General features: G+C 66.1%; 55 protein-coding genes, 3 tRNA genes and 1 riboswitch. Of the genes, 31 read left to right on the forward strand and 27 right to left on the reverse strand.

What is annotated here, in order from left to right; translation table 11 throughout:
• The first annotated feature begins 89 nt into the window (after positions 1-89).
• The gene (locus ACYVB7_RS16070; RefSeq protein ID WP_460509456.1) at positions 90-2,003 is read left to right on the forward strand and encodes a peptidyl-prolyl isomerase family protein; all 1,914 of its coding nucleotides are present in this window, start codon (positions 90-92) and stop codon (positions 2,001-2,003) included.
• Between the two features lie 48 nt (positions 2,004-2,051).
• Positions 2,052-2,127 (forward strand) — tRNA-His (locus ACYVB7_RS16075).
• A gap of 95 nt (positions 2,128-2,222) precedes the next feature.
• On the opposite strand, the gene ACYVB7_RS16080 is transcribed toward ACYVB7_RS16075, so the two are convergent.
• Entirely contained in the window at positions 2,223-3,215 is a 993-nt protein-coding gene (locus tag ACYVB7_RS16080; RefSeq protein ID WP_460509458.1) for an NADPH:quinone oxidoreductase family protein, read from the reverse strand.
• Positions 3,216-3,324: 109 nt separating this feature from the next.
• Here ACYVB7_RS16080 and surE point away from each other — a divergent pair, with 109 nt between their 5' ends.
• The 6 genes from surE to rlmD all read left to right on the forward strand — a co-directional run bounded on the left by surE (position 3,325) and on the right by rlmD (position 9,786).
• Positions 3,325-4,125, forward strand: coding sequence for a 5'/3'-nucleotidase SurE (gene surE / locus ACYVB7_RS16085; protein ID WP_460509459.1), 801 nt, complete (start codon positions 3,325-3,327; stop codon positions 4,123-4,125).
• Positions 4,122-4,916: a protein-L-isoaspartate(D-aspartate) O-methyltransferase gene (locus ACYVB7_RS16090; protein WP_460509461.1), complete on the forward strand. Its 795-nt coding sequence runs from the start codon at positions 4,122-4,124 to the stop codon at positions 4,914-4,916. Before surE ends, ACYVB7_RS16090 begins: the two co-directional genes overlap by 4 nt.
• 137 nt (positions 4,917-5,053) lie before the next feature.
• Positions 5,054-5,998, forward strand: a complete 945-nt coding sequence (locus ACYVB7_RS16095; RefSeq protein ID WP_460509568.1) for a M23 peptidase family protein — start codon at positions 5,054-5,056, stop codon at positions 5,996-5,998.
• An 11-nt stretch (positions 5,999-6,009) separates the two neighbouring features.
• Complete coding sequence (locus tag ACYVB7_RS16100) at positions 6,010-6,840, forward strand: 3'-5' exonuclease (RefSeq protein WP_460509462.1); 831 nt, start codon at positions 6,010-6,012, stop codon at positions 6,838-6,840.
• Positions 6,841-6,870: 30 nt separating this feature from the next.
• The gene (locus ACYVB7_RS16105; protein ID WP_460509463.1) at positions 6,871-8,145 is read left to right on the forward strand and encodes an MFS transporter; all 1,275 of its coding nucleotides are present in this window, start codon (positions 6,871-6,873) and stop codon (positions 8,143-8,145) included.
• A gap of 168 nt (positions 8,146-8,313) precedes the next feature.
• A complete protein-coding gene (gene rlmD, locus ACYVB7_RS16110; protein WP_460509570.1) occupies positions 8,314-9,786 on the forward strand; it encodes a 23S rRNA (uracil(1939)-C(5))-methyltransferase RlmD in 1,473 nt (490 codons plus the stop codon).
• A 59-nt stretch (positions 9,787-9,845) separates the two neighbouring features.
• On the opposite strand, the gene ACYVB7_RS16115 is transcribed toward rlmD, so the two are convergent.
• On the reverse strand, positions 9,846-10,271 hold the full coding sequence (locus tag ACYVB7_RS16115) for a hypothetical protein (protein WP_460509465.1): 426 nt from the start codon (positions 10,269-10,271) through the stop codon (positions 9,846-9,848).
• A gap of 155 nt (positions 10,272-10,426) precedes the next feature.
• Positions 10,427-11,113: a Bax inhibitor 1 family protein gene (locus ACYVB7_RS16120; RefSeq protein ID WP_460509467.1), complete on the reverse strand. Its 687-nt coding sequence runs from the start codon at positions 11,111-11,113 to the stop codon at positions 10,427-10,429.
• Positions 11,114-11,236: 123 nt separating this feature from the next.
• On the opposite strand from ACYVB7_RS16120, the gene ACYVB7_RS16125 reads away from it, so the two are divergent.
• Positions 11,237-11,644, forward strand: coding sequence for a GlcG/HbpS family heme-binding protein (locus ACYVB7_RS16125; protein WP_460509468.1), 408 nt, complete (start codon positions 11,237-11,239; stop codon positions 11,642-11,644).
• A gap of 230 nt (positions 11,645-11,874) precedes the next feature.
• Here the strand turns inward: ACYVB7_RS16125 and ACYVB7_RS16130 are convergent, their stop codons facing one another.
• The 7 genes from ACYVB7_RS16130 to ACYVB7_RS16160 all read right to left on the reverse strand — a co-directional run bounded on the left by ACYVB7_RS16130 (position 11,875) and on the right by ACYVB7_RS16160 (position 18,401).
• Positions 11,875-12,111 carry a hemin uptake protein HemP gene (locus ACYVB7_RS16130; RefSeq protein ID WP_460509469.1) on the reverse strand — a complete coding sequence of 79 codons (237 nt, stop codon included), beginning with the start codon at positions 12,109-12,111 and terminating at the stop codon, positions 11,875-11,877.
• Positions 12,108-12,527: an ExbD/TolR family protein gene (locus ACYVB7_RS16135; protein WP_460509470.1), complete on the reverse strand. Its 420-nt coding sequence runs from the start codon at positions 12,525-12,527 to the stop codon at positions 12,108-12,110. Before ACYVB7_RS16135 ends, ACYVB7_RS16130 begins: the two co-directional genes overlap by 4 nt.
• A 32-nt stretch (positions 12,528-12,559) precedes the next feature.
• The gene (locus ACYVB7_RS16140; protein ID WP_460509472.1) at positions 12,560-13,345 is read right to left on the reverse strand and encodes a MotA/TolQ/ExbB proton channel family protein; all 786 of its coding nucleotides are present in this window, start codon (positions 13,343-13,345) and stop codon (positions 12,560-12,562) included.
• 80 nt (positions 13,346-13,425) lie between these two features.
• Positions 13,426-14,145, reverse strand: a complete 720-nt coding sequence (locus tag ACYVB7_RS16145; protein WP_460509473.1) for an energy transducer TonB — start codon at positions 14,143-14,145, stop codon at positions 13,426-13,428.
• Between the two features lie 151 nt (positions 14,146-14,296).
• On the reverse strand, positions 14,297-15,391 hold the full coding sequence (locus tag ACYVB7_RS16150; protein WP_460509474.1) for an alpha-hydroxy acid oxidase: 1,095 nt from the start codon (positions 15,389-15,391) through the stop codon (positions 14,297-14,299).
• Between the two features lie 21 nt (positions 15,392-15,412).
• A complete protein-coding gene (locus tag ACYVB7_RS16155) occupies positions 15,413-16,105 on the reverse strand; it encodes a PKHD-type hydroxylase (RefSeq protein WP_460509475.1) in 693 nt (230 codons plus the stop codon).
• A gap of 7 nt (positions 16,106-16,112) precedes the next feature.
• Complete coding sequence (locus tag ACYVB7_RS16160) at positions 16,113-18,401, reverse strand: TonB-dependent receptor (protein WP_460509477.1); 2,289 nt, start codon at positions 18,399-18,401, stop codon at positions 16,113-16,115.
• 237 nt (positions 18,402-18,638) lie between these two features.
• Between ACYVB7_RS16160 and ACYVB7_RS16165 the strand changes: the two genes are divergently transcribed.
• Positions 18,639-19,055, forward strand: a complete 417-nt coding sequence (locus tag ACYVB7_RS16165; RefSeq protein WP_460509478.1) for a hypothetical protein — start codon at positions 18,639-18,641, stop codon at positions 19,053-19,055.
• Here ACYVB7_RS16165 and ACYVB7_RS16170 read toward each other — a convergent pair.
• Positions 19,047-19,424, reverse strand: a complete 378-nt coding sequence (locus tag ACYVB7_RS16170; RefSeq protein ID WP_460509480.1) for a DUF423 domain-containing protein — start codon at positions 19,422-19,424, stop codon at positions 19,047-19,049. The two genes, ACYVB7_RS16165 and ACYVB7_RS16170, sit on opposite strands and share 9 nt — an antisense overlap.
• A 339-nt stretch (positions 19,425-19,763) precedes the next feature.
• Between ACYVB7_RS16170 and ACYVB7_RS16175 the strand changes: the two genes are divergently transcribed.
• Complete coding sequence (locus ACYVB7_RS16175) at positions 19,764-20,174, forward strand: hypothetical protein (RefSeq protein ID WP_460509481.1); 411 nt, start codon at positions 19,764-19,766, stop codon at positions 20,172-20,174.
• Between the two features lie 104 nt (positions 20,175-20,278).
• On the opposite strand, the gene ACYVB7_RS16180 is transcribed toward ACYVB7_RS16175, so the two are convergent.
• Together ACYVB7_RS16180 and ACYVB7_RS16185 are read right to left on the reverse strand one after the other, a co-directional pair.
• Positions 20,279-20,764 carry a GNAT family N-acetyltransferase gene (locus ACYVB7_RS16180; RefSeq protein ID WP_460509482.1) on the reverse strand — a complete coding sequence of 162 codons (486 nt, stop codon included), beginning with the start codon at positions 20,762-20,764 and terminating at the stop codon, positions 20,279-20,281.
• A 7-nt stretch (positions 20,765-20,771) separates the two neighbouring features.
• Positions 20,772-21,593, reverse strand: a complete 822-nt coding sequence (locus ACYVB7_RS16185; protein ID WP_460509483.1) for an acyl-CoA thioesterase — start codon at positions 21,591-21,593, stop codon at positions 20,772-20,774.
• A 144-nt stretch (positions 21,594-21,737) separates the two neighbouring features.
• Positions 21,738-21,948: riboswitch (cobalamin riboswitch) on the reverse strand.
• Between the two features lie 75 nt (positions 21,949-22,023).
• Here ACYVB7_RS16185 and ACYVB7_RS16190 point away from each other — a divergent pair.
• Positions 22,024-23,079, forward strand: a complete 1,056-nt coding sequence (locus ACYVB7_RS16190; protein WP_460509484.1) for a S49 family peptidase — start codon at positions 22,024-22,026, stop codon at positions 23,077-23,079.
• Positions 23,080-23,138: 59 nt separating this feature from the next.
• Positions 23,139-23,870: a rhodoquinone biosynthesis methyltransferase RquA gene (rquA, locus tag ACYVB7_RS16195; protein ID WP_460509485.1), complete on the forward strand. Its 732-nt coding sequence runs from the start codon at positions 23,139-23,141 to the stop codon at positions 23,868-23,870.
• A 27-nt stretch (positions 23,871-23,897) separates the two neighbouring features.
• Here rquA and ahpF read toward each other — a convergent pair whose 3' ends face one another.
• From ahpF to ppsR, 8 genes are all read right to left on the reverse strand, one after another.
• On the reverse strand, positions 23,898-25,487 hold the full coding sequence (ahpF, locus tag ACYVB7_RS16200; RefSeq protein ID WP_460509486.1) for an alkyl hydroperoxide reductase subunit F: 1,590 nt from the start codon (positions 25,485-25,487) through the stop codon (positions 23,898-23,900).
• Positions 25,488-25,943: 456 nt separating this feature from the next.
• Complete coding sequence (ahpC, locus tag ACYVB7_RS16205) at positions 25,944-26,507, reverse strand: alkyl hydroperoxide reductase subunit C (RefSeq protein ID WP_460509487.1); 564 nt, start codon at positions 26,505-26,507, stop codon at positions 25,944-25,946.
• A 142-nt stretch (positions 26,508-26,649) separates the two neighbouring features.
• Entirely contained in the window at positions 26,650-28,086 is a 1,437-nt protein-coding gene (locus tag ACYVB7_RS16210; protein ID WP_460509488.1) for a serine/threonine protein kinase, read from the reverse strand.
• The gene (locus ACYVB7_RS16215; protein WP_460509489.1) at positions 28,083-28,835 is read right to left on the reverse strand and encodes a metallophosphoesterase family protein; all 753 of its coding nucleotides are present in this window, start codon (positions 28,833-28,835) and stop codon (positions 28,083-28,085) included. The genes ACYVB7_RS16210 and ACYVB7_RS16215 overlap by 4 nt, the downstream gene beginning before the upstream one ends.
• A 58-nt stretch (positions 28,836-28,893) precedes the next feature.
• On the reverse strand, positions 28,894-29,382 hold the full coding sequence (locus tag ACYVB7_RS16220) for a hypothetical protein (protein WP_460509490.1): 489 nt from the start codon (positions 29,380-29,382) through the stop codon (positions 28,894-28,896).
• Between the two features lie 21 nt (positions 29,383-29,403).
• Complete coding sequence (locus ACYVB7_RS16225; RefSeq protein ID WP_460509491.1) at positions 29,404-29,613, reverse strand: hypothetical protein; 210 nt, start codon at positions 29,611-29,613, stop codon at positions 29,404-29,406.
• An 86-nt stretch (positions 29,614-29,699) separates the two neighbouring features.
• Positions 29,700-31,367: an MFS transporter gene (locus ACYVB7_RS16230; protein WP_460509492.1), complete on the reverse strand. Its 1,668-nt coding sequence runs from the start codon at positions 31,365-31,367 to the stop codon at positions 29,700-29,702.
• Positions 31,368-31,567: 200 nt separating this feature from the next.
• The gene (gene ppsR, locus ACYVB7_RS16235) at positions 31,568-32,389 is read right to left on the reverse strand and encodes a pyruvate, water dikinase regulatory protein (protein ID WP_460509493.1); all 822 of its coding nucleotides are present in this window, start codon (positions 32,387-32,389) and stop codon (positions 31,568-31,570) included.
• A gap of 231 nt (positions 32,390-32,620) precedes the next feature.
• Between ppsR and ppsA the strand changes: the two genes are divergently transcribed.
• Positions 32,621-35,023, forward strand: a complete 2,403-nt coding sequence (gene ppsA / locus ACYVB7_RS16240) for a phosphoenolpyruvate synthase (RefSeq protein ID WP_460509494.1) — start codon at positions 32,621-32,623, stop codon at positions 35,021-35,023.
• Positions 35,024-35,128: 105 nt separating this feature from the next.
• Positions 35,129-35,359 (forward strand): hypothetical protein, encoded by a 231-nt coding sequence (locus ACYVB7_RS16245; RefSeq protein WP_460509495.1) that lies wholly within the window; start codon positions 35,129-35,131, stop codon positions 35,357-35,359.
• Here ACYVB7_RS16245 and ACYVB7_RS16250 read toward each other — a convergent pair.
• Positions 35,316-36,611 carry an MFS transporter gene (locus tag ACYVB7_RS16250; RefSeq protein WP_460509496.1) on the reverse strand — a complete coding sequence of 432 codons (1,296 nt, stop codon included), beginning with the start codon at positions 36,609-36,611 and terminating at the stop codon, positions 35,316-35,318. The two genes, ACYVB7_RS16245 and ACYVB7_RS16250, sit on opposite strands and share 44 nt — an antisense overlap.
• Positions 36,612-36,616: 5 nt before the next feature.
• Positions 36,617-38,197, reverse strand: coding sequence for a helicase HerA-like C-terminal domain-containing protein (locus ACYVB7_RS16255; protein ID WP_460509497.1), 1,581 nt, complete (start codon positions 38,195-38,197; stop codon positions 36,617-36,619).
• Positions 38,198-38,325: 128 nt separating this feature from the next.
• On the opposite strand from ACYVB7_RS16255, the gene ACYVB7_RS16260 reads away from it, so the two are divergent.
• The 8 genes from ACYVB7_RS16260 to rng all read left to right on the forward strand — a co-directional run bounded on the left by ACYVB7_RS16260 (position 38,326) and on the right by rng (position 45,495).
• Positions 38,326-39,051, forward strand: a complete 726-nt coding sequence (locus ACYVB7_RS16260) for a YebC/PmpR family DNA-binding transcriptional regulator (protein ID WP_460509498.1) — start codon at positions 38,326-38,328, stop codon at positions 39,049-39,051.
• Between the two features lie 17 nt (positions 39,052-39,068).
• Positions 39,069-40,379 (forward strand): phosphoribosylamine--glycine ligase, encoded by a 1,311-nt coding sequence (gene purD, locus ACYVB7_RS16265; RefSeq protein WP_460509499.1) that lies wholly within the window; start codon positions 39,069-39,071, stop codon positions 40,377-40,379.
• A gap of 31 nt (positions 40,380-40,410) precedes the next feature.
• Positions 40,411-41,361: an oxygen-dependent coproporphyrinogen-III oxidase gene (gene hemF / locus ACYVB7_RS16270; protein WP_460509500.1), complete on the forward strand. Its 951-nt coding sequence runs from the start codon at positions 40,411-40,413 to the stop codon at positions 41,359-41,361.
• A gap of 20 nt (positions 41,362-41,381) precedes the next feature.
• Positions 41,382-41,960, forward strand: coding sequence for a nicotinate-nicotinamide nucleotide adenylyltransferase (gene nadD, locus ACYVB7_RS16275; protein ID WP_460509501.1), 579 nt, complete (start codon positions 41,382-41,384; stop codon positions 41,958-41,960).
• Positions 41,957-42,733 carry an RsfS/YbeB/iojap family protein gene (rsfS, locus tag ACYVB7_RS16280; protein ID WP_460509502.1) on the forward strand — a complete coding sequence of 259 codons (777 nt, stop codon included), beginning with the start codon at positions 41,957-41,959 and terminating at the stop codon, positions 42,731-42,733. The genes nadD and rsfS overlap by 4 nt, the downstream gene beginning before the upstream one ends.
• Before the next feature lie 110 nt (positions 42,734-42,843).
• Positions 42,844-43,311 (forward strand): 23S rRNA (pseudouridine(1915)-N(3))-methyltransferase RlmH, encoded by a 468-nt coding sequence (gene rlmH, locus ACYVB7_RS16285; RefSeq protein ID WP_460509503.1) that lies wholly within the window; start codon positions 42,844-42,846, stop codon positions 43,309-43,311.
• Positions 43,312-43,319: 8 nt separating this feature from the next.
• Positions 43,320-43,961, forward strand: coding sequence for a Maf family protein (locus ACYVB7_RS16290; RefSeq protein ID WP_460509505.1), 642 nt, complete (start codon positions 43,320-43,322; stop codon positions 43,959-43,961).
• Positions 43,962-43,974: 13 nt separating this feature from the next.
• Positions 43,975-45,495: an Rne/Rng family ribonuclease gene (rng, locus tag ACYVB7_RS16295; protein WP_460509506.1), complete on the forward strand. Its 1,521-nt coding sequence runs from the start codon at positions 43,975-43,977 to the stop codon at positions 45,493-45,495.
• Positions 45,496-45,571: 76 nt separating this feature from the next.
• Here rng and ACYVB7_RS16300 read toward each other — a convergent pair whose 3' ends face one another.
• Both ACYVB7_RS16300 and msbA read right to left on the reverse strand, forming a co-directional pair.
• A complete protein-coding gene (locus ACYVB7_RS16300) occupies positions 45,572-46,438 on the reverse strand; it encodes a GGDEF domain-containing protein (protein WP_460509507.1) in 867 nt (288 codons plus the stop codon).
• Entirely contained in the window at positions 46,416-48,191 is a 1,776-nt protein-coding gene (gene msbA, locus ACYVB7_RS16305; RefSeq protein WP_460509508.1) for a lipid A export permease/ATP-binding protein MsbA, read from the reverse strand. Before msbA ends, ACYVB7_RS16300 begins: the two co-directional genes overlap by 23 nt.
• Before the next feature lie 136 nt (positions 48,192-48,327).
• Between msbA and tolB the strand changes: the two genes are divergently transcribed.
• From tolB to aroQ, 8 genes are all read left to right on the forward strand, one after another.
• On the forward strand, positions 48,328-49,542 hold the full coding sequence (tolB, locus tag ACYVB7_RS16310; protein ID WP_460509571.1) for a Tol-Pal system beta propeller repeat protein TolB: 1,215 nt from the start codon (positions 48,328-48,330) through the stop codon (positions 49,540-49,542).
• 71 nt (positions 49,543-49,613) lie between these two features.
• Positions 49,614-50,168 carry a peptidoglycan-associated lipoprotein gene (gene pal / locus ACYVB7_RS16315; protein WP_460509510.1) on the forward strand — a complete coding sequence of 185 codons (555 nt, stop codon included), beginning with the start codon at positions 49,614-49,616 and terminating at the stop codon, positions 50,166-50,168.
• Positions 50,169-50,173: 5 nt separating this feature from the next.
• Positions 50,174-51,010, forward strand: coding sequence for a tol-pal system protein YbgF (ybgF, locus tag ACYVB7_RS16320; protein ID WP_460509511.1), 837 nt, complete (start codon positions 50,174-50,176; stop codon positions 51,008-51,010).
• A gap of 1 nt (position 51,011) precedes the next feature.
• Positions 51,012-52,130 (forward strand): YeeE/YedE family protein, encoded by a 1,119-nt coding sequence (locus tag ACYVB7_RS16325; RefSeq protein ID WP_460509512.1) that lies wholly within the window; start codon positions 51,012-51,014, stop codon positions 52,128-52,130.
• Positions 52,131-52,140: 10 nt separating this feature from the next.
• The gene (locus ACYVB7_RS16330; RefSeq protein ID WP_460509513.1) at positions 52,141-52,923 is read left to right on the forward strand and encodes a tRNA threonylcarbamoyladenosine dehydratase; all 783 of its coding nucleotides are present in this window, start codon (positions 52,141-52,143) and stop codon (positions 52,921-52,923) included.
• Positions 52,924-53,016: 93 nt separating this feature from the next.
• Positions 53,017-53,092, forward strand: a tRNA-Lys gene (locus ACYVB7_RS16335).
• A 9-nt stretch (positions 53,093-53,101) separates the two neighbouring features.
• A tRNA-Lys gene (locus tag ACYVB7_RS16340) sits at positions 53,102-53,177 on the forward strand.
• 217 nt (positions 53,178-53,394) lie between these two features.
• On the forward strand, positions 53,395-53,871 hold the full coding sequence (aroQ, locus tag ACYVB7_RS16345; protein ID WP_460509514.1) for a type II 3-dehydroquinate dehydratase: 477 nt from the start codon (positions 53,395-53,397) through the stop codon (positions 53,869-53,871).
• An 8-nt stretch (positions 53,872-53,879) separates the two neighbouring features.
• Here the strand turns inward: aroQ and aroE are convergent, their stop codons facing one another.
• On the reverse strand, positions 53,880-54,701 hold the full coding sequence (gene aroE, locus ACYVB7_RS16350) for a shikimate dehydrogenase (protein WP_460509516.1): 822 nt from the start codon (positions 54,699-54,701) through the stop codon (positions 53,880-53,882).
• Positions 54,698-55,099 carry a lactoylglutathione lyase gene (gloA, locus tag ACYVB7_RS16355; protein WP_460509517.1) on the reverse strand — a complete coding sequence of 134 codons (402 nt, stop codon included), beginning with the start codon at positions 55,097-55,099 and terminating at the stop codon, positions 54,698-54,700. Before gloA ends, aroE begins: the two co-directional genes overlap by 4 nt.
• Positions 55,100-55,191 lie beyond the last annotated feature (92 nt).

Raw genomic sequence — 55,191 nt, forward strand, 5'->3', positions numbered from 1 at the left:
CACATTCCCATGCATGAGGCGAACGTGTGTTCGCCTTTTTTCTTGGCTGTTTTCTGGCATTTCCTGCTTGGCCTCACAGGGTTCCATCCATGTTCGATTTTGTCCGCAACAACACCCGCTTTCTCGGCCTCCTGATGGCGCTGTTCATCGTGCCCGGCTTCATCTTGATGGGGGTGGACGGGTACCGCAACTTCGACCGTGGCGAAACCGTGGCCACGGTGGCGGGTTCGTCCATCAAACGCGAGGAATGGGACAACGCCCACCGCCAGGAGGTGGACCGCATCCGGGCGCAGCAGCCCAACATCGACATCAAGCAGTTCGACACCGACGAAGCCCGCTACCTCACGCTGGAGCGCCTGGTTCGTGAGCGGGTGTTGAAGGAAGCGGCGCGCAAGAGCCATCTGGTCACCAGCAACCAGAAGCTGGCCAACGAGCTGCAACGCAACGAAGTGATCGCCACCCTGCGCAAGCCCGACGGCTCGCTGGACATGGACCGCTACAAACAGCTGCTGGCCGCACAGGGCATGTCGCCCGAGATGTTCGAAGCCCAGATGCGGCAGGACCTGTCGATGCGTCAGGTCAACCAGGGTGTCACCGGCTCCGCATTCGCCACTCCGGGGGCTGCCAAAGCCTCTCTGGATGCGTTTTTTGAACGCCGCGAAGTGCAGTGGGTGCGCTTTGAAACCGCCAAACAGACCGCCAAGGTCCAAATCAGCGACGACGACATTGCGGCCTACTACAACGCCCACCCGGCCGATTTCCAACAGGCCGAGCGGGCCGACGTTGAATACGTGATGCTGGACCTGGCCGCCGTGACCGACGCCATCCAGGTGTCCGATGCCGATGTCAAGGCGTATTACGACCAGAACGCCACCCGCTACAGCACCAAGGAAGAGCGTCGCGCCAGCCACATCCTCATCAACGCGGCGGCCAAGGCGCCTGCCGCTGAGCGCGAGGCCGCCAAGGCCAAGGCCGAGGAACTGCTGGCCCAGGTCCGCAAGAACCCGGCGTCGTTTGCCGAGCTGGCCAAGAAGAACTCGCAAGACCCCGGTTCCGCACCGCAAGGGGGCGACCTGTCGTACTTCCAGCGCGGGGCCATGGTCAAGCCGTTTGAAGACGCCGCCTTCGGCCTGAAAAAGGGCGACGTGTCCGACGTGGTGGAAACCGAGTTCGGCTACCACATCATTCACGTCACGGACATCAAGCCCTCGGTGGTGCGTCCGCTGGACCAGGTGAAGCCCGAAATCGTGGCCGAGCTGAAAAAGCAGCAGGCCCAGCGTGAATTTGCCGAAAAGGCCGACCTGTTCGGCAACCTGGTGTACGAGCAGGCCGAAACCTACGCCCCCGTGGCCGAAAAGCTCAAGCTCAAGGTGCAGACCTACGCTGGCCTGACCCGCGTCCCCGATGCCAAGACCCCCGCCGTCCTGGCCCAGCCCAAGGCGATCGAAGCCGTGTTCTCGGCCGATGCGCTGGACAAGAAGCGCAACACCGAGGCCCTGGAGATCGGCCCCAACCAGCTGCTGTCGGTCCGGGTGACGCGCCATCAACCCGCACAAACGCTGCCCTTGGCCGATGTCAAGACCCGAGTGCGCGAAGTGCTGTTGAACGAGCGGGCGCAGGTGCTGGCCAAGACGGAAGGCGAAAAGGCCCTGGCCGCCTGGAAGGTCGGTGGCGACGCCAAGTTGCCTGCAGCTGTGGTGGTGTCCCGCAACAAGCCCGAAGGTTTGCAGACCCGCGAAGTGCTGGCCGCGCTCAGCGCCGACCTGACCCAGGCTCCGGCCTGGGTGGGCGTGGACCTGGGGCCGCAGGGCTACACCGTGCTGAAGGTCCTGAAGGTGCAGCCGCGTGAAGCGCCTTCGGCAGACACGGCCAAACAAGAGGTTCAGCAATACGAGCAATGGTGGGCCAGCGCCGAAGGTCAGGCCTACTACGAGTGGCTGAAAAAGCGCTTCAAGGTGGACTTCAAAGTGGCCAAGCCCGGGGCTGATCAGAAAAAGGTCTGACGACCGAGACAGAATCCCGCCAAACCCTGGTTATAATGGCGGGCTACGGTGGCTGTAGCTCAGTTGGTAGAGTCCCAGATTGTGATTCTGGTTGTCGTGGGTTCGAGCCCCATCAGTCACCCCAAAACATGAAAAAAGCCCGGTGTTCGCACCGGGCTTTTTTGTTTCTGAGCCCCGGCTGCGGGGCTCTTGGTGGCGGGGTTCTTTTTTCGCCCCAGGTCAGCCGTTGACCATCACCAGCTTGCCTTGCACACCCCGGCTGCCCATGCTGGCGTAAGCCTGTTTCAGCTCGGCCATGGGCAGGGCCTGGTGGATCAGCGGTTTGACCTTGCCTTGGGCGTACCACTGGGCCAGCTCCCCCATCATGGCCGCATTGGCCTTGGGCTCGCGGCGGGCAAAGTCGCCCCAGAACACCCCCACCAATGAAGCCCCTTTGAGCAGCGGCAGGTTCATGGGCAACTGCGGGATGGTGGGGCTGCTGGCAAACCCCACCACCAGGTAGCGCCCGCGCCAGGCGATGCTGCGAAACACCGGCTCGGCCAGCTGGCCGCCCACGGGGTCGTACACCACGTCGGGGCCCTTGCCGTCGGTCAGGCGTTTGATTTCGTCACGCAGGCTGCCCTCGGGGGTGTGGACGCTGTAGTTCAGCGTGGCATCGGCCCCCAGCCGGGTGCAGGTGGCGCATTTGTCGTCGCTGGAGGCCGCGGCAATCACCTTGGCCCCCACGGCCTTGGCGATCTGGATGGCCGCGGTGCCCACGCCCCCGGCTGCGCCCAGGATCAGCACCGTCTCGCCCGCCTTGAGTTGCGCCCGGTCCACCAGCGCGTGGTGCGAGGTGGCGTAGGTCATGATGAAGGCGGCGGCGTCCACCGCAGGGAAGCCCTTGGGCAAGGGCATGCACATGGCCGCTTGGGCCAGCACATGGGTGCCAAAGCCGCCCGTGCCTTGCAGGCAGGCCACGGTGTCGCCGGGGCGCAGGTGGGTCACCCCGTCGCCGCAGGCTTCCACCACACCGGCAAATTCCGAGCCCGGCACAAACGGCAGGGGCGGTTTCATCTGGTACTTGCCTTGCACGATGAGCAGGTCGGGGAAATTGAGGCTGGCCGCCTGGATGGCCACGCGCACCTGACCCGGCCCCGGCTCAGGGGTGGGCAGCTCTTTCCATTGCAGGTCCTGGACCCCAGTGGTTTGTTCACACAGCCAAGCGTGCATGTGTTGTCTCCGAAAAATGGGTTGGGTTCGGCCACATTCTGCGGGTGTCCCGCCGCCAGCGCTGTCGCCCGCCCGACGCTCCCAAAGCCCGACGCCTAGAATCCGGCGCATGAAAATCCTCATCTCCAACGACGACGGTTACCAGGCCCCTGGCATCGAGGCGTTGTACAACGCACTGAAAGACGTGGCCGACGTCGAGGTGGTGGCCCCCGAGCACAACAACAGCGCCAAATCGAACGCGCTGACGCTGAACGCCCCGCTGTACGTGCACCGGGCGTCCAACGGCTTTCGGTACGTCAACGGCACCCCGGCCGACTGCGTGCACATTGCGCTCACCGGGCTGCTGACCGAGCGCCCGGACCTGGTGGTGTCCGGCATCAACAACGGGGCCAACATGGGGGACGACACCATTTATTCGGGCACCGTGGGCGCGGCGATGGAGGGTCATTTGTTCGGCATTCCGGCCATTGCGTTTTCGCAGGTGGACAAGGGCTGGCAGCACCTGGACACCGCGGCCCGCGCCGCCCGGCACCTGGTGCTGCAACTGCTGCCCACGTTGAAAGGACCGGCGGCGTCCACGCCGCCGTGGCTGCTCAACGTCAACATCCCCAATGTGCCTGCGGCTCAACTCAAGGGTTTCAAGGTGGCGCGGTTGGGGCGGCGGCATGCGGCCGAGGCGGTGATTCAGCAGGTCAACCCCCGGGGTGAGACCATGTACTGGATTGGCGCGGCAGGCCCGGCGTCCGATGCTGGTGAGGGCACCGACTTTCACGCCAGCGCACAGCACCACGCCACCATCACACCCTTGCAGGTGGACCTGACGCACCACAGCGCCTTGCCGCAATGGGCCCCCATGGCCCGCCAATGGGACCAAGGCTGGGCCGATGGGCTGCCCGCGGAGTGCGCATGAAGCCGCCGGCCCGTCCCCGTCCCGGTTTCCCGGCCAGCTTGCCGTCCAGTGGTGGCTCCAGTGTCGGGCGAGTTGCTATTAATTCAGTAGCGTTAAACCCAATCAATAAAAGCGCTGGATCCCAATTTTTGCCGCCTGTTGGGTTGGGCATGGACTCGGTGGCCGTGCGGGCGGCCATGGTGCGCAAGCTGGCGGGGCAGGGCATTGCCCACCCGGCGGTGTTGCAGGCCATGGGGGAGGTGGAGCGCCATCGGTTCGTGGACAGCGCGCTGGTCAACCAGGCGTACGAGGACACCAGCCTGCCCATCGGGCTGGGGCAGACCATTTCCAAGCCCAATGTGGTGGCCCGCATGCTGGAGTTGCTGCTGGCCGATCGGCCCTTGCCTCTGGGGCGGGTGCTGGAAATTGGCACGGGCTGCGGTTACCAGGCCGCGGTGCTGGCGCGGTTGTGCACCGAGGTCTACAGCATCGAACGCCTGAAGGGTTTGCACGACAAGGCCAAGGCCAACCTGCGGGCGTTTCGCATCCCCAACCTGCACCTGTTGTTTGGCGACGGCATGCTGGGTTACCCGGCAGGGGCGCCGTATGCGGGCATCGTCTCGGCGGCTGGCGGGGAGGCCATTCCCCAGGCCTGGATCGACCAGTTGGCGGTGGGCGGGCGCATCGTGGCCCCCACGGTGTCCGGCCAGAACTCGCAGAGCTTGGTGGTGGTGGACAAAACCCCCACGGGTGTGCGCCACACCGTGCTGGAGGCGGTTCAGTTCGTCCCTCTAAAATCGGGCATCGCCTGAGTGCCGCCGCACCGGGTCGCCTCCGTTTGTCCTTTCTTCCCCCTTCGGTTCCTGACATGTCCAGATCCCCTCGTGCGTCGCGGTCTTTTGCCTCAACAGGTGTTGTTGCTTCGGGGGTGTCCGGTGGCCGTCACGCCATGACGCGCCATGCGGCGTTGGCGCTGGCCGCTGTGTGGGCTTTGGGGTTGGCGGGCTGTTCCAGCACCCGCGTGGCCCCGCCCGCTCCTGTGGAAGACCGGGGTTCCGCCCGCGCCGCACCCGGGGTCACGGCACCGGCCCCGGTGACCGCCTCGACATCCGCCGCGGCACCGGCGGTGGTGGACCTGGGCAACCAGCCGGGCCACTACACCGTCAAGCCCGGCGACAACCTCATCCGCATCGGGTTGGAAAGCGGCCAGAACTGGCGCGACATCGCCCGCTGGAACCAGTTGGAAAACCCCAACCGCATTGAAGTGGGCCAGGTGCTGCGGGTGATTCCGCCCTCGGCCACCCCGGTGACTGCGCCTGCCAAGCCGGGTGCGCCGGTCGCGGCTGCTCCTGCGCCTTCGGCCCCGGGTGTGGCCACCGCGCCCGTGACCGGCAGTGCCGTGGCGGCCCAGCCGTTGCCCGCCGCGGGGGCGGCTCCCGCACCGGCTTCGTCGTCGGCCCCGTCTGCCGCCGCCCCTGTGGCCGCATCGGCCCCGGCGCCTGCTCCGGCCAAGGCCGCGGCATCCGATGACATTGCCTTCATCTGGCCCGCCGCGGGCAGCGTGGTGGCGGGGTTTGACGAGCAAAAGAACAAGGGCCTGGGCATTGCCGGCAAGTCGGGCGAGCCCGTGCTGGCCGCCGCCGAAGGGCGTGTGGTGTATGCCGGGTCGGGCCTGCGGGGCTACGGCAACCTCATCATCCTCAAACACAACAACACCTACCTGACGGCTTACGCCCACAACCAGACCCTGCTGGTCAAGGAAGACCAGAACGTCAAGCAGGGCCAGAAGATCGCCGAAATGGGCAGCAGCGACGCCGACCGCGTCAAGCTGCACTTTGAAATCCGTCGCAACGGCAAGCCGGTCGATCCGGCCAAATTCCTGCCCGGCCGTTGAGGGGTTCAGCCATGGGCTGGCCCGTGCTGGTGTTCGACATCGAAACCATCCCCGACGTGGCGGGGATGCGCGATGTGGGGCTGATCGGCACCGACCAGGGCTGGCCCGATTGGCAAACCCAGCGCACCGAAGCGGGCAAGCCCGACATGGCCCCGCTGCACCTGCAACGGGTGCTGGTCATCTCCTGTGTGTTCCGCAACGCCGACGGGCTCAGGGTCCGCTCCTTTGTGGACCGTGACGGGCAGGGCGAGGGCAGCGTCATCCAGACGTTTTTCCAGTCCATCGACCGCCACAGCCCCCAACTGGTGAGCTGGAACGGTGGTGGCTTCGATTTGCCCGTGCTGCACTACCGGGGCCTGAAACACGGCGTGGAGGCCTGTCGTTACTGGGACCTGGGCGACGGCGGCGACCACGACAGCCGTGAGTTCAAGTGGAACAACTACATCAGCCGCTACCACACCCGCCACCTGGACCTGATGGACCTGCTGGCGCTGTACCAGCCCAAGAACAACGCCCCGCTGGACGCCATGGCCAAACTCTGCGGCTTTCCCGGCAAGCTGGGCATGAGTGGCGACCAGGTCTACCCCGCCTACCTGCGGGGTGAGCTGGACACCATCCGCCGGTATTGCGAAACCGACGTGCTCAACACCTACCTGCTGTACTGCCGCTTCCAGAAGATGCGCGGCGGCTTCACGGCCGACGAGTACCAGGCCGAAATGGCCTTTGTGCGCCAGACCCTGCAGGCGCGTGCCGATGCCTGCGCCGCGGCCCGTGCGGACGACCCCCAAGCCCCCGTTGCCGCCGACACGCACTGGGCCGAATACCTGGCGCAGTGGGCCTGAAGCCCCGGCGTCACCCCAGGAACCCCGACCATGTCCACCCCCTTGTCCCCCAGCCGCGAACGCTGGTTGCTGCTCACGTTGGCGGGGATGCAGTTCACCAACATCGTGGACTTCATGATCATGATGCCGCTGGGGCCGCAGCTCACGCAGGTGTTTGGCATTTCAGCGGCCCAGTTCGGGTTGCTGGTGTCCAGCTACAACCTGGCGGCGGGCCTGTCGGGCTTTCTGGCGGCGTTCTACATCGACCGGTTCGACCGGCGGCGCCTGCTGCTGGCGCTGTACGGTTTGTTTGCGTTGGCCACCCTGGCCTGTGGCCTGGCGACCAGCTACCACGGCCTGATGGCGGCCCGGGTGGCCGCGGGGGTGTTCGGCGGCGTGCTGGGCACGCTGGTGCAGACCATCGTGGGCGACGTGGTGCCCTTCGAGCGGCGCGGGCGGGCCATGGCGGTGGTGATGACGGCGTTTTCGGTGGCCACGGTGGCCGGGGTGCCTGCGGGCCTGTTCCTGGCCGCGCACTGGAACTGGCATGTGCCCTTTGTGGCGCTGGCGGGGGTGTGTGCGGTGCTGAGTGTGGGCGCCGCGGCCACCCTGCCGGTGATGCGGACCCACCTCCACGCCCATGAACACGGTGGCGGTGTGCCCTCAACCCCCTGGAGCCGTCTGCGCGACGTGCTGGTGCTGCCCGCGCACTGGCGGGCGTTCGGGTTCTCGGTGTTGCTGGTGTTTGCGGGTTTTGTGGTCATCCCGTACATCACCCTGTACATGACCAGCCACCATGTTGCAGGCGAAGGCGGCATGCCCATGACGCAGGTGCCCTACATCTACCTCGCCGGCGGGGTGGCCACGTTGGTCACCGCCCGTTGGGTGGGCCGTTGGACCGACCTGTGGGGCAAGGTGGTGATGTTTCGGCGCATGGCACTGGTGACGGTGGTGCCGCTGGTGCTCATCACCCAAGTGGCCCCTTGGGGGGTGTTCTTCATCCTGCCGGTGAGCACGCTGTTTTTCGTGTGCATGAGTGGCCGCATGATCCCCGGCATGGCCATCCTCACCTCGGCCTGCGAACCGCGGCTGCGGGGCACCTTCATGGCCCTCAATGGGGCGGTGCAGGCGCTGGCCATGGGCCTGGCGTCGTGGGTGGGGGGATTGTTGATTGCCCAGGACACACAAGGGCGGGTTCTTCACTACGGCTTCAATGCCGCGCTGGCCGTGGCCGCCAGCCTGCTGGCGGTCTGGGTGGTGGGCCGCTTGCGTCTGGGTGATGCTGGCTCGGGCATGCCGGTGCGGGTGACCGACCCGGCGGGCTGAGACAATCGGGGCATGTCCCGTTCTTCATCCCCAACCCCCGCCACCCCTGTTTCCACCACGTCCGCCACGCCCGCAGCCTCTGGCGAGGCTGCGCTGCCCTCGTTGGCCTCGGCCCTGAGCCAGGCCCGAGGCCAGACCGCCAACACCGATGCGCCGCCCGAGGGTGACATGGCCAGCCGCCCCGACGTGCCCCTGGCCCGCGACTTTGGCTTTCCCGACGACTGGCTGCACATCAACTCGCTGGACCTGGAAGCCCAGGGCGTGGCACGCAAGGCCGACGGCAAGGTGGTGTTTGTGGACGGAGCCTTGCCGTTCGAGTGGGTCAGCGCCCAGGTCAACCGCAAGAAGAACAACTGGGAGGCTGCCACCCTCACCACCGTCCACCGCGAGTCGTCGCAGCGCGTCAAGCCCGGCTGCCCGCACTTCGGCCTGCACGCCGGGGCCTGTGGCGGCTGCAAGATGCAGCACCTGGATGCCACGGCCCAGGTGGCCATGAAGCAGCGCGTGCTGGAAGACAACCTCTGGCACCTGGGCAAGGTCAAGCCCGACACGCTGTGGCGGCCCATCCAGGGCCCCACCTGGGGCTACCGCTACCGCGCCCGGCTGTCGGTGCGCCACGTCATCAAGAAGGGCACGGTGCTCATCGGTTTTCACGAGCGCAAAAGCCGTTACGTGGCCGACATGTCGGTCTGCCCGGTGCTGCCCCCGCACGTCAGCGCCATGCTGCTGCCCCTGCGCGGCCTGATCTCCAGCCTGGACGCACGCGACACCTGCCCGCAGATCGAACTGGCCTGCGGCGACGACGTGACCGCCCTGGTGCTGCGCCACCTGGAACCCCTGTCCCCCGCCGACGCCGACCGGCTGCGCGCCTTTGCCGCCGCCCACCCCGGCGTGCAGTGGTGGCTGCAACCCAAGGGGCCGGACACCGTGCACCTGCTGGACGCCCCCACGGCAGACACCCCGGTGCTGAGTTACGCGCTGCCGGACTTCGGCATCGTCCACCCCTTCAAACCCACCGACTTCACCCAGGTCAACCCGCACATCAACCGCGTGCTGGTCAGCCGGGCGCTGCGCCTGCTGGACGCGCAGCCCACCGAGCGGGTGATCGACTGGTTCTGCGGCCTGGGCAACTTCACCCTGCCCATTGCCACCCAGGCCCGCGACGTGCTGGGCGTGGAAGGCAGCGAGGCCCTGGTGGCCCGCTCGCGTGAAAACTACAAGAAAAATGCGGCCTCTGCGCTTATTCCCAAAGCGCTGGCAGCAACGGAATTTGTAGCACGCAACCTGTTCGAGATGACGCCCGACCAGCTGCGCGCTGACGGTTCCGCCGACAAATGGCTGGTGGACCCCCCGCGCGAAGGCGCGTTTGCGCTGTGCAAGGCCCTGGCCGACGCCGTCAACCCCGGGGCCACCGACGGCTCGTCTTCCGGTTCCACCGCCCCCGTGGCAGGGCCGCTGGCCGGGGGTTGGCAGCCGCCGCGGCGCATCGTCTACGTGAGCTGCAACCCCGCCACGCTGGCGCGCGACGCCGGGCTGCTGGTGCATGTGGCGGGCTACCGCTGCGTGGGGGCGGGGGTGGTCAACATGTTCCCGCACACCGCCCACGTGGAAAGCATGGCGGTGTTCGAGCGGGTGGCCTGAACGCGGGCTGCCACCATCCGCCCCCGGGTGGCCAGCGAGAAGGGCTGGCGTGCCCGGCCTCAGTGTTTGGCGGCGGGGGCCTTTTTGTCCGCTTTGGCGGCATCGGCCTTGGCGGGTTTTTCGTCCACAACTTCTTCGGCGTTGCCGTGGCCGTCCGCGGCTGCGGCCTTGGGTTTGGCGGGCTCGGGCGGGGTCACCGGGATGATGGTGTCCAGCTTGTTGTCCCGCATGTAGGCGTCCATGTCCTTCCAGCCGTCGAAGATGGCGGCTTTGCTGGCCTTGGGGTTGTAGCGGTAGCAGTCTTCCAAGGCACGGGCCGCTTGGCGGCAGGCACTGCCAATGGCCTTGCCTTCGGCCGCTTTGCGTTCGGCTTCGGCTGCCGGGTTTTCAATGCCCAGGTAGTCACAGCCCGCCAGCAGGGTGCTGCCAGCGGCCAATGTGGCCAGCAGGAGGGGGCGCAGCGGGAACAGGGCAGATGGACTCATGGCTTGGGTGGTGCGGGGCATCAAAGGGTTCTTCGGCCAGCCCGCGGGGGACTTGAGCGGACCTGTGGTGGATTCTGCGCCCAAACACAAAGGGCCTCCCGAAGGAGGCCCTGGCTAAGTTCGGCATCGGGAGGCGCGCCCCGTGCACGCCACACTCAGTCGTCGCTGCTGGTGATGCCCAGGATGGCCAGCAGGCTCTGGAACACGTTGAACAGGTCCAGGTACAGGGCCAGCGTGGCGCTGATGTAGTTGGTTTCACCGCCGTCGATGATGCGTTTCAGGTCGTACAGCATGAACAGGCTGAAGATGCCGGTGGCCAGCACGCTGATGACCAGCATGCCGGTGCCGCTGCCCACAAACACGTTGACGAGGGAGCCGATCATCAGTGCGATGGCCCCCACCATCAGCCACTGGCCCATGCCTTCCAGGCTGCGCTTGATGGTGCTGGCCAGTGCCGCCATCACCACAAACACGCCTGCGGTACCGGCAAAAGCCGTCATCACCAGGTCGGTGCCGTTCTTCATGCCCAGCACCACCGCCAGCATGCGCGAGAGCATCAGCCCCATGAAGAAGGTGAAGCCCAGCAGCACCGCCACCCCGGCGGCAGAGTTCTTGGTGCGCTCAATGGCGTACATGAACCCGAAGGCACCGCCCAGGAACACCGCCAGCCCCAGGAAGCCGGTCAGGCTGGCGGTGATGCCTGTGGACACCCCCACCCACGCCCCCAGCACGGTGGGCAGCAGGCTCAGGGCCAACAGGCCATAGGTGTTGCGCAACACCTTGTTGCGCTGATCGGCGGACACCAGGGTGCCGCTTTGCAGGGTGTAGATGTTGTCGTTCATGAGGCAATCTCCAATCAAGGTTGTTCTGCCGCACATCCAACGCGCCGCAGACCGGGTCATTATGCTGGGAAGGTGGGCCACCCCAAGGTGGGGATGCCCCTGTATTTTTTCAAGGAACCGTCCATGAAAACCAGAGCTTCGCTCGAACTCTCCGACATCAAGGCCATCGCTGCAGCCGCAGAAGCCGAGGCCCTTGCCAACCAATGGGCGGTGACCATCGCCATCGTGGACGAAGGCGGGCACCTGTTGTGGCTGCAACGCCTGGATGGCGCACCGCCCATTTCCGCCCACATTGCCCCGGCCAAGGCCCACACGGCCGCGCTGGGACGGCGCGAGAGCAAGGTGTACGAAGACGTGATCAACGGCGGGCGCTACTCGTTCCTGAGCGCCCCGGCGGTGGAAGGCCTGCTGGAAGGCGGCGTGCCCATCCTGAAAGACGGCTTCTGCCTGGGCGCGGTGGGGGTGAGCGGCGTCAAGTCCAGCGAAGACGCGCAGATTGCCAAGGCAGGCATTGCCGCCTTGGGGCTTTGAATTTCTGTCCTTCTTCGTCGCCAATGGCACCAGCCATTGGCTTCTCAGTCAGGACAGAACTGCTCCCGAAATCCATCCACCACCGCCCCATGCCCCCATGAACAATCTGGGTTGAAAAAACGGCTGGCTGGAGGACTGCAGCGGTCCGTACTGGCTGGCCACTCAAAAAACGACCTGGCGCAAGGACACGCCATGCACTGAACGCCGAGGTCGCCCCACGATGAAGGGTCCTACTTGGTGAGAATGAGCTTGCCTTGCCGGGTGGCCTGCAGGCGGTAGACGGTGCCGTTGTGGGCAATGTGGATGGCGGCGCGCCCTTGAAGCAGCTGGTCGCTGGAAAGCACCTGGGCCAGGCCTTGCGGCGCTGCCCGGGCCGTGTGGGGCTCAACCTGGTGGGTTGCAGCCAAGGGCGTGGCGCTGGCACCGGCCACCCAGGCCGGTGCGGGGTGGGTGGGGGCGGCGCTCATCGGGCGGGCTCCGTGATGAAACCGATTTTTTTCACACCGGCCTGCTGGGCCGCGGCCATGGCCTGGGCCACACGCTCGTAGCGCACGTTGCGGTCGCCGCGGATGTGCAGGTCGGGCGGTGGGTTCTGGGCGGCGGCGGCGGCGGCCAGACGGCCTTGCAGCTCGTTGTCGTCGGCCAGCTTTTGTTCGTTCCAGAAGTAGGTGCCGTCGGCGTCCACACTCAGGCGCACGGTTTCGGGCTTGACCAGCTCTTTGTCGTTGCTGGCGCGGGGCAGGTCGATGTTGACCGCGTGTTTCATCACCGGCACGGTGATGATGAACACGATCAGCAGCACCAGCATCACGTCGATCAGCGGGATCATGTTGATCTCGCTCAGCATCTCGTCGTCGGTGTCGGAAAACGGTCCGTGGGACATGGCGGGTTCTCGCTGGGATGGGGCGCTGACGCTCAGGGCTTGCGCAGGGCCACGACCGACGGGCTGCCCGCCACCGGGACCGAGGCCGGGCCAGCGGCCACGCCCCCTTGGCTGACGCGGGCACCGGTCACGAACAGCGCGTGCAGGTCGTGGGCAAAGCGGTTGAGCTTGTGCTGCACCGCCTTGTGGCCGCGCACCAGGGCGTTGTAGCCCAGCACCGCGGGGATGGCCACGGCCAGGCCCAGGGCGGTCATGATGAGCGCCTCGCCAATGGGGCCGGCCACCTTGTCGATGGTGGCCTGACCCGCCGCACCAATGCCCAGCAGCGCGTGGTAAATGCCCCAGACCGTGCCGAACAGCCCCACAAACGGCGCGGTGGAGCCCACCGAGGCCAGGATGGCCATGCCGCCTTGCAGCCGGGCGATGAACTCGTCCAGCGCCGAGCGCAGCTCGCGCGTCACCCAGTCGCTCAGGTCCAGCTGGTCGTGCAGCTGCGGGCGCGGCGGGGTGCCGGGGGCGGTCAGCGTGGGCTCGTCCTGGCGCAGGATGTGACGGGTGGCCTCGCGGCCCGTTTGCGCCAGTTGGTGGAAGGGGTTGTCCTGGGCGTCGCCCAGTTGGCGCAGGCCGTCTTCAAAGTCGGTGGCGTGCCAGAAGGCCTCGGCCTGCCGCGCCTGCTGACGGTGGCGGCGCAGGTTCAGCGCCTTGGTGAGGATGACCATCCAACTGGCCATGGACATGCCCAGCAGGATCAGCGCCACCGTGCGGGTGACAAAGTCCCCTTGCTGCCACACGTGGGCGAGGCCGAATTGGGTGTCCATGGTTGGTTACTCCTGAAACAATAGCTTGAAGATGAATTATGAAAAGCGCTGAGTGCCAAAAACATCAAAAGTTCTTGGCGTCACTCCAGCACAAAGTGAAGGGGCACGTTGAACCACATGGCCTTGGGCTCGCCGTTGACCTTGCCGGGCACGTACTTCCAGCCCAGCACGGTTTTCAGCGCGGCCTGGTCCAGGCGGTCGTAGCCGCTGCTGGTTTTCACCTCGGCCTGGCTGGCCGAACCGTCCACCTCGATCAACACCCGCACCAGCACCTTGCCTTGTTCGCCCAGGCGGCGCGACAGGGGCGGGTAGGCGGGGGGGCGGTTGTTCAGGTAGTCGGCGTTGCTGTCGGGCAGCTGGATGCGCGGCGGCGCGGGTGGAGCCGGAGGGGCGGGTGGGGCCGAGGGCGCTGCCGCCACGGGGGTGCTGACGGGCGGTGCCGGGGGTTGCGGGGTGGAGGTGCTGACCACCGCGTTGGGGGCGGGGGTGTCGGTCTGCGCCGCCAGGGGCAATGGCGGGGGTGGCAAGGGCCTGGGAGTGGATGTGGCCACCGCCGCTTGGGGCTTGGCCTTGGGCTCGGGGCGGGGGGGCGGTGGCGGCGCCACCTGGGCTGGCGTGGGGTCCACCCAGGACGCCACCAGCTCCACCGGCACCACCACCTCTACGGCACGCATCAGCAGGCCGCTTTGCAAACCGTACAGCGCGGCGGCATGCAGCAGCACCACGCCCAGCACCAGGACGGCCTGGCGGGACAGGCCCCGCCGTGGCGTGCGGGACAAGGGGGTTTGGGCGGTGGACATGGCGGTGGACGGAGACAACGGGGGGCGGTGAAGGGGGTTCAGCGGATAAACACCCACCACGCCGCGGCCATGGCGAATGCTACAGAGAGCCCGAGGGAGAGGATGGAATTCATGTCAGTCCTGAAGAATGGGGTTCATTGTAAATGAGAATCTATCGCATTTGAAGGGGTGGCGTGTACAAGTGTTCCCCCGTGCAGCCCTCGGGCGACGACACGCCGCACAGCGCCATGGCGGCCTGGAACTCGTCCAGCAATTGGCGGATGACGTGGGCCACGCCCATGGCCCCGGCGTGGGCCAGGCCGTGCAGCACGGGGCGGCCCACCAGCACGGCATGGCCCCCCAGGCTGAGGGCCTTGAACACGTCGGTGCCGCGGCGCACGCCGCCGTCCACCAGCACGCTGAGGTGCTGGCCCACGGCCTGCGCAATGGCGGGCAGGGCGTGGGCGGTGGGCAGGGCGGTGTCCAGGGTGCGGCCCCCGTGGTTGGAGACGATGACACCCGCGGCCCCGTGGTCGAGCGCCCTGCGGGCGTCGTCGGGGTGCAGGATGCCTTTGAGCAGCACCGGCAGCCGGGTGTGGCGGTTGAGCCAGCGCACATCGTTCCAGGTGGGGGCCTGGGCCAGCAGGTCGGCCAGGGCGGTGGGCGCGGGCGTGCCGGGCAGGTTGACGGCGCGGATGCCCGGCGGCAGCGCAAAGCCCGTGCGCCGCTCCTGGTCGCGCACGCCGTGCACCGGGGCGTCCACCGTCAGCACCAGGGCTTGGTAGCCCGCGGCTTCGGCGCGGGCCACCAGGGCCAGGGTGTCCTCACGGCGGGGTTGCAGGTAGAGCTGCAGCCACAGCGGGGCGGAGGCGGGGCCGGGCTGGTACACCCGGGCCACGTCTTCCAGCAGGCAACTGGCCTGGGTGCTGAGCACCAGCCCGGCCTGCTGGGCACTGGCGGCCAGGGCGGTGGCTTGTTCACCGTCGGGGTGGGCCAGGCGCTGGTAGGCCATGGGGGCCACCAGCAGTGGGTGGGGCAGGGTGTGGCCCAGCACCTTCACCCGGGTGTGGCTGTGTTGCAGCGGCTGCAGCACCCGGGGGCGCAGGCGGATGTCCTGCCAAGCTTGCAGGTTGGCGTGGTGGGTGAGCTGGTCGGCGGCGGCGCCGCACAGGTAGGCCCAGGCCGGGTCGTCCAGCACGCGGCGGGCGGCGGCTTCGTGGTCGGCCAGGTTGACGATGTGCGGGGCCACGGGGGTCAGGGCTTGCATGGTGGGGGCGGGCCAAAGGGCTCAGGTTTCGGCCCACATGCGCAGCAGGTTGTGGTATGTGCCGGTGAGTTGGGTGGCTTCAGGGGTTTCGCCATGGCGCTGGCGCAGGGCGAGCAGGTTCATGTCCAGGTCGAACAGCAGGCGGCGCTGTTCGTCGCTGCGCACCATGCTTTGCACCCACAAAAAGCAGGCCAGCCGGTGCCCTCGGGTGACCGGGGTGACCTGGTGCAGGCTGGTGCCGGGGTAGAGCACGGCGTGGCCCGCGGGCAGCTTGACGCCGCGGGTGCCGTAGGTGTCGCTCACGGTGAGTTCGCCGCCGTCGTAGTCGTCGGGGTCGTTGAGGAACACGGTGCACGACACGTCGGTGCGCACGTACTCGGTGCCCCCGCCGTCAGCGGTCTTGAGGCGGATGGCGTTGTCGATGTGGTTGCCGTAGGCGTTGGCCTCGCCCCCATAACGGTTGACCCGCGGGGTGAAGATGCGCAGTGGCAGCGCCGCGCTGAAAAACAACGCCGACTGGTTCAGCCCCGCCAGCACGCGCTGGCGGACGAAGGTGGCGGCCTCGCAGTCGTGCGGCAGCTGTTCGTTGTGCTTGACGGTGCGGGCCTGGGGGCCCGCGCTGCCCCGCCCGTCTTCCCAGGGGGCCTGGGCCAGCAGGCTGCGGATGCGGGTGAGGTCGTCCGCCGACAGGATGTGGGGCAGCGTGAGCAGCATGGTGGCATCAGAACTTGATGTTGGCCGTGACTTGCAGCGTGCGCCCGGCTCCGGGGATGTAGTGGCCGGTGTAGAGCTGGTCGCCATACAGCTTGTTGGTGGCGTTGGTCAGGTTGGCCTTGAGGGTGAGCTTGTCGGGAATCCAGGCGTATTCGGCCATCAGGTCGATGGTGGCCCAGCCCGGCACTTCCCAGCCGGGGTTGCGGTTGGGCGTCTGGCGGCCCCGGAAGTTGACGCCCGCACCCACCCGCCACAGCGGGGTGAGGGCGTAGGTGGTCCACACCGAGCCGGAGTGGTAGGGCGTGAGGCTGGGGCGGGTGCCCTGGCCTTCGGAGCCCGCCACGCCAATGTCGATCTTGGCCACCGGCATCCACACGTAGTTGGCAAACACCTCCCACTGCGGGGTGATGCGCCCGGCCACTTCAGCCTCCAGGCCGGCCACATGGCGCTTGCCCGACAGGGTGACCAGGCTGCTGTCCGGGTCGGTGTTGCGCTCGTGCAGCTTGGTGGAGCGGAAAGCGGCAAACCGGGTGGTCCACTGCTTGTTGGCCGATTCCAGCTTCACGCCCACTTCCATGTTGATGCTCTGCTCCGGCGGCACGTTGACGTTGGCTGAGCTGAGGGAATACGCGTCGCCCGAGGTGTTGAACGAGGTGGCCGCGCTGGCGTACCAGGTGGTCAGTTCGCTGGGCTGGTACAGCGCGCCAATGCGCTTGCTCCACTCCGACACCTTCATGCGGTAGTGGGTGGTGGTGACGGGGCCTGCCGCGGTGGTGGGGATGGCAAAGCTGTCGTAGTCGCCCGTCAGGCTGTCAAAGCGCAGCCCGGCCAGCAGCTTCCAGGTGGGGCTGAGTTGCACCATGTCCTGGGCGTACACGCCATAGCCCTTGGATTTGTAGCGGCTGGTCTGGCGCAGCACACGGCTGCCTTCGTCCACCCAGTTGCTGCTGGTGACGCCACCCACCGTGGTGGTGGCCTTGGTGGGCACCACGCCGCCTTGGGCCGCGGTGCGCGCGCCATACACCACCTTGTCTTCCTGGGCAAAGTCCACCCCGGCCAGCACCTCGTGCCGCAGGCCACCGGCGTTGAACTTGCCGCTGTAGTCGGACTGGATGTACAACGTGTCCAGGTTCTGCACCTTGAGCTGATTGCCCCGGTTCAGCACGGTGCTGGGGCCAAAGGTGTCCAGCCCTGCGGCCTTGCCACCGGGTTGGGCCGAGGCGGCGGCAAAGCGGATGGTGGAAGCGCGCATGTCCCGCTCGTACTGGCCCTTGCGCACCTTGGTGACGAGTTCGTTCTCGCGGTCAAAACGGTGGGTGTGGGTGAAGCCCACGGTGTTGGCGCTGCCGTGGTTGCGGTCGCTGTCCATGCCTCGGTAGGTTTTTGGGTCCAGCGGCAGGTAGGTGGCGGTGCTGGCCGCGGCGGTGGCGGTGGGGCGAATCCACGGGAGCCCATAGTTGATGCCGTTGCGGTTTTCCAGGCTGAAGAAGCTGGCCGAGAACTCGTCCCGTTCGCCAATGCCCCAGCGGTAGGTGCCGGCAATGCCGTGTTTGTCGATGCGGTTGCCCGCGCCGTCGTTGTCGGCGGTGTTGACCATGGCGTTGAGGCGCAGCGCGGCGCTGTCGCCGGTTTTCAGGTTGAAGTCGCCCACCACCCGCTTGAGGTTGTGGCTGCCCACGGTCACGTCCACCTGGTGTTCGTCGATCAGGCGCGCCGCCTTGTTGACCATGTTGACCGCACCGCCGGTGGAGCCGCGCCCGAACAGCATGGACGCCGAGCCGCGCATCACCTCCACCCGGTCGAAGTTGAAGGTGTCGCGCTCGTAGAAGGCGGGGTCGCGCATGCCGTCCACAAACACGTCGCCCGAGCCTTGCAGCGAAAAGCCGCGCAGCTTGATGTCTTCTTCCCCGCCCTCGGCGGCCTGGAAGCTGATGCCGCCGGTGGTGGCCAGCACCTCTTTCAGGGTGTCCAGGTTGCGGTCGTCCATCACCTTTTCGGTCACCACGGTGACGGACTGCGGCACGTCGCGCAGCAGCTGTTTGCCTTTGCCGATGGTGACCTCGGTGGCGCGCACGCTGTCCTTGCCCTCGGGGGCTTCGGCGGCTTCCTTCACCACCACAGTGGACAGGGTCTTGTCCGCGGGCGCGGTCTGGGCCATGGCCGTGACCGACCCGGCCAGCAGCAACGCACCCAAGGGCAGCAGGGTGGTGTTGATTGCTATTTTTTCAGTAGCTGCTTGCGCTTTTTTTGAAAGCGCTGGAGCCGATTTTTTCTTGAATTTTTGGGTGTGTCGCATGGTGCAGTGGCCTCAGAAGTTGCTGGCTGGCTGATGCACACCACACCCCACCCGTGACGGCGGGTGAACGGCGGGACACTGGCTGGCTGGAAGGCCTCCATTGTCTCATTCAAATGAGAATAAATCTTGTTTGTGCGGTTTTTAAATGCGAATGTTTCTCAACTGTGATGCAAAATGACCACACCGTCGGGCCCATCCCAAGGCCTGCTGATCCACTCATTGACATCGGAGACCGTCATGACCCTTTCGCTGTGCAATCCGTTGGCCGACACCTTGCACCCAGACGCAGGCGGGCCGTCGCCACTTGGGGGGACGGGTGAGGACCTGGAGCACCTGCTGCTCATCCGGCGTCTGGCTGCTCTGCAACAACGCGTCAGCCAACTGGTGTTGAGCTACGAAGCCCAATTGGCCCACTGGAAGCACCAGCTCATGCGCCAAAGCGTGCGTTTGATGCTGGAGCGCACCCGGGCAGATTGGGGCCTGGTGGTCACCCCCAGGCCTGAGCACGCACCGCGCCAGGGTGCGCAGCAGGTGCTGGTGCAAGCCCAGGCAAGGGCCGTGGTGTGCCGCACGGGTTGCCAGATGGACGGCGACCACTGGCGACAGGGCGACCAATGCCGCCTGAGCGGGCAGGACTGCGCCGATTCAGCGTGAGCGCCAGCCCGCCACCGCCAGCGCCGCCCAGCCCAGCATGAGGCAGGTGCCGCCCATCGGCACCACATACACCGACGGCCCGCTGTGGATGCCCGCCAGGATGCGCAGCCCGTACAGCCCGCCCGCAAACCCCAGTGCGCCCAGCACAAACAGGCCCCCGGCCAGGTTCAACCAGCGCGACGGTGCCTGGCGCTGGGCCAGCGCCACGCCCAGCAGGGCCAGCGCATGCACCAGCAGGTACTGGTTGGCCGTGTTGGCGCGGCTGACGGCCACGGCCAGTTCATCGGCCGGGACCAGGGCGGGCAGGCCGTGTGTGCTCCAGGCGGCCACAGCCACCCCCACGGTGCCCAACAGGCCGGAAAGGGTCATCCAAAGGCGATGCATGGGTGAATGCTCCTGAAAAGGGATGGATTTTTGCAAATCAAAACTGGACTTTACGCTTTTGAACAAAGCGCAAGCAGCTAGCAATTTTGAGCCGCGTCGTGCCTCAGTGTGGTCAATGCCAAGCCGCAATCTGCTCAATCCCGCTGAACGGGGTGACCACGGCTGTGAAAATGAATGCTGTTGCTCACGCCTGTTGGAAAACGGAGTGCAGGCGTCATCCTGTGGGGCTCGGAAGCGCTGCCTGGTGCGGCTCGGCGGCGATGGCATCAGGCACAAGAAAATGGCACTTGTGTCCTCCAATCAACCCGACGTTGAAAGGCCCCCATGGCATCGCTTCCCACGAAGCTTTTGAAAGACGTGTACTGGTCTTTCGCCGAGCCGGTTCCGCTTTCGCCCGAAGCCTTGGTTGCCGTGGTGCGCGAATACGCCGTTGAACTTGAACTGCCGGATGGCTCGTCAACCCTGCTGCAGCCACTGCCGTTTGCCGATGTCCGCATCCGTTATGCCCACAGCGACCGCACCGAAGGTGGTGAATGGTGCGAGGTCACTCAGGCGCTTCGGGTGGTTGCACCGCCAGCCAACCTGCTCACGGGCGCAGACCTGCTGTGGGAGCTGCATGTTGCTTGTCATTCGACGGTCGGGGCCGACGATCGCCACTGCTTTGAGGGCTTTGAGCGGGTGTCCCCGCCGGGCGGTGGTGGGGCTGCGGAGTACGAGGTCATCTTGGGCAGCTGAATCGCACGTTCGCCCCGCGGATCGTGTAACGCCGCTTTGGCGCGGATTCCTCGGTGTGTGAACCAAGGGAGAGATTTTTGATGAAAAAATGGCACCTACCGCTTTCATAAAAAGCGCAGGGTGCTATGAAAATTGATGTTCTGGATGGGTGCCAGCCCGGCCCGCACCATGCGCAGGCGGCCCGGGTGGGCGTCGGGCAGGATGGTCAGGCCCAGCCTGCGGGCCATGGCCACCATGGCGGGGTGGCCGTGTTCACACACCAGGGTGGCGGGGGGCGGTTGGTGGGCACCCCCCAGGGCCGCAGCCAGCAGGGCGGTGCCCATGCCCTGCCGACGGGCGGCGGGCAGCACGGTGAGCGCCAGTTCATGCACCGCGTCCGCGCCCGTGGGGGCCAGCTGCAGCAGGCCCAGCAGGCCGGTGTCACCCGGTCCCCAGGCCCCCAGCCACAGCCCGTGGTCCAGGCGCACCTGCTGCGCCCAGGCCATCACCCGCTCGTCGCTCATCGGCAGGCCGAAGCGTTGGTAGCGGTCGTTGGCGTCCAGGGCCAGCACATGCAGCAGGCAGGCGCTGCGGTGGCCCGGACCCAGCACGCCCAGGTCAGTCGTCCACCGACACATACACCAAGCCCGCAGAGGTGCACAGGTGGCGCTGGCCGCTGGTGGGCGATTCAGCCCACAGCTCGGCCTGCACGTGGACCGAACGCCGCCCCACGCGGCTGACCTGCGCCAACACCTCCACCACGTCGCCCACGCGGGCGGGGGCCACAAAGTCCATGCGCTCGCTGCTGGCCATCACCACGGTGCGGCGCACCTGGCGGGTGGCGGCCACAAAACCGGCCTTGGCCAGCCAGGCCATGGCCGGACTCCCGTGCAGGATGCCCCGGTGGTTGGCGTGGCCGGGAAACACGATTTCGGCCACCCGCACCCGGCCGGGCTCGGTGGTTGGTGCCTCGGGGTCAGCTGGGGGCGTGGGCGGCGAGGTGGGGGCCGATGCGGCCTGGGTCACCATGACGAATTCGCCCGACAGGCAGCGGGTGCGCTGCCCGCTCAGCAGGTCTTCCGCCACCAGTTCGGTGGCCACGGTCACCGAGCGGCGGCCTTGCTTCAGCACATGGGCGGTGCATTCCACCAGATGGCCCGCCGGGGCGGGGGCGGCAAAGTCCAGCCGACTGACCGCCGCCGTGACCACGCTGCCACGCAGCACCTGGCTGCCGCGGATGAAGGCCAGCCGGTCCAGCATGGCCAGGGCCGCGCCGCCAAACAGCGTGCCATGGTGGTTGGACTGGTCGGGCCACACCATGTCCACCGCAGCCCAGGGCTGCCAGGAGGGTTCGGGCGGCCCGGGCGGGGTCGGGGGCGTGGGGGCGGTCGGGGTGTTGGCGTCGGGTGCGCAGGGGGGTAGGCAGGGGATGGTGGTCAAGCTCAGGTCCTCCAACAGGGGTCATGGAGGGGCAAGGGCTGGCCAACATCGTTCGCGCGCAGACACGCCCGCCGTGCCCGGCCAAAGGGGGCCGTGCACCGCGGAACAAACGACACTCGCACAGGGACACCCCGCCCCAAACACAGGTCACATCACCTCGGGGCAGGTCTCCTGGCTCTCGGGTCGTTGTCGTGCTGTCGGCCTTCCCGGCCTTGGGGCCAGTGGCATGGATGGACAGCGGACTCGCCGATCACAGTTGCGGGGGCAGCCACAGCTTGGGTTGGGGTTCCAACCGTTCTGTCGTTCCCTTTTCATTTTTGCCGTTGAGCAAAAAACCGCGAGGTGAATTCAGTGTATCAGTGGCCCCTGGCCGGGCAGGGGTCGGCGCGCTTGTGGCAGAGTGCGGCTGTTTTCACAAGGGAATGGCCCAATGTTCAAATTCCTGACCGCCTGGCGGTCCCGCCCAGCCCACACGCCTTCGGTGGAGGCCATGCTGAACCAGCCCACCGACAACGCCGAACAAACCCTGGCCCTGCTGGCCAAGACCTTTGTGCTGGACCAGCAGCGCCGCGAGGCCGAGGTGCGCCGCGCCGCGCGCTTCCGCCGTTGGATGGTGGGCTCGCTGGTGGTGGGCTCGCTGGCCGTGTACGCCGTGCTGGCGGCCAAGGCCCTGCTGCCGCTGCCAGGGGTGACGGCCACCGAGCCTTCGGTGGGCCTGGTGCGGGTGGAGGGGCAGATCAGCGCCACCGCCAAGCTGGCCTCGGCCGAGAAGGTAGGGGCCGCCCTCAAACGCGCCTTTGAAGACGAGCGGGTGCAGCGCGTGGTGCTGTACATCGACTCGCCCGGCGGTGCCCCGGTGGAGGCCGAACGCATCATGGACGCCGTGGCCCAGCTGCGGGTCAAGCACCCCAAGCCGGTGCAGGCCGTCATTGGCAACCTGGGAGCCTCTGCCGGGTACATGGTGGCCTTGTCGGCTGACGACATCGTCAGCGCCAAATACTCGCTGGTGGGCTCGGTGGGGGCCATCTTGCAAAGCTGGGACGTGCATCGCGTGCTGGAAAAGTACGACGTCAAGGCCAAAACCTACGCCTCGGGCCACCTCAAAGGCATGCTCAACCCCTTCGAGCCCACCACCCCCGAAGCCGAGGCCAAGGCCCAGGGTCTGGTGGACGAAATGGGCCGCCAGTTTGCCCACCTGCTGACCGAGCGCCGCGGGGCCAAGCTGAAGCAGCCGCCCGAGTCGTACACCAGCGGTGAGGTGTGGGGCGGCCAGGAGGCCCTGGCCCTGGGCCTGGTGGACCGCAACGCCACGCTGGAGGTGTTGATGGCCGAACAGCCCGACCTGAAACTGGTGGACTTTGGCCCCTTCGACCGCAAACCCGGCTGGCTGCCCAGCTGGTTGCAGTCCCTGGCACGCGGGGCCGACGCCCTGGGCACCCTGGCCGATGCCTTGCCCGCAGCGCGTGGTGCTGGAAACCTTGAATGAAATTGGCCTCTGTCGCTTTTAAATCAAGCGCAAGCAGCTACTGAATTGATAGTGTCTGTGTGAAAGCCCCCGACCCCCGCCACGCACCCCCCATTCCCGCCTACCTGCGCGAAACCTACCCCTGGGCCTACCTGACGCCGCGTGCGGTGCGGGTGTTCGAGCGGCAATGGCTGGTCAACCTCATCCTGTGGGGCCAGTTCGCCCGCCTGCGGGACGCGGCGCTGGACGCGCTGACCCCGGCCCTGGGCGGGCAGGTGCTGCAAGTGGCCTGCGTGTACGGCGACCTCACGCCCCGCCTGGTGCAGCGCCTGACCCCGGGCGGTCATGTGGCGGTGGTGGACGTGGCGCTGATCCAGTTGGACAACCTGGCGCGCAAGCTGCAAGCGCTGAAACCGCCCCCGCAGTCGCGTGAGTCGGTGGGGGCAGGGCCGGTCAGCCTGCAGTGCCAGGATTCGGTGGCCCTGTCGTGGCCCGACGCCAGCCAGGACGCCGTGCTGCTGTTCTTTTTGCTGCACGAACAGCCCGAAGACGTGCGCCGCCGCACCCTGGCCCAAGCCTGGCGGGTGCTGCGCCCCGGCGGGCGGCTGGTGGTGGTGGACTACCACCGCCCCGCCGCCTGGCACCCGGCCCGCTGGCTCATGGGCGCGGTGCTGCGGTGGCTGGAACCTTTTGCCTGGGACCTGTGGCGCCACCCGGTGACCCACTGGCTGCCCCCCGAGGCCCAGCCCAGCGCGGTGGAGCACCGCACCTGGTTTGGGGGGCTGTACCAGCGCGTGGTGTTCACGCGCTGAGCGGCGCCGCCGCCGCGGGAAGCGGAGTCAAGCCGCCACAGGCGTGCGGATCAGGTGGTCAAAGGCGCTCAGCGCGGCCTTGGCTCCTTCGCCGGCGGCGATCACGATTTGCTTGTACGGCACCGTGGTGCAGTCGCCCGCGGCGAACACGCCGGGCAGGCTGGTGTGGCCCTTGGCGTCCACCACGATTTCGCCAAACCGGCTCAGCTCCAGTGTGCCTTTCAGCCATTCGGTGTTGGGCACCAGGCCGATCTGCACGAACACGCCTTCCAGCGGCAGCAGCTGTTCCACACCGCTGGTGCGGTCCTTGAAGCGCAGGCCGTTCACCTTGCCGTCGGCCCCGGTGATTTCGGTGGTCTGGGCGTTGGTGTGGATGGTCACGTTGGGCAGGCTTTTGAGCTTGGTCACCAGCACGGCGTCGGCCTTGAGCTGGTCGGCAAACTCCACCAGCGTCACGTGGCTGACGATGCCGGCCAGGTCAATGGCCGCTTCCACGCCCGAGTTGCCGCCGCCAATCACCGACACGCGCTTGCCCTTGAACAGCGGGCCGTCGCAGTGCGGGCAGTAGGCCACGCCTTTGTTCTTGTACTCGGCCTCGCCGGGCACGTTGACGTTGCGCCAGCGCGCCCCGGTGCTGAGGATGACGCTACGGCTCTTCAGCACGCCGCCGTTGGCCAGGTGCACTTCGACCAGGCCGCCCTCGGTGGCGGCGGGAACCAGCTTGGCGGCGGTTTGCAGGTTCATGATGTCCACGCCGTAGTGGCGCACCTGGGCTTCCAGCGCGGCGGAGAACTTGGGGCCATCGGTTTCCAGCACCGAGATGTAGTTTTCGATGGACAGGGTGTCGTTCACTTGACCGCCCATGCGCTCCACCGCAATGCCGGTGCGGATGCCCTTGCGGGCAGCGTACACCGCGGCGGCGGACCCGGCGGGGCCTCCACCGACGATGAGCACGTCATACGGGGCCTGGGCCGACAGCTTGGCGGCCTCTTTGGCGGCGGCGTTGGTGTCCAGCTTGGCCACGATTTCCTCCACCAGCATGCGGCCCGAGCCAAACACCTGGCCGTTGAGGAAGACCATGGGCACGGCCATGATGTCGCGCGCCGTCACCTCGTCCTGGAAGCCACCGCCTTCGATCACCGTGGTCTTGACGCGGGGGTTGAGCACCGCCATCAGCGACAAGGCCTGCACCACGTCCGGGCAGTTGTGGCAGGTGAGGCTCATGTAGACCTCGAAGTTGAAGTTGCCATCCAAGGCCTTGATTTGCTCGATGGTGGCCTGTTCCACCTTGGGCGGGTGGCCGCCGGTCCACAGCAGGGCCAGCACCAGCGAGGTGAACTCGTGCCCCAATGGCAGCCCGGCAAAGCGCAGCGACAGGGCTTGAGCGCCTTCCTCCCGGCGAACCAGCGCGAAGGAGGGCTTGCGCGCATCGGTGCCGTCAAAGCGCACGGAAATCTTGCCGCCCGACACCTCCACGATGTCCATCAACAGCTGCTGCATCTCGGCATCGGCCTCGGTGGGGTTGATGGCGTTGTTCAGGCTGGCCACCAGCTCAAACGGCAGGGTGACACGTTCCAGGTAGGCTTTGAGCTGGGCTTTGAGGTTGTCGTCGAGCATGGTGGTTTCCTTGTGGGCGATGGGGCGGCCCTGTCGGGTGAGGACCGCGATGGATGAAGTATAGGTTTGAGCTATTGATGCATTGATTTGTTATTTAAAAGCTATCGATAGCCAAAATCCATCAGGGACATGCTGCGGCCCGGTTGGCGTGCGGGGGGCGCCGGGTGGCAAAAAGGAATTTTTGCGAGGAAAAAATGCTTCCACCGCTTGTTTTGAAAGCGCAAGAAGCTATGAAAATTGAAGCAACTGCTCGTGGGCGCCTGCCAGTCCACACGACGTTCCCCCAATGCCCGTCTGGCAGGGCATGCAACCCCCCAGGCAAGGGAATCCTGAACACCCCTGATTGGCCGGGCCGTTTCGCTGCGCCCCAAAAGAAAAAAGGCGCTGCCCGAACAGGCAGCGCCTTTTGAAGCCATCCCGCCACAAAACAGGCGGGTCAAGCAGAGGAAAAACGGATCAGATCTTGCCGACCAGGTCGATGGAGGGTGCCAGGGTCTTGGCGCCTTCTTTCCACTTGGCGGGGCACACTTGGCCGGGGTTGGCTGCAGTGTACTGGGCAGCCTTGAGTTTGCGCAGGGTTTCGGACACGTCACGAGCGATTTCGTTGGAGTGGATTTCCAACGTCTTGATGGTCAGCTCGGGGTTGATGACGAAGGTGCCGCGCAGCGCCAGGCCTTCTTCGGGGATGTGCACGCCAAAGGCGTTGGTCAGGGCGTGGGTGGGGTCGCCCACCAGGGGGAACTTGGCCTTGCCCACGGCGGGGGAGGTTTCGTGCCACACCTTGTGCGAGAAGTGGGTGTCGGTGGTGACGATGTAGACCTCGGCACCGGCCTTCTGGAACTCGGCGTAGTTGTCGGCGGCGTCTTCGATTTCGGTGGGGCAGTTGAAGGTGAAGGCGGCCGGCATGAAGATCAGCACGGACCACTTGCCCTTGAGGGACTGCTCGGTCACTTCAATGAACTTGCCGTTGTGGAAAGCCTGGGCTTTGAAGGGCTGGACTTGGGTGTTGATGAGGGACATGAAACGACTCCTGTTGAGTGGGTTGGGACCAGAAAGCACACGCTTGGTTTCAGCGTTGGGGAAAGTATAGGAGCGATCTATCGGTCTGCCGCTTTGTTATTCCTAACCTATTGATAGGCGGAATTTATGGCGCGGCGCGGACTCAGTTGCCCAGCTGTTCAAACGGCAGTTGCTGCTTCACCAGGATGACGGTGCAGGGCGCATCCATGGCCACCTTGATGGGTACGGTGGCCACAAAACGCTGCATCTGGATGCCGTGGGTGGCCGCCCCCATGACGATGATGCTCACGTTGTTGCCCTCGGCGTAACGCACCAGGGCTCCGGCCACGTCGCTGGACTCGAGCACATGAAACGAGGTCTGGTGGCCGCTGAGGTCCAGCGGTTCGGCCCATTGCCGCATCAGGGTCAGGTAGCGGCGGTGGACGGTGGTTTCGCTTTTCGAGGCGTCGGTGCTGCTGGTCTGGCCCGAGGAGATGACCGTCACGCAGGCCAGCCGGGCGCCGGGCCGTATGCCCAGCGAGCGGGCCACCGCCTGGCGCAGCGAGTACAGCGTGGCGTCGGTCACGTCATGGTGGGGAATGGCCACCATGATGATGGGCACTTCCTCGATCTGCTGCGTGGGCATGGGGCTGGGCTGGTAGTGCTTGCCCGCGGCCCGCAGCCAGCGTTTGAAGTGCACCCAGAAGCCCGTGCCCCGGGTGCGGCGGCCCCGTGCCGTGACCTTGACCTGGTCGGGGTTGCTCAGGTCCAGCGCCAAGTGGGCTGCCGACGGGTAGCGGTGCGCTGCCTCGGGCTCCAGGCAGCGCATCACCACCTCCTGGAACCACTCGGGCAGGTCGGGACGGTGGGCGCGCAGGGGCTTGGGGTCCATCCACAGGCGTTGGCGCAGGCCCCCGGCGGTGGTGGGGGCGCCAAAGGGCAGCTCGCGCACGGCCAGTTCGTACATCATCACGCCCAGGGCAAAGATGTCGCTGCGGGGGTCGCCGCGCACGCCCACCACCTGCTCGGGGGCAATCCAGGCAGGCGAGCCCACGGCCTTGCGCAGTTCCTCGGCCAGCAGGTCGGGGTAGTGGGCGTGGCAGGAGAGGCCAAAGTCCAGCAGCACGGCCGAGCCGTCGGGCCGGATGAGCACGTTGGCGGGTTTCAGGTCCAGGTGGCAGGCGTTCTGCTTGTGCACGCTGTGCAGGGCCTTGGCCACGGCCATGCCCAGCTGGGCCATGTCCTGGGGCGACAGGGGGGGGGATTTCTCGCCCGGCTGGGGCAGCCAATGGTCCAGCGTGCGCCCGGGCACGTACTCCATGACCAGGTAGGGGATGTGGTCCAGGTCTCCGGCGGCCACAAAACGCGGCACATGCGGGCCGGTCAGCACCTGCATCAGTTGGTGTTCCACCTCGAAACTGACGATGTTCTCGGCCCCGTCGGAAGCGGTCATGCGGGGGATTTTCATGACCATGGGGAAGCCCGGATCGATGGCCCCGTGTTCGTAGTGCACGGCGTAGATGTGCGCCATGCCCCCGGAGTGGATGCATTCGTCGATCACGAACCCGTCGAGCAGGGTCCCCGGGGTCAGCAGTTTCATCGGCCTTCTTCCAGTCGGCGGGCGAAGAACTCGGGCAGGCCCGCCTGACGCACGGCGGCAGCGGCGCCTTCGTGGTCGTAGGGTACGCGGTGGAAGGTCAGGCGCGACTGGGTGGTGTCAAACAGCGCGTACATGGCCAGGGGCCGCCCATCGCGGGGCTGGCCCACCGAACCCACGGTGGCAATCCAGCGGCGGTGGGCGGGCGTGGGGATGGGCACCCCAGCGGTGGGGGCGAAACGCATCAGGTTGCGGCCATTGCCTTGGTAGAACAGGGTCTGCTGGTGCACATGGCCGCCGAACACATAACGAACTTCAGGTTTGATCATGGCCGCTTCCAGGCTGGCCTGGGCGGCGCGTTCGTCTTCCACGTAGCGCCAGCGGCCCGGGGCATCGGCACTGGCATGCACAAAGAAGCACGCCCCCTGGGTGGCGATGAGGGGGCGGGTGCGCAGAAAGGTGTGGTGGTGCATGTCCAACTGGGCATGCGTCCAGGCTGCGGTGGTCTCCCCCACCTGGACCACGGTGGGCGGTGGGGCCACAGCCATGGCGTCGTGGTTGCCTTGCACCACGATGGCGCCGCGCTCGGCCTGCTCCATCACCAAGTCCAGCACTTCAGCCGGGTGGGCTCCATAACCCACCAAGTCGCCCAGGTACACCTGTTGGTGCACCTGCTGCGCTTCGGCATGGGCCAGACAGGCTTCCAGCGCATGGAGGTTGGCGTGCACATCGGAAAACAAAGCCAGCTTCATGCGGTGACGGCTTTCAGTGAAGGGGTGCGACGGGGGGGAGGGCGGCGTGTCGGGCGCGTCAGTGGACGTTGAGGGCCTTCTTGAGCTCGGCCACCGCCTGCTTGCCCAGCGCCTCGGTCAGGCGGGGGAGCAGGGCCACCAGGTCGTCATACCCCGAGGCGGCCTCAATCGCCAAGTTCAGCTTGAACCCCCGAAGGCCCAGGCCTGCGGTGAGCCGCGTGGCGATGGGGTAGGCCAGTTGGTAACGCTCCATGGGGCTGAGGTAGGGACCCTCGTCCACCGGTTCGGAGGGGAGGTCGACCGGGGGCACGGTTTCTGAGGGGAGCTGTGGCGGCGGTTGATGGGTGTCGGCCGCCACCAGGAACCCTTTGGTCACCAGGTCGGTGACGTCGTCTGGGGTGGTGCCCAGGGCCGCGGTGGACTTGAGCACCTCCGCGGCAGTGCGCTGGCCGTCAAACAGCAGGAACACCGAGCGCTGACGCGCACTCAGCGCGGACGAGCGTTGCTTGAACGCCTGTTGTCCTTCTTCGGTCTTGAGGTAGCGCACAAGGTGTTCCGAGGGGGGCGGTCAGGGCTTTTTCTCTTCGGTCGGCGCGGCAGCAGGGGCCGCTGCCGGTGCGGGCGCTGCGGGGGTCGCAGGTGCCGCAGCGGCTGCCGGGGGATGGGCCTCTTCGATGCCATGCTTTTCGCCGCTCATGTCGATGTCGCCACCGCCCTTGATGAGGATGAACATGGCCAGAGCAGCGAAAAGGATGAAGCCGATGATGATTTTGATCATGGTGCAATGGATTGAATATGAATGACAGATAAAAATCAAGGGTCCATGCCGCTGGGCATGGACCCTTGATCAGCGACGTCACGGTATCAGTCGTCGGCGTAGATGTCCACGTCCTTGGTTTCGCGGACGAACAGCACACCAATCACCAGGGTCATGGCGGCGATCACGATGGGGTACCACAGGCCGTAGTACATGTTGCCGTTCTGGGCCACCATCGCGAAGGAGATGGTGGGCAGCAGGCCGCCGAACCAGCCGTTGCCGATGTGATACGGCAGCGACATGGAGGTGTAGCGGATGCGGGTGGGGAACAGCTCGACCAGCATGGCGGCGATGGGGCCGTACACCATGGTCACGTAGATCACCAGGATGCTCAGGATGATGGTGATGGTGACCTTGTCCACCTTGGCCGGGTCGGCCTTGGGGGGATAGCCAGCGGCCTTGAGGGCCTCGCTCACCGACTTCTTGAAGGCGGCGATGTTCTTGGTGGACTCTTCGTCGAACTTGCTGTTGACCACGTTGCCGGTGGGGGCCACGATTTCGGTGTCGCCGATCTTGATGACGGCGGGGCCGGGTTGGGCTGCGGTCAGGTTGTCGTAGCTGACGGAGTTCTGGGCCAGGAAGCGCTTGCCAATGTCGCAGGACTTGGTGAAGTCGATTTCGCGGGCCACGGGGTTGCCCTGGAAGGAGCAGTCGCCAGCGGCAGCGGTCACGGTCACCTTGGCCGATTTCTGGGCGGCAGCCAGGTCAGGGTTGGCGGCCAGCGTCAGTTTTTCGAACAGCGGGAAGTAGGTGACGATGGCCAACAGCAGGCCGGCCATGATGATGGGCTTGCGGCCGATCTTGTCGGACAAGGAGCCGAACACCACGAAGAACGGGGTGCCGATGATCAGCGACAGGGCCACCAGGATGTTGGCGGTGGAGCCATCGACCTTCAGCACGCTGGTCAGGAAGAACAGCGCATAGAACTGGCCCGAGTACCACACCACAGCCTGACCGGCCACCAGACCGAACAGAGCCAGCAGCACGACCTTCAGGTTCTTCCACTGGCCGAAGGCTTCGGACAGCGGGGCCTTGGAGGTCTTGCCTTCGGCCTTCATCTTCTGGAAGGCTGGGGATTCGTTCATGGACAGGCGAATCCACACCGACACGGCCAGCAGCAGGATGGACACGATGAACGGCACGCGCCAGCCCCAGTCGGCAAAGGCGGCTTCACCGATGATGGTCCGGGTGCCCAGAATCACCATCAGCGACAGGAACAGGCCCAGCGTGGCGGTGGTCTGGATCCAGGCGGTGTAGGCACCGCGCTTGCCCTGGGGGGCGTGCTCGGCCACGTAGGTGGCAGCGCCACCGTACTCACCGCCCAGTGCCAGGCCTTGCAGCATGCGCAGGGCAATCAGGATGACCGGGGCCGACACGCCGATGGAGGCGTAGCTGGGCAGGATGCCCACCACGAAGGTGGAGCCGCCCATGATCAGGATGGTGACCAGGAAGGTGTACTTGCGACCGATCATGTCGCCCAGACGCCCGAAAACCAACGCACCGAACGGGCGAACGATGAAGCCAGCGGCAAAGGCCAACAACGCAAAGATGAACGCCGCGGCAGGGTCCAGGCCGCTGAAGAACTGCTTTGCAATGATGGCTGCGAGAGAGCCGTAGAGGTAGAAGTCGTACCACTCGAACACCGTGCCCAGCGATGAAGCAAAGATCACTTTGCGTTCTTCGGCAGACATCGGGCGGTTTTCGGTTTTCGCCATGAATCAGTCTCCTGTTTGTTGAATTGGACGCCCAGTGTGCACGTCTGAAATCCATTCTTAAGAGTCCGCCTGACGGTGTTCTGACTGGTTTGGGTCTCTTTCTGACTTGTGGCTGACAAATCGGGGGTTAACCCTCGCTTTTTTTGCCGCATTGCAAAAAATGTGGGATTGGCGCATCAGGAAAACCCTTGCTGGGGTTTTCACCAAGTCAGGCGATCCGGGTGGATTTCTTGCAGGATGGTGGTCGAAATCTCTTCGATGGACTTGGTGGTGGTGGACAGCCAGCGGATGCCTTCGCGGCGCATCATGGCCTCGGCCTCGGCCACTTCGTGACGGCAGTTTTCCAGCGAGGCGTAGCGCGAGTTGGGGCGGCGCTCGTTGCGGATTTCGCTCAGCCGCTCGGGCTGGATGGTCAGACCAAACACCTTTTTGCGGTGGGGCAGCAGGGCCGGGGGCAGCTTGCGGCGTTCGAAGTCTTCGGGAATGAGCGGGTAGTTGGACGCTTTCAGCCCGTACTGCATGGCCAGGTACAGCGAGGTGGGCGTCTTGCCACTGCGGCTCACGCCCACCAGGATGACGTCGGAGCTTTCCAGGTCCTTGTTGCTTTGGCCGTCGTCATGCGCCAGCGAGAAGTTGATGGCTTCAATGCGGTCGTGGTACTCGCGGCTTTTGGAGGCGTCGGAGAAGCGGCCCACCCGGTGGTTGGACTTGATGCCCAGCTCGGCCTCCAGCGGCGCCACGAAGGTGCCGAACATGTCCAGCATCATGCCCTGGCTGTGTGCCCGGATCACGGCCAGCACCTCCATGTTGACCAGGGTGGTGAACACGATGGGGCATTTGCCTTCGCGTTGCGCCGTGTGGTTGATTTCACGCACCGCGTTGTGCGCCTTGTCCACGCTGTCGGTGAAAGGCAGCCGGATGAAGCGGGGGTGCAGCTCAAACTGGTTCAGGATGGCCTTGGCGAAGGTCTCGGCGGTGATGCCGGTGCCATCGGAGACGAGGAACACGGTGCGGTTGGGCATGGGAGGGGCTTGGGGGGAAGTCAACAACGGGGGGCCAAGCGTAACGTGTGGAATGCCACCCGGGGTTTCAGCCCGTCCCTACAATCGCTGGCATTCGTCGGGCCCAAGCGGTCCCGACCCTGGCGGCTGGCGTCCTGTCTCTCCCTCACAACCCGAACAACACCGAGGGGCAGGGTGCGCCCGTGTGCAGCGCCGCCATGAACGGTTTTTTAACTTAGATGGAGTGTTCCCATGTCTCAACTGTTCAATGCGGATGCCCTTGTGGTCCCGTTCGAGCAACTTCGCATGACCGATGTCGAGGTCGTTGGCGGAAAAAACGCCAGCCTCGGTGAAATGATTTCACAGCTGCCCACCGGGGTGCGCGTGCCCACGGGTTTTGCCACCACGGCCCACGCCTTCCGCGAATTCCTGAAGTTCGACGGCCTGACCGACCGCATCAACGCCAAGCTGGACGCGCTGGACACCGAAGACGTGCGCGCCCTGGCCCAGGTGGGCGCTGAAATCCGCGCCATGGTCGAGGCCCAGCCCTTCCCGGCCGACCTGGAAAAAGCCATCCGCGACGAATTCGCCCGCCTGAGCGCCGGCAACCCCGCCGCCAGCTTTGCCGTGCGCTCCTCCGCCACCGCCGAAGACCTGCCCGACGCCTCCTTTGCCGGTCAGCAGGAAACCTTCCTCAACGTGGTGGGCATCGAGGAAGTGCTGCACAAGATGAAAGAGGTGTTTGCCAGCCTCTACAACGACCGCGCCATCAGCTACCGCGTGCACAAGGGTTTTGCCCACGCCGACGTGGCCCTGAGCGCCGGCGTGCAGCGCATGGTGCGCTCCGACCTGGGCGCTGCCGGGGTGATGTTCACCATCGACACCGAAAGCGGTTTTGAAGACGTGGTGTTCATCACCAGCAGCTACGGCCTGGGCGAAACCGTGGTGCAAGGCGCGGTCAACCCCGACGAGTTCTACGTGCACAAGCCCATGCTCAAGGCGGGCAAGCAGGCCGTCATCCGCCGCAACCTGGGCAGCAAGCTGATCCAGATGGTGTTCTCCACCCCCGAGGAAAAGGCCGAGAGCAAGAAGCTGGTCAAGACCATCGACGTGCCGGTGGAGCAGCGCAACCGTTACAGCCTGACCGAGGCCGACGTGCAGCAACTGGCCCAGTACGCCCTCACCATCGAGGCTCACTATGGCCGCCCCATGGACATCGAGTGGGGCAAGGACGGCACCGACGGCCAGCTCTACATCCTGCAGGCCCGCCCTGAAACCGTGAAGAGCCAGGCCGCCAACCAGGTCGAGCACCGCTACAAGCTCAAGGGCGGATCGGGGGAATCTCGCACGGTGCTGGCCCAGGGCCGCGCCATCGGCCAGAAGATCGGCACCGGCAAGGTGCGCCTGGTGCACAACATTTCTGAAATGGACAAGGTGCAGCCCGGCGACGTGCTGGTCACCGACATGACCGACCCCAACTGGGAACCCGTGATGAAGCGCGCCAGTGCCATCGTCACCAACCGCGGCGGGCGCACCTGCCACGCGGCCATCATTGCGCGTGAACTGGGCATTCCCGCCGTGGTGGGTTGCGGCAACGCCACCGACCACCTGCAAGACGGCATGCTGGTCACCGTGAGTTGCGCCGAGGGCGACACCGGCCACATCTACGATGGCCTGCTGGAGACCGAGGTCACCGAAGTCAAGCGCGGCGAAATGGCCGACGCCGGCGTCAAGATCATGATGAACGTGGGCAACCCCCAGCTGGCCTTTGACTTCTGCCAGATCCCCAACGGCGGCGTGGGCCTGGCGCGGCTGGAGTTCATCATCAACAACAACATTGGTGTGCACCCCAAGGCCATCCTGGAGTACCCCAACATCGACGCCGACCTGAAGAAGGCCGTGGAGTCGGTGGCCCGCGGCCACGCCAGCCCGCGTGCCTTCTATGTGGACAAGGTGGCCGAAGGCGTGGCCACCATCGCCGCCGCGTTCTGGCCCAAGCCCGTCATCGTGCGCCTGAGCGACTTCAAGAGCAACGAGTACCGCAAGCTCATGGGCGGCAGCCGCTACGAGCCCGATGAAGAAAACCCCATGCTGGGCTTCCGTGGTGCGGCCCGTTACATCAGCACCGACTTTGCCGAGGCCTTTGCCATGGAGTGTGAGGCCTTGAAGCGCGTGCGCAACGACATGGGCCTGACCAACGTGCAGGTGATGGTGCCGTTCGTGCGCACCCTGAAGCAGGCCGAGCGCGTTACGCAGATGCTGGCCGACAAGGGTTTGAAGCGCGGTGAGAACGAACTCAAGCTCATCATGATGTGCGAGATCCCCAGCAACGCCATCCTGGCCGAGCAGTACCTGCAGTACTTCGACGGCTTCAGCATCGGCTCCAACGACCTGACCCAGCTCACCCTGGGCCTGGACCGCGACTCGGGCCTGGAACTGCTGGCGCACGACTTCGACGAGCGCGACCCCGCCGTGACCGCCCTCATCAGCCTGGCCATCAAGGCCTGCCGGGCCCAGGGCAAGTACATCGGCATTTGCGGCCAGGGCCCCAGCGACCACCCCGACTTTGCCCAGTGGCTCAAGGCCGAAGGCATCAGCTCCATCTCCCTCAACCCCGACTCGGTGGTGGACACCTGGCAGCTGCTGGCGGGTTGAAGTGTCAAATCAGGCTATTACGCTTGATTTGATTGAATGATTTGCTATAAAAAGTGAGTGTGTTCCAGCCCGGGTGATCCCGGGCTGATCGTTTGGGAGAACACGATGGGCCTTCTGCGCATGCTGCTGGTGGTGTTTCTGGGGGGCTGGGCGGTGGGCTTTGGCGCCTGTGGCGGTTTTGGCCTGGCACTGGTCGCGCGCACCCTGTACGAAACCGATCAATCGGATGTCGGAACCCTGGTGGTGCTGACGCTGGTGTCGGTCTGCGGGCTGTTGCTGGCCTGGGGGGCATTCAGGTTGGCGTTGAAGGTGCATCGGCAGGGGCGGCCTCGGTGACTCGCCCCAGCGGTCGCAGCGCCAGCCGATAGCCCAGCGCCGACAGCAGCAGCAGCGCGAACGCGCTGTCCATGCCCCAGAGGTCGGCCAGCCGCCCGATGGACTGGGATGCCAGCGCGGCCCCCAGGCAGATGGCGATCATGGTCAGCGCCGACAGGCGCGAGGCCTGTTGCGGCTGGGCATGCACCAACGTACCCAGCAGGATGGGAAAGGCCACCGACACCCCCAGCCCCACCGCCAAGCTGGCCACCACCACGCCCACCTGGCCCGCGGCCAACCAGGCTGGTACCAGTTGCCCCAGCCAGCCCGCGCCGTTCTGGGCCAGCAGGCCCAGCACGCACAGGCTGCCCAGGTGGCGGATTTTCTGGTTCATGGTCCAGCGGCTGGGCACAAACGTCTGCCAGATGCGCCCGGCCAGCATGCCGCCCATCAGGGCAAACACCGCCTGGCGGGCCAGGGTTTCGCCCCAGTCCAGGCCCTGTTGCACGTAACTCACCAGCCAGAAGTTCTGGCCCCATTCCACAAAGCCGATCAGGGCGGCCGCGGTCAGGCCGAACCGCACCACCGGCTGGCGCAGCAAAAAACCATAACCCCCGTCGGACGCGGAGGGGGCTTGGACTGCGGGCGCATCGGGGCCTGCTGGTTCAGCCGCGTCGCCAGCGTGCAGCTTCAGCGTGCGGTAGGGCGCGGGCGGGCTCAGCAGCAGGCCCAGCAGGGCCATCAGCACCACAAAACCGGTGTACGGCCCGCGCCATGCCGGGTCGTGGGCAAACCAGGCCGACACCCACAGCGGCGCCAGCAGCGTGCCCAGGCTGTAGCCCACGTCCACCAGGCCGATGATGCGGGTGCGCAGCTCGGCGTCGGTGCTCAGGCTGGCCAGCACGCCGTGGCCCAGGGTGAACAGTGCGGATTCCGCCATGGCAATCAGCACAAAACTGGCCACCAACACGCCAAACGACTGGGCCTGAGACAGCACCACCAGCAACCCCGTGGCCAGCGTGGCATACACCAGGAACAGGCGGCGGGGCGGCTGACGGTGGGCCACCGCGCCCCCCAGCAGCGAGCCCACCACCGACGCCGTGGCCCACAGTGCCATCAGCAGGCCCATGTCCTCGTAACGCAGGTGCAGCTGGGCGCGCAGGTTGGGGGTGACCAGGCCCAGCGTCACCCCGAACAGGCCCCAGGTGACGGCGCAATACAGCATCACCCAGGCCAGATACGGGGTCTGGCGAACGAATTGACGGGCGTGCATGGTGTTCAGCGCCGACGGCTGCCGCCCAGCAGGCTGCCCATGACGCCACGCAGGATTTCCTTGCCGATTTGGGTGCCCACGGTGCGCACCGCCGACTTGGCCATGGCCTGTACCAGGCCGTCGCGCTGGCCGCCCCGGGGGCCGGTGGTGCCAAACAGCAGGTCGCTGACACCGGCCATGAGCTTGTCGCCCATGCCGGGTTCAGCGGGCTCGGCGCTGGCTGACGATTCACCTTGCAGGGGGCCGGGCTGGCCGACGGTGCCCGTAGCCGGGCTGGCCGGTGGGGTGCGGCCCGCCGCGTTGGGTTGCGCCGGGACATGGCCCTTGAGCTTTTCGTAGGCCGATTCGCGGTCCAGTGCCTGTTCGTACACGCCGGCCACCAGGCTGTTTTGCAGCAGGGCCTGGCGTTGCTCCGGCGTGATGGGACCGATCTGGCCTGAGGGCGGCAGCACAAACACCCGCTCGGTTTCGCAGGGGCGGCCCTTGTCGTCCAGGAAACTCACCAGGGCCTCGCCCACGGCCAGTTCGGTGATGGCGGCCTCGATGTCCAGCCCGGCCTTCTGGCGCATGGTCTGGGCGGTGGCTTTCACGGCCTTCTGGTCGCGCGGGGTGAAGGCGCGCAGGGCATGCTGCACCCGGTTGCCCAGCTGGGCCAGCACGCTGTCGGGAATGTCCAGCGGGTTCTGGGTGACGAAGTACACCCCCACGCCCTTGGAGCGCACCAGCCGCACCACCAGTTCGATGCGCTCGACCAGCGCCTTGGGCGCGTCGGCAAACAGCAGGTGGGCCTCGTCGAAGAAGAACACCAGCTTGGGTTGGTCCAGGTCACCCACCTCGGGCAGGGTTTCGAACAGCTCGCTCAGCATCCACAGCAAAAAAGTGGCGTAGAGCTTGGGTGCGTTCATCAGCTTGTCGGCGGCCAGGATGTTGACCACGCCCTGGCCATCCACCGTCTGCATGAAGTCGGCGATGTTGAGCATGGGCTCGCCAAAGAAGGTGTCGCCCCCCTGTTCCTCCACCTGCAGCAGGCTGCGCTGGATGGCCCCGATGCTGGCCGCGCTGATGTTGCCGTACTCGGTGGTGAAGGTCTTGGCGTTGTCGCCCACGTGCTGGCACATGGCGCGCAGGTCTTTCATGTCGAGCAGCAGCAGGCCGTTGTCGTCGGCCACCTTGAACACCAGTTGCAGCACGCCAGCCTGGGTCTCGTTCAGGTTGAGCATGCGGGCCAGCAGCAGCGGGCCCAGGTCGCTCACGGTGGCGCGCACCGGGTGGCCCTGCTGGCCGAACACGTCCCACAGCGTGGTGGGGAAGGCGGCGGGTTCGGGCAGGTCAATGCCTCGGCTTTTGAGCACCTGGGCCATTTTGTCGCCCACGTGGCCGGGTTGCGAGAGCCCGGTCAGGTCGCCCTTGATGTCGGCCATGAACACCGGCACGCCAATGCGCGAGAACTGCTCGGCCAGGGCCTGCAGGGTCACGGTCTTGCCGGTGCCGGTGGCCCCGGTGATGAGGCCGTGGCGGTTGGCCTTGTCGGCGTGGATCACGCACTCGGCGTGGGCGTTGCGGGCGATGAGCAGGGGGGTGGACATGGAGACCTCGGCAGGGAACAACGGCTTGTCAGGCGCGAAAAGTAGAATTGAGGGCTTTTTTATCGGCGCTGGTCACCCCCGTGGGGGATGGAACTCGCCAGCGTAGCTCAAAATTCAAGAGGGTTTTCATGGCAGGTCATTCCAAATGGGCCAACATCCAGCACCGCAAGGGCCGTCAGGACGAGAAGCGGGGCAAGTTGTGGACGCGCGTGATCCGCGAAATCACCGTGGCCGCCCGTTCCGGCGGCGGTGACCCGTCGGCCAACCCCCGTCTGCGCATGGCCATCGACAAGGCCAAGGCCGTCAACCTGCCCGCCGACCGCATCAAATACAACATTGACAAGGCCACTGGCAACCAGGAAGGCGTCAACTACGAGGAAATCCGCTACGAGGGCTACGGCATCGGCGGCGCGGCCATCATCGTGGACACCATGACCGACAACCGCGTGCGCACCGTGGCCGAAGTGCGCCACATCTTCAGCAAGTACGGCGGCAACCTGGGCACCGAAGGCAGCGTGGCCTTCCAGTTCAAGCACTGCGGCCAGCTGGTCTACGCGCCCGGCACCAGCGAAGACAAGGTGATGGAAGTGGCCCTGGAGGCCGGAGCCGAAGACGTCATCACCGACGACGACGGCGCCATCGAGGTGCTGACCGCGCCTGCTGATTTCGAAGCCGTCAAGAACGCCCTGGAGGCCGCCGGCCTCACCGCCGACATGGCCGAGGTCACCATGCGCGCCGACGTGTCCATTGACCTGGCCGGTGAAGACGGTGCCCGCATGCAAAAGCTGCTGGACATGCTGGAAGACCTCGACGACGTGCAAAACGTCTTCCACAACGCGGCCATTGCCGAATGAGCGGAGCAAGCCCGAGCATGAGCAAACAACTCAACGTGTTGGTGGTGGGCAGCGGTGGGCGTGAACACGCCCTGGCCTGGCGCATGACCCGCAGCCCCTCGGTGGCCCGCGTGTTCGTGGCCCCGGGCAATGGCGGCACCGCCGCCGAAGCCGAGCTGACCAGCGTGCCCCATTTGGCGGGAACCGACGTGGTGGCCCTGCGCGAATGGGCGCAGGCCAACGCCATCCACCTCACCGTGGTGGGCCCCGAGGCCCCGCTGGCCGCCGGTCTGGTGGACGAATTCCGCGCCCACGGCCTGCCCGTGTTCGGCCCCACCAAGGCCGCCGCTCAGTTGGAAAGCTCCAAGGCCTTCTCCAAGGCCTTCATGGCCCGCCATGGCATCCCCACGGCGGCCTACGACACCTTCACCGACCCGGTGGCCGCCCACGCCTACATCGACAAGATGGGCGCACCCATCGTCGTCAAGGCCGATGGCCTGGCCGCGGGCAAGGGTGTGGTCGTGGCCATGACGCTGGACGAGGCCCACGAGGCCGTGCGCTTCATGCTGGAGGACAACAAGTTCGGCGTGCAGCACAACGAGGGCGGAGCCCGCGTCGTCATCGAAGAATTCCTGCAGGGCGAAGAAGCCAGCTTCATCGTCATCTGCGACGGCCACACCGTGGTGCCCCTGGCCACCTCGCAAGACCACAAGCGCCTGCTCGACGCCGACCAAGGCCCCAACACCGGCGGCATGGGCGCGTATTCGCCCGCGCCCGTGGTCACGCCCGAGGTGCACCGCAAGGCCATGGAACAGGTCATCCTGCCCACCATTGCGGGCATGGCAGCCGATGGCATCCCCTACACCGGCTTCTTGTACGCCGGGCTGATGATCACCCCGAACGGTGACGTGAAGACGCTGGAGTTCAACTGCCGCATGGGCGACCCCGAAACCCAGCCCATCATGATGCGTTTGCAGTCCGACCTGGCCGATGTGCTGTTGGCTGCCGCCAAGGGCCAACTGGCGGGCACCGCTCACGCCAACGGCCTGCAGTGGGACGAACGTGTGGCCCTGGGTGTGGTGCTGGCCGCCGCCGGTTACCCGCTGGAGCCGCGCAAGGGCGACGCCATCACCGCGCTGCCTGCCGCCACCGACACGGCCAAGGTGTTCCACGCCGGCACGGCGCTGAAGGATGGCCAGTTGGTCACCTCGGGCGGGCGCGTGTTGTGCGCCACCGCCCTGGGGACCGACGTGCGCGAAGCCCAGCGCAACGCCTACGCACTGGTGGACGGCGTGGCCTTTGACGGCATGCAGTGCCGCCGCGACATCGGCCACCGCGCCATCCGTTGAACCTGCTGCCCGCTTGCCCACCTGCCTGCCCATGACTGCACCGCTTCGCCATCCCGCCCAGGTGACCCACCCGCACGCCTCCACGGTGCGGGCCTACCTGATGGACCTGCAAACCCGCATCACCCAGGCCATTTCGGCGCTGGACGGTCAGGCCTTTCTGGAAGACGCCTGGAGCAAACCCGCGGGTGAAACCCTGCAGGGCAACGGCATCACCCGCATCCTGGAAGGCGGCGCGGTGTTCGAGCGGGCGGGCTGCGGGTTCTCGCACGTCAGCGGTCCGCGCCTGCCGCCTTCGGCCACGCAACACCGCCCCGAGCTGTCGGGTGCGCCGTTCGAGGCCATGGGCGTGAGCCTGGTCTTCCACCCCCGCAACCCCTATGTGCCCACCGTGCACATGAACGTGCGCATGATCTCCGCCACCCCGGTGGGCGGCGGTGAGCCGGTGTGCTGGTTTGGCGGCGGCATGGACCTCACGCCGTACTACGGCTTCGAGGAAGACGCGGTGCATTTCCACACCGTCTGCCGCGACGCGCTGCACCCGTTTGGCGAGGGCCTGTACCCCCGCTTCAAGACCTGGTGTGACGAGTATTTCTTCCTCAAGCACCGCAACGAACAGCGCGGCGTGGGCGGCATCTTTTTCGACGACTTTTCCGAGTTGGGCTTTGACGACAGCTTTGCCCTGCTGAAGTCGGTGGGCGACGCCTTCCTGACGGCCTACCTGCCCATCGTCGAGCGTCGACAGGGCATGGCCCACGGCGAGCGCGAACGCGCATTCCAGCTCTACCGCCGGGGCCGCTACGTGGAGTTCAACCTGGTGTTCGACCGGGGCACCCACTTCGGCCTGCAGTCGGGCGGGCGCAGCGAGTCCATCCTGCTGTCCATGCCCCCGCTGGTGAGCTGGTCGTATGCCCAAAAGCCCGAGCCCGGCACGCCCGAGCACCGGCTGTACACCGACTTCATCGTCCGAAAGGACTGGGTCTGAGTGCCCAGGGCCTGCCCCGGTTGGCGCTGTACGGCGGGGCGTTTGACCCGCCGCACCGCGCCCATGTGGCCATGGCGCAGGCGCTGGTGCGCCAGTTCGGCGTGCAGCGGCTGTGGGTGGTGCCCACCGGCAACGCCTGGCACAAGGCCACCCACCTCAGCCCGGCAGAGCACCGCCTGGCCATGGCCCGGCTGGCCTTTGCCGACGTGCCCGAGGCCGTGGTGGACGAGCGCGAACTGCACCGCGAAGGCCCCAGCTACACCATCGACACCCTCACCGAGTTGCAGGCCGAGCAGCCCCCCGCCCACTGGCTGGTGCTGATGGGCCAAGACCAGTGGGACCGCTTCACCACCTGGCACCGTTGGCAGGATGTGGCCCGAAATGCTACTGTTGTGGTAGCTGCTCGCGCTTATTCTGAAAGCGCTGGAGCACAATCTGACTTTAAACATGTGGGCGCGGACTGCCGCGCCCTGGACTGGCAGACCATGGATTTGAGTTCCACCACCGTCCGTCAGTCGGTCCAAGGGGCGGCCACCATGGTGCCGCCTGCCGTCGCACGCTATATTTCTCAACACCACCTCTACCCGAACCACTCATGACCAGCGAAACCAAGCCCCGCAAAGCCGACGTCCAGAAACTCCAACGCGCCATCGTCGATGGCCTGGAGGACGTGAAGGGGCAGGACATCGTGGTGTTCAACACCGAACACCTGTCCCCGCTGTTCGAGCGGGTCATCATCGCCAGCGGCACCTCCAACCGCCAGACCAAGGCCCTGGCCTCCAGCGTCAGCGACGCGGTGAAAGAGGCCGGTTTCCCCAAGCCCCGCATCGAGGGTGAGGAAAACGGCGAGTGGATCATCGTGGACTGCGGCCAGGCCGTCGCCCATGTGATGCAACCCACCATCCGCGCCTACTACCACCTGGAAGAAATCTGGGGTGGCAAAGCCGTCAAGCTGAAGTCGACTGTCCCGGTCAAGAAGGCCGCCGCTGCGGCTGAACCGGCCAAGGCCGCCAAGGCCGCCAAGACGACCAAGGCCACCACCGCCAAACCTGCGGCCAAGAAAGCCGCTTCCGCCAAGGCTGCGAAGAGTGCCCAGGGTGCCAAGGGTGCCGACGCCCAGGCTGTGCCCGCCAAGGCCACGAAGGCGCCCGCAAAAACGGCTGTCAAATCCGCCACCAAGAACGTGGCCGCCAAGGCACCGGCCAAGAAGGCTGCGGCCCAGCCTGCCGTCAAGCTCAAGACCGTGGTGGTGGGGGCGCCTGCCAAGAAGGCCGCGGCCAAACCCGCTGCCAAGTCGGCAGCCAAGCCCGCTGCAAAACCTGCCGCAAAACCTGCCGCCAAGTCGGCCCCCCGCCGCAAGCCCGCGGCCTGAGGCCGGGCGGGGCCATGGGCTGTGTGGCCTGGGGTCCTGGCCTGTTCCGAGGCGGCAGGGCTTGCCCTGTCCGCACCGCTCGTTTCTCCTGACCTTTTGTTTGCCCGCCGATGAAACTCTCCATCGTCGCGGTTGGCCAGCGCATGCCCGACTGGGCCCAGACCGCCTATGACGACTACGCCAAGCGTTTTCCGCCCGACGCCCGGGTGGAGTTGAAAACCGTCAAGACCGAACCCCGGGGCTCCAAGACCGTGGCCACCCTGATGGCCGCCGAGCGCGCCCGCATCGAGGCCGTGCTGCCCCGCGGCACCCGCGTGGTGGTGCTGGACGAGCGCGGCACCACGCTCACCACGGTGGCGCTGGCCCAGCAGATTCTGGCCTGGGAGCGCCAGGGGGAAGACGTGGCCTTCATCATTGGCGGCCCCGACGGGCTGGACCCCGAGTTCAAGGCCCAGGCCCAGCACCGCATCCGCCTGTCCGACATGACCTTGCCCCACGCCATGGCCCGGGTGCTGCTGATCGAGCAGCTCTACCGCGCCTGGTCGGTCAACCACAACCACCCCTACCACCGCGAGTGAGGTCGAGCATGGCCGTTGCAACCCCGTTCATTTACCTGGCCTCGCAAAGCCCCCGTCGCCTGGAGTTGCTGGCCCAGTGGGGCGTGCGCTGCCAGACCCTGCTGCCCAACACCGACGGCGACCTGGGCGAAGACGCCGAGGCACTGGAGGCCGTGCGCCCTGGCGACACGCCGCGCCGTTATGTGCAGCGCGTCACCCGGCTGAAGTTGCAGGCCTCGTTGCAGCGTTTGCACCGCCGTGGTCTGCCACCCGCGCCCGTGTTGTGTGCCGACACCACGGTGGCCCTGGGTGGCGACATCCTGGGCAAGCCCGAGAGCCCGGACCACGCCTGCGACATGCTGGCCCGCCTGGCCGGGCGCGAGCACCGGGTGCTGACGGCGGTGGCCGTGGGCGTGCCCGGGCACCCCACGCAGCCCGAGGGCTGGTTGCGCCTGAGCGAGTCGCGGGTGCGGTTTGCCCCCCTGACGGCGGCGCAGATCCGCCGCTATGTGGACACGGGCGAGCCCATGGGCAAGGCCGGGGCCTACGGCATCCAGGGCCGGGCGGCGCTGTGGGCGTCGCACCTCAGCGGCAGTTACTCTGGCATCATGGGTTTGCCCGCGTTCGAAACCGCCGAGGTGTTGGGCCTGGCGGGCGTGGACTTGGTCTGAACAAGGAGACGCCGTGGGTCAGGACATCCTCATCAATTGGGCCCCGCACGAAACGCGGGTGGCCGTGGTCGAGCAGGGGGCCGTGCAAGAGGTGCACATCGAGCGCACGCTGGAGCGTGGGCTGGTGGGCAACATCTACCTGGGCAAGGTGTCTCGGGTGCTGCCGGGCATGCAGTCGGCGTTCATCGACATCGGGCTGGACCGGGCGGCCTTTTTGCATGTGGCCGACCTCATGCCCAACATCCTGGCCAAACACGGCGGGGCGGGGCGCGATGCCCCGGCCCGCGCCAGCGGGGGCGGCAAGTCGGCCACGCTGTTGCAGCCCGACCCGGTGCTGCCCATCGAAAAGCAGATTTTCGAAGGCCAGGCCCTGATGGTGCAGGTGCTCAAGGACCCCATCGGCACCAAGGGCGCGCGGCTGTCGGCGCAGATCAGCATTGCCGGGCGGCTGCTGGTGTTTCTGCCGCAGGACCAGCATGTGGGCGTGTCGCAAAAAATCCCGGCGGAGCAGCGGGAGTCCCTGCGCAAGCGGCTCATGCACCTCACGGCCGACATGGGCGGCGGCTTCATCTTGCGCACCAACGCCGAAGACGCCACCGATGACGAGCTGGCCGAAGACATCGCTTACCTGCGCAAGACCTGGGTGCGCATCAAGGACGCCGCCACCCGCCAGCCCCCGGCCAGCCTGTTGCACCAGGACTTGAGCCTGATGCAACGGGTGCTGCGCGACATGACCAGCACGCAGACGGCCAGCATCCGCATCGACTCGCGTGAGCAGTTTTCGGCCTTGCAGGCGTTTGCCACCGAGTTCATGCCCGACACCGCCGCCAAGCTGGCGCTGCACCGTGGCGAGCGGCCCATTTTTGACCTGTTCAACGTGGACGAGGAAATCACCCGCGCCCTGTCGCGGCGGGTGGATTTGAAGTCGGGCGGCTACCTCATCATCGACCAGACCGAGGCGCTGACCACGGTGGACGTGAACACCGGCGGTTTTGTGGGGGCGCGCAACTTCGACGACACCATCTTCAAGACCAACCTGGAGGCCGCCCAGGCCATCGCCCGCCAGCTGCGGCTGCGCAACCTGGGGGGCATGGTGATCGTGGACTTCATCGACATGACCCGCGACGACCACCGCGACGCGGTGCTGACCGAGTTCCGCAAGCAACTGGCGCGTGACCGCGTCAAGACCATGGTGGGCGGCTTCTCGCAGCTGGGCCTGGTGGAGATGACGCGCAAGCGCACCCGCGAGTCGCTGGCGCACATGCTGTCCGAGCCGTGCCCAGCCTGCCAGGGCCGGGGCGAGGTGAAGACCGCACGCACGCTGTGTTACGACATCCTGCGCGAAATCCTGCGCGAGGCCCGGGCCTTCAGCCCGCGTGAGTTCCGGGTGGTGGCCTCACCCCAGGTGATCGACCTGTTCCTGGACGAAGAAAGCGCCCACCTCGCCAGCCTGAGCGACTTCATCGGCAAGCCCATTTCCCTCAAGGCCGACGCCGGCATGACGCAAGAGCAGTACGACATCGTGCTGCTCTGACGTTGTGACACCGAATTGCTATAAAAACAATAGCTGCTTGCGCTTTATTTGTAAGCGCTAGGTGCCAAAATGGCATTTAGTTTTTTGGGGATGCTTCGTTGGCCACCCGGTTGCGTCCGGCCAGTTTGGCCTGGTACATGGCCAGGTCGGCGCGGGTGACCAGCGTGTCGGCATCGTCCCCGGTGGGGTCCAACGTGGCCACGCCCACGCTGACGGTGGGTTCGATCCATTCCCCGCCTTGGGCTTGAAGGCGCAGCTCGGCCACCGCGGCGCGCACGCGTTCGGCCACCACCAGGGCCGCGGCGTTGCTGGCGTTGGGCAGCAGCACGGCAAATTCCTCACCGCCGAAGCGGGCAAAAATCTCGTCCTGCCGCAGGCTGCGCAGGCAAGCCTGGGCCACCTGCCGCAGCGCCACATCGCCCTGGCTGTGGCCGAATTTGTCGTTGATGCGCTTGAAATGGTCGATGTCCATCACCAGCACCGACAGCGGTTGGCCCTGGCTGGTGAGGGACTTCAGCGCCACCTCACAGGCGTGGAAGAAGTAACGGCGGTTGTAGGCGCGTGTCAGCGGGTCGGTGATGGCCAACTGCTCGGCCATGCGCCGGGCACGTTCCGCGTCGAACAGCAGGTGGGTGATGAGCCACAGCAACGGCGGCCCGATGAGCAGGGGGATGGTCACGCCAAACGCCTCGGTCAGCCACAGGCGTTCCGGGGGTTCTCCGGCCAGGAAGTGCCCCACAAAGGCCAGCACCACCGAGGCCGCCACGGCCACCGAGGTCAGGACCACCGTGGACCGCACGGTGCCCCACGACAGCAGTTGGGTCTTGAGCTGGCCGATCAGCCGCGGCGGGCGGCGGGTTTGCCAGGGCAGGGTGGACGTGTCGAAGCCCGCGGATGGGGGCGCGTCGTGAACCTGGGCGTCATGCATTTGCGTCGCTCCCATGGCGGTGCAGCCGGGCGTACAGCCCATCGGCGGCCAGCAGGCTGGTGTGGGTGCCTTGTTCGGCCATGCGGCCATTGGCCAGCACCACCACCCGGTCGGCGTGTTCGATGGTGGACAGCCGGTGCGCAATGACGATGGTGGTGCGCCCGGCCATCAGCCGGGTCAGGGCGTCCTGCACCAGCCGCTCCGACTCGTTGTCCAGCGCCGAGGTGGCTTCGTCCAGGATGAGGATGGGGGCATCCTTGTAGATGGCCCGGGCAATGGCCAGGCGCTGGCGCTGGCCGCCCGAGAGGTCGGTGGCGTTGTGCCCCACGCGCGACAGGATGCCCTGGGGCAGCTTGGCCACCAGTTCGCCCAGGTTGGCCTGTTCCAGGGCGTGCTGCACACGGACCGGGTCCAGGTCGGCGCCCAGGGCCACGTTGGCGGCCAGGGTGTCGTTGAGCATCACCACGTCCTGGCTCACCATGGCGAACTGGCGGCGCAAGGCGGCCAGTTGCCACTGCGCCAGCGGCACGCCGTCCAGCCGCACGTCGCCGCCGTGGGTGTGCACAAACCGGGGCAGCAGGTTGACCAGCGTGGTCTTGCCCGAGCCCGAGGGCCCCACCAGCGCCACCACCTCGCCCGGCGCAATGTCCAGGCTCACGCCGTCCAGGGCGGGCGGGGTGTCGGGGTCGTGGCGATAGCGCACCACCACGTCGCTCAGGGTGATGCGGCCGGGCGTGCGCGCCACCTGGTGTTGGCCGTCGTCGGGTTCAGGGGTTTCGTCGATGAGGGCCAGACCCCGCTCCAGCGAGGCCAGGCCGCGGGTGATGGGGCCGGCAATTTCGGCCAGGTGCTTGATGGGGGCAATCAGCATCAGCATGGCCGTCACGAACGACACAAAGCCACCCACCGTCACCCCGCTGGTGCTGCTTTGCCACAGGGCCGTGGCAATCACGGCCGACAACGCGGCGGCGGCCAGCATCTGCGTCAAGGGGGTCATGGCGGCCTGGGCGATGGTGGCCTTGAGGGCCAGGCGGCGCAGGCGGCGGCTGAGGTCGTCAAACCGCAGGGCTTGTCCGGTCTGTGCGCCGTGCAAGCGCACCAGGCGGTGGGCCAGCACGTTTTCTTCCACCACGTAGGCCAGCTCGTCGGTGGCGTGCTGGCTGGTCTGGGTGAGTTTGTACAGGCGTTTGGAGAGCACCTGCATCACCCAGATCAGGGCCGGGAAAATCACCAGCACGATGAGGGTGAGTTTCCAGTTCAGCACCATCAGGTAGCCCAGCAGGGCCACCAGGGTGAGGCTGTCCTTGGTGAGCGTCAAGAAGGCGTTGACCAGCAGGGTGGAGCCCGTCTGCACCTCGTACACCAGGGTGTTGGACAGGGCGCTGGCCGTCTGCCGCCGAAACAGGCCCAACTCCACGTTGCACAGCCGCTCGAACATGCGCTGGCGCAGCGCCTGCAAACCCTGGGTGGCGGTGTAGGTGAGGGCGTACTGGGCCACAAAACCGGCCAGACCGCGCAGGCCGAACAAGCCCAGCAGCGAGGCGGGCACCGCCCACAGCGGGATGCCGCCCGACGCAAAGCCCTCGTCCAGCAAGGCCTTGAGCAGGGCTGGGATCATGGGCTCGGTGGCGGCACCCACCACGGTGCCCAGCGCCGCCAGCACCACCCCACGACGGGCATTGCGGAAGAAGGGCCACAGGCGTGCCAGGCGGGGGAGCAGGGGCAGCGCGGCGGAGGGGGCGGGGGACGGTACAGGTGGCTGGGGCATGCTGCGGGTATTATCGGGGGGCGACTGGTCCCTGGGCCGGTCGCTCTTTTTTCAGACTTCCCCCACATCCATGACAGTCAGTTTTCACAGGCGCACGTTGTTGGGTTCCATGGCGTTGATGCCCATGTCGGCAGCCATGGCGCAGTTCAGGGTGGAGGTGTCGGGGGTGGGACTCACCCAGATTCCCTTCGCCATCGCCAACTTCAAAGGCGGCGAACAGGCCCCCCAAGACCTCGTGAGCATCATCCGCGCCGACCTGGAGCGCAGCGGCCAGTTTCGCGGGGTGGCCCCGGTGGCGGGCGTCCAGCTCGACGAAACCTCCCGCCCCGACCTCGCCCCGTGGCGCGAACGCGCCGCCGATGTGCTGCTGACCGGCAGCGTGGCCCGGCTGGCCGATGGCCGTTACGACGTGCGGTTCCGCCTGTGGGACGTGGTGCGCGTGCAAGACCTGGGCGGCCTCAGCCTGCCCGTGCGCCCCGGTGATCTGCGCCTGGCGGCCCACCGCATGGCCGACTACATCTACGAAAAACTCACCGGCGACAAAGGCATTTTTTCCACCCGCATCGCCTACGTCACCCAAGGGGGCGGCAAGCACAACCTGTGGGTGGCCGATGCAGATGGTGAAAACGGTCAGGTGGCCCTGGCCAGTCCCGAGCCCATCATTTCACCGGCCTGGTCGCCGGTGGGTGGGCAGTTGGCCTATGTGTCGTTCGAGTCGCGCAAGCCGGTCATCTACGCCCACGAGCTGGCCACGGGGCGTCGTCGGCTGGTGGCCAACTTCAAGGGCTCCAACAGCGCACCGGCTTGGTCGCCGGACGGGCGTACCCTGCTGGCCACGCTGACGCTGGACGGCGGTTCGCAGATCTACAGCATCGACGTGGCCTCGGGCGCCAACACCCGGCTCACCCGTTCCAGCAGCATCGACACCGAGCCCACCTGGGACGCCAAATCCAACCAAGTCTATTTCGTCAGCGACCGGGGCGGCGCACCGCAGGTCTACCGCATGTCGCCCCAGGGGGGCAACCCTGAGCGGGTGACGTTCAGCGGCGCCTACAACACCTCGCCCGCCATCAGCCCGGACGGCAACACCCTGGCCTACATCACGCGGGTGGGCGGTGGCTTCAAGCTGCAGGTCATGGACCTGCGCAGCGGCGCCGTGGCCAGCATCACCGACACCGTGGCCGATGAGAGCCCCAGCTTTGCACCCAACGGCAAGCTCATCATCTACGCCACCAAGCAGCAGGGGCGTGAAGCCCTCATGACCACCACGCTGGACGGCCGCATCAAGACCCGTCTGGCCAGTGCGCAAGGTGACATCCGCGAGCCCGATTGGGGTCCGTTCGTCTCCTGATGCATCCTTTTTTTGAACTTTTCTGAGCCTCCCCGCTCATCCTTCTTCATTACTTTGCTCTTTTTTCTGACATGAACCAAGCTGCTTTTCCCCGTCTTCGTGTGACCCTGGCCTCCGCTGCTGTGCTGCTGGCGCTGGTGGGTTGTGGCTCCAACGTCAAGCTGGACGACGTGCCCGTGTCTGACCGCACGGGTTCTTCCACGCAGGTGGACCCCAACGCCGCGGGCAGCCAAGGCAGCACGGGGCGCGTGGCCCCGGTGGTGGTGGACGAACAAGCCATTGCCGAGCCCCCAGCTTCGGTGGGTCGTGTCATCTACTTTGACTACGACAGCTACCTGGTCAAGCCCGAATTCGCCGCCACCCTGGACGCACACGCCAAGTTCCTGAAGGCCGATGCCAAGCGCCGTGTGGTGTTGCAAGGCCACACCGACGACCGCGGCACCCGTGAATACAACCTGGCCCTGGGTCAAAAGCGTGCGGAAGCCGTGCGCCGCGCCCTGGGCGTGCTGGGTGTGAGCGATGCGCAGCAGGAAGCGGTCAGCTTTGGCAAGGAAAAACCCGCGGCCATGGGGGCTGACGAAGCCGCCCACGCCAAGAACCGCCGCGTGGAATTGGTCTACCGTTGATCGTCATGACCCGCGCCCACACGCTGTCAGCTCCGTTGAAGGCCCCTCGCCCAAGCCGTTCGTGGCTGGGTGCGGGTTTGGTCGGTGTCGCGCTGGCTTGGCCGTTGGCGTCCCAAGCCCAGCTGTTTGGCGACGACGAGGCGCGCAAAGCCATCATCGACCTGCGTGAAAAGGTCGAGGCCAACCGCCGCCAGACCGAAGCCCAGTTGATCAACCTGTCCCGCGACTTTGCCAAGCAAAGCGAGGAATCGTCCTCGCCCACGCGCCGCGCCTTGCTGGACATGGGCAACCAGATCGAAACCCTTCGGCAGGACATGGCGCGGCTGACCGGGCAGTCCGAACAACTGGCGCGCGACCTGTCCGAACTGCAACGCCAGCAAAAAGACGCCCTGGTGGCCTTTGACGAGCGTTTACGCCGCCTGGAACCCGCCAAAGTCACGTTGGACGGTCGCGAATTCCAGGTCCGTGCAGACGAGCGGGCCGACTTTGAGCAGGGCATGGAGCTGGTGCGCAAGTCCCAGTTCGACGCCGCGGTGACCGCTTTTGGCAGCTTCCTGCGCAAACACACCGCCAGTGGCTACGTGCCCAGCGCCTGGTTCTGGCTGGGCAACGCCCAGTACGCCACCGGGGGTTACAAAGAGGCCATCGACAGCTACCGCAAGCTGATGGCGGTGGCCCCTGACCACCTGCGGGTGCCCGAGGCCAAGCTGGCCCTGGCCAACTGTCAGCTGGAGTTGAAAGACCCCAAGGCGGCCCGCAAGACCCTGGAGGAGCTGGTCAAGGCCCATCCGCAGTCCGAAGCCGCATCCACGGCGCGTGATCGCTTGAGCCGCATGCGCTGACATGGGACCGGTGGAGACGGTGGCTCAGCTGGGGGCCTTGCAATCACAGGTGTTGTGGGCGGTGTTTGCCGTGTCCATGGCCTTTGGCTGGCTGGTGCAGAAGTCTCACTTCTGCACCATGGGGGCGCTCAGCGACATCGTCAACATGGGCGATTGGTCGCGCATGCGCATGTGGGTCATGGCCATGGGGGTGGCCACCCTGGGGTTTCAGGGCATGGCCTGGATGGGGTGGATCGACCCCGCCAAAACCTTCTACACCGCCAGCCGCGTGCTCTGGTTGTCTGCTGTGGTGGGCGGTTCGCTGTTTGGTTTTGGCATGGTGCTGGCCTCAGGCTGCGGCAGCAAGACCTTGGTGCGCATGGGCGGTGGCAGCCTGAAGGCGTTGGTGGTTTTTTTCGTGATGGGTTTTGCGGCCTTCGCCACCTTGCGGGGCATCACCGCGGTGCTGCGGGTGCAGACGGTCGATGCCGTGGGTTTTGGCATGCCTAGCAGCAGTTCCTTGCCGCATTGGTTGGCCGGGCTGTTGGGCCAGCCCGGTTGGGCCACCGCGCTGGCCATGTTGATGGGGTTGGCCATGCTTGTGTGGTCCCTGTCCAGTCGCACTGTGTGGACCGTCAATCACTTGCTGGGTGGACTGGGCCTGGGGGCTTGTGTCGCGGCCATGTGGTGGGTGACCGGGCACCTGGGGTTTGTGCCCGAACACCCCGAAACCCTGGAGGCGGTGCACGTGGCCACCAGCACGGGGCAGATGGAGTCCCTGACGTTCACCGCGCCCCTGGCTTACTTGTTGGAGTTTTTGGTGTATTACAGCGACACGTCGCGCCACCTCACCACGGGCGTGGCTTCGGTGTTGGGGGTGGTGAGCGGTTCGCTGGTGTATTCGTTGTGGACCCGGCGTTTCCGTTGGGAAGGTTTCCGTGGCACGCAGGACACCGCACTCCATGTGGTCGGCGCCTTGCTGATGGGGGTGGGGGGCGTCACGGCCCTCGGTTGTACCGTGGGACAGGGCTTGTCCGGCATGTCCACACTCAGTGTCACCAGCATGCTGGCGGTGGCGGGCATCGTGGCGGGGGCGGTGGCCGGGTTGCGTTTTCAGCTGTGGCTGGTGATGCGTGACTGACCCGGCTGCCATGGACGTGGATCGTGAACGCCGCTTTGGTGGCCTGCGTCGCCTGTGGGGTGATGCGGGTGCCCAGGCGTGTGCCGCTGCCCATGTGGTGGTGGTGGGCATTGGCGGGGTGGGCTCCTGGGCGGCAGAGGCGTTGGCCCGGTCGGGTGTGGGCGCTTTGACGCTCATCGACCTCGACAACGTGGCCGAATCCAACATCAACCGCCAGATTCACGCCACCGCCGACACCTTGGGCATGGCCAAGGTTCAGGCCATGGCCGAGCGGATTTCGTCTTACCACCCGGGTTGCCGAGTTCACGGGGTTGAAGACTTCCTGACGGCAGAGAACATCCATACCCTGCTGGCTGATGTGCAGCGCGTGGCTGGGCCGGTTGATGCCGTGCTCGACGCGTGTGATCAGGTCAAGGCCAAAGTGGCCATGGCCGCTTGGGCTCGCCAGTCGAAGGTGGAGCACGTGACGGTGGGCGCAGCTGGGGGCAAACTGCATGCACAACAGGTGGAGGTGGATGACCTGTCCGCGGTCTCTCACGATCCTCTGTTGGCTCGCATGCGGCAAAACCTGCGCAAGTTCCATGGCTACCCGGTTCAGGGCAAGCCCATGAAGGTGCGCAGCGTGTTCAGCCGCGAAACGGTGCGACCGCCTGTGGCTGCCTGCTTGCCCGCGGGTGAGGCTGACGGGTCACTCAATTGCCACGGGTATGGCTCCATGGTGACGGTGACCGCCACCTTCGGCATGACAGCGGCCGGCGTGGTGCTCAACGCCTTGGCGGGCATGAATCCGTGATCGAAAGAGTGCAGTCGATTTGGGAAGTGGCAAAATTAACGCTATAATCTGAGTTTCAGCGAACGGTTGATTGATTCAGCGGTTCGCTGGTGTGGGACGTTAGCTCAGTTGGTAGAGCAGCGGACTTTTAATCCGTTGGTCGCAGGTTCGAATCCTGCACGTCCTACCACACAGTTTCGGGTTCTTAGCTCAGTTGGTAGAGCAGCGGACTCTTAATCCGTAGGTCGTAGGTTCGAATCCTACAGGACCCACCAGTCACAGGCCCAGTGGCACAAACAAACCCTGCATCGGAAACGGTGCGGGGTTTTTTGTTTCCGCTCGCTCACCCCAAGATGTGGTGCGCACGAGCTCGGTCCGTGTGTCGCCAACTGCCATGCGTTCACTTTCTGTGCTTTTACCCGTCCCGTTTTGTGGCTTGTCGAGTTGCTGCGCTGTTGACGTGACAGCAACTTGCGCGTGTACAGTTCGCGCATGCAGAAAATCCTCATCCTCAATGGCCCCAATTTGAATCTGCTGGGCACCCGTGAGCCCGAGCAATATGGCCGCACGACGTTGGCCGATGTGGAAGAGTCTTGCCGTCAGGCGGCGTCACGCTTGGGCTATGCCATCGAGTGCTTTCAAAGCAATTGGGAAGGGGCGCTGATTGACAAGATCCACGAGTACGGCCGTTTGTTCCGCGAGGGGCAGGCGTTGGGGTGCGTGTTCAATCCGGGTGCGTTGACGCACACTTCCATCGCCTTGCATGACGCCATCAAGGGGGTGGATGGGCTGCCCGTGATCGAATGCCACATTTCCAATGTGCACGCGCGCGAGGCGTTTCGCCACCAGTCCTGGGTGTCGCCCGTGGCCTCGGGGATCGTGGTGGGTTTTGGCGTGGAAGGGTACCTGCTGGCCTTGGAAGGCTTGGTGCGCAAGCACGGGCGTCCACCGGAGGCGGAGTCCCGCTGACCCACCCCTCAGACCAGGGGGACGGTGAGGCGTTGAATGACTTCCGCGGTGCCGGGTCGAACGCCTCGCCACCATGCAAAGGCTTCGGCGGCCTGCTCCACCAGCATGCCCACACCGTCGGTCACCACCACGTCAGGGCAGGCTTGCTGGGCAAACTTCAGGAAGGGTGTCAACCCCTTGCCGTACACCAGGTCATAAGCCAAGGCCCCTGAGCCAATAGCCTGTGGTGGCAGTGGGGGGGCTTCGCCGGTCAGGCTGGCCGACGTGGCATTGAAAACGATGTCGAACGGTCCATCCACATCGGCAAAGGTGGACGTGTTGATGTGGCCGACGCCAGCCAGGTCATTGGCCAATGCCTGAGCGTTGGACAAAGTCCGGTTGGCAATCCACACCTGTGCCGGTTGGTACGCCATCAGGGGTTCGATCAGACCCCGTGTGGCGCCGCCAGCGCCCAGGATCAGCACCCGCTTGTTCCGGATGGGAATGCCCAGGTTGTGTTCCACATCGCGCATGAGTCCCACACCGTCAAAGTTGTCGGCCAGCACCCGGTCGCCGTCGAACTTGATGGCATTCACCGCACCGGCGATGCGGGCTCGGTCCGAGGGATGCGTGGCGCACGCATAGGCATCCACCTTGAAGGGCAGGGTGATGTTCAGGCCTTTTCCACCGCTGCGCTGGAAGTCCGCCAAATCCTGGGCGAAAGCGCCGGGGTGTCCCTCAATGGCGGTGTACTCCAGATCTTGTGCCGTGGCCTGTGCAAACAGGCTGTGGATCAGGGGGGATTTGGAGTGCGAAATCGGATGCCCGATGACGGCGTAGCGGTCCGTCATGGCTGGGCAATGTACTCAGGGCGCTGGATGAGTTCGATCTTGTAGCCGTCCGGATCGACCACAAAGGCAATCACCGATTTTCCGCCCTTGACGGGACCGGGTTCGCGGGTGATCTGACCACCGGCTGTGCGGATGCGCTCACATGCTGCATGCACATCGAGCACGCCAAGGGCAATGTGGCCGTAAGCGGTGCCCATTTCATAATGATCGACGCCCCAGTTGTAGGTCAATTCGATTTCGGCGTGTTCCGGGTTGCTGCCGAACCCCAGGAAAGCCAATGTGTACTTGTACTCGGTGTTTTCGGAGGTGCGCAGCAAGTGCATGCCCAGCACCCGGGTGTAGAAGTCGATGGATCGTTGCAGGTCACCCACCCGCAGCATGGTGTGCAGAATTCTCATGGCTGCGCATTGTGCCGTGAACGCGGGGTCAGATGCTGGATGCAGGTCAAACACCACATTGCCGATCCGCCGATCTCCAGTGAAGGCTGGTG

The sequence above is a fragment of the Hydrogenophaga soli genome (genome assembly GCF_054777695.1).

Bases quoted from the DNA above. Each gene is read 5' to 3' on its own strand.
- ACYVB7_RS16070 (WP_460509456.1), top strand. From the start codon at position 90: ATGTTCGATTTTGTCCGCAACAACACCCGCTTTCTCGGCCTCCTGATG.
- ACYVB7_RS16080 (WP_460509458.1), bottom strand. From the start codon at position 3,215: ATGCACGCTTGGCTGTGTGAACAAACCACTGGGGTCCAGGACCTGCAA.
- surE (WP_460509459.1), top strand. From the start codon at position 3,325: ATGAAAATCCTCATCTCCAACGACGACGGTTACCAGGCCCCTGGCATC.
- ACYVB7_RS16090 (WP_460509461.1), top strand. From the start codon at position 4,122: ATGAAGCCGCCGGCCCGTCCCCGTCCCGGTTTCCCGGCCAGCTTGCCG.
- ACYVB7_RS16095 (WP_460509568.1), top strand. From the start codon at position 5,054: ATGACGCGCCATGCGGCGTTGGCGCTGGCCGCTGTGTGGGCTTTGGGG.
- ACYVB7_RS16100 (WP_460509462.1), top strand. From the start codon at position 6,010: ATGGGCTGGCCCGTGCTGGTGTTCGACATCGAAACCATCCCCGACGTG.
- ACYVB7_RS16105 (WP_460509463.1), top strand. From the start codon at position 6,871: ATGTCCACCCCCTTGTCCCCCAGCCGCGAACGCTGGTTGCTGCTCACG.
- rlmD (WP_460509570.1), top strand. From the start codon at position 8,314: ATGGCCAGCCGCCCCGACGTGCCCCTGGCCCGCGACTTTGGCTTTCCC.
- ACYVB7_RS16115 (WP_460509465.1), bottom strand. From the start codon at position 10,271: ATGAGTCCATCTGCCCTGTTCCCGCTGCGCCCCCTCCTGCTGGCCACA.
- ACYVB7_RS16120 (WP_460509467.1), bottom strand. From the start codon at position 11,113: ATGAACGACAACATCTACACCCTGCAAAGCGGCACCCTGGTGTCCGCC.
- ACYVB7_RS16125 (WP_460509468.1), top strand. From the start codon at position 11,237: ATGAAAACCAGAGCTTCGCTCGAACTCTCCGACATCAAGGCCATCGCT.
- ACYVB7_RS16130 (WP_460509469.1), bottom strand. From the start codon at position 12,111: ATGAGCGCCGCCCCCACCCACCCCGCACCGGCCTGGGTGGCCGGTGCC.
- ACYVB7_RS16135 (WP_460509470.1), bottom strand. From the start codon at position 12,527: ATGTCCCACGGACCGTTTTCCGACACCGACGACGAGATGCTGAGCGAG.
- ACYVB7_RS16140 (WP_460509472.1), bottom strand. From the start codon at position 13,345: ATGGACACCCAATTCGGCCTCGCCCACGTGTGGCAGCAAGGGGACTTT.
- ACYVB7_RS16145 (WP_460509473.1), bottom strand. From the start codon at position 14,145: ATGTCCACCGCCCAAACCCCCTTGTCCCGCACGCCACGGCGGGGCCTG.
- ACYVB7_RS16150 (WP_460509474.1), bottom strand. From the start codon at position 15,391: ATGCAAGCCCTGACCCCCGTGGCCCCGCACATCGTCAACCTGGCCGAC.
- ACYVB7_RS16155 (WP_460509475.1), bottom strand. From the start codon at position 16,105: ATGCTGCTCACGCTGCCCCACATCCTGTCGGCGGACGACCTCACCCGC.
- ACYVB7_RS16160 (WP_460509477.1), bottom strand. From the start codon at position 18,401: ATGCGACACACCCAAAAATTCAAGAAAAAATCGGCTCCAGCGCTTTCA.
- ACYVB7_RS16165 (WP_460509478.1), top strand. From the start codon at position 18,639: ATGACCCTTTCGCTGTGCAATCCGTTGGCCGACACCTTGCACCCAGAC.
- ACYVB7_RS16170 (WP_460509480.1), bottom strand. From the start codon at position 19,424: ATGACCCTTTCCGGCCTGTTGGGCACCGTGGGGGTGGCTGTGGCCGCC.
- ACYVB7_RS16175 (WP_460509481.1), top strand. From the start codon at position 19,764: ATGGCATCGCTTCCCACGAAGCTTTTGAAAGACGTGTACTGGTCTTTC.
- ACYVB7_RS16190 (WP_460509484.1), top strand. From the start codon at position 22,024: ATGTTCAAATTCCTGACCGCCTGGCGGTCCCGCCCAGCCCACACGCCT.
- ahpF (WP_460509486.1), bottom strand. From the start codon at position 25,487: ATGCTCGACGACAACCTCAAAGCCCAGCTCAAAGCCTACCTGGAACGT.
- ahpC (WP_460509487.1), bottom strand. From the start codon at position 26,507: ATGTCCCTCATCAACACCCAAGTCCAGCCCTTCAAAGCCCAGGCTTTC.
- ACYVB7_RS16210 (WP_460509488.1), bottom strand. From the start codon at position 28,086: ATGAAACTGCTGACCCCGGGGACCCTGCTCGACGGGTTCGTGATCGAC.
- ACYVB7_RS16215 (WP_460509489.1), bottom strand. From the start codon at position 28,835: ATGAAGCTGGCTTTGTTTTCCGATGTGCACGCCAACCTCCATGCGCTG.
- ACYVB7_RS16225 (WP_460509491.1), bottom strand. From the start codon at position 29,613: ATGATCAAAATCATCATCGGCTTCATCCTTTTCGCTGCTCTGGCCATG.
- ACYVB7_RS16230 (WP_460509492.1), bottom strand. From the start codon at position 31,367: ATGGCGAAAACCGAAAACCGCCCGATGTCTGCCGAAGAACGCAAAGTG.
- ppsR (WP_460509493.1), bottom strand. From the start codon at position 32,389: ATGCCCAACCGCACCGTGTTCCTCGTCTCCGATGGCACCGGCATCACC.
- ppsA (WP_460509494.1), top strand. From the start codon at position 32,621: ATGTCTCAACTGTTCAATGCGGATGCCCTTGTGGTCCCGTTCGAGCAA.
- ACYVB7_RS16245 (WP_460509495.1), top strand. From the start codon at position 35,129: ATGGGCCTTCTGCGCATGCTGCTGGTGGTGTTTCTGGGGGGCTGGGCG.
- ACYVB7_RS16250 (WP_460509496.1), bottom strand. From the start codon at position 36,611: ATGCACGCCCGTCAATTCGTTCGCCAGACCCCGTATCTGGCCTGGGTG.
- ACYVB7_RS16255 (WP_460509497.1), bottom strand. From the start codon at position 38,197: ATGTCCACCCCCCTGCTCATCGCCCGCAACGCCCACGCCGAGTGCGTG.
- ACYVB7_RS16260 (WP_460509498.1), top strand. From the start codon at position 38,326: ATGGCAGGTCATTCCAAATGGGCCAACATCCAGCACCGCAAGGGCCGT.
- purD (WP_460509499.1), top strand. From the start codon at position 39,069: ATGAGCAAACAACTCAACGTGTTGGTGGTGGGCAGCGGTGGGCGTGAA.
- hemF (WP_460509500.1), top strand. From the start codon at position 40,411: ATGACTGCACCGCTTCGCCATCCCGCCCAGGTGACCCACCCGCACGCC.
- rsfS (WP_460509502.1), top strand. From the start codon at position 41,957: ATGACCAGCGAAACCAAGCCCCGCAAAGCCGACGTCCAGAAACTCCAA.
- rlmH (WP_460509503.1), top strand. From the start codon at position 42,844: ATGAAACTCTCCATCGTCGCGGTTGGCCAGCGCATGCCCGACTGGGCC.
- ACYVB7_RS16290 (WP_460509505.1), top strand. From the start codon at position 43,320: ATGGCCGTTGCAACCCCGTTCATTTACCTGGCCTCGCAAAGCCCCCGT.
- ACYVB7_RS16300 (WP_460509507.1), bottom strand. From the start codon at position 46,438: ATGGGAGCGACGCAAATGCATGACGCCCAGGTTCACGACGCGCCCCCA.
- msbA (WP_460509508.1), bottom strand. From the start codon at position 48,191: ATGCCCCAGCCACCTGTACCGTCCCCCGCCCCCTCCGCCGCGCTGCCC.
- tolB (WP_460509571.1), top strand. From the start codon at position 48,328: ATGGCGCAGTTCAGGGTGGAGGTGTCGGGGGTGGGACTCACCCAGATT.
- pal (WP_460509510.1), top strand. From the start codon at position 49,614: ATGAACCAAGCTGCTTTTCCCCGTCTTCGTGTGACCCTGGCCTCCGCT.
- ybgF (WP_460509511.1), top strand. From the start codon at position 50,174: ATGACCCGCGCCCACACGCTGTCAGCTCCGTTGAAGGCCCCTCGCCCA.
- ACYVB7_RS16325 (WP_460509512.1), top strand. From the start codon at position 51,012: ATGGGACCGGTGGAGACGGTGGCTCAGCTGGGGGCCTTGCAATCACAG.
- ACYVB7_RS16330 (WP_460509513.1), top strand. From the start codon at position 52,141: ATGGACGTGGATCGTGAACGCCGCTTTGGTGGCCTGCGTCGCCTGTGG.
- aroQ (WP_460509514.1), top strand. From the start codon at position 53,395: ATGCAGAAAATCCTCATCCTCAATGGCCCCAATTTGAATCTGCTGGGC.
- aroE (WP_460509516.1), bottom strand. From the start codon at position 54,701: ATGACGGACCGCTACGCCGTCATCGGGCATCCGATTTCGCACTCCAAA.
- gloA (WP_460509517.1), bottom strand. From the start codon at position 55,099: ATGAGAATTCTGCACACCATGCTGCGGGTGGGTGACCTGCAACGATCC.